Consider the following 54,881-nt stretch of genomic DNA (forward strand, 5'->3'; position numbering starts at 1 on the left):
CCACGATGTAGCAGACGAGGCCGCCGAGCAGGATGTTGCGGCGGCCGAACGTATCCGAAAGACTGCCGAAGAAGATCTGCGAGACGCCAAAGCCCAGGAGGAACACGCCGATGATCAGCTGCGCGTCGTTGGTATTGGTGACGCCGAGGGAATGGCCGATATTGGGCAATGCCGGCAGCATGCTGTCGATTGCCATGGCGACGCTGGCGGTCATGATGGCGATGGTGACGACGAATTCGCCAAAGCCCATGCCGATGCGGCGGGAACCCTGGTTTTCCTGGTGCGGTTTATGCGGCGGCGTCATGTGGTGAAATCCCGGATGCAGAGGAGGTCGGCCGTTCAGACGGCCGGGTTCTGCTGTTGGAAGAGACGGCCCTTCTCGGCGATCAGCACGAAGACCAGCCCGATGATCGACACAGTGAAATAGCCGGCGACCATCGGCAGCGCGGTGCCGTCGAAGGCCTGGCCGATGCCGGCGCCGATGAGGGCGCCGCCGACCGTGCTCATGAAGCCGAGGACGGAAGAGGCGGTGCCGGCGACATGGCCGAGTGGCTCCATGGCGAGCGAGTTGAAGTTCGAGCCGATCCAGCCGAACTGGAACATAGCAAGGCCGAAGAAGGAGATGAACAGCGCGAAGGGCATCGGCTCGGCGCTTGCCATCTGGACGATCAACCAGATCGTGTTGATGGCGATAAAGCCGATGAGCGAACCGTGCGACAGGCGGCGCATGCCGAGCTTGCCGACAAAGCGCGAATTGAAGAAGGACGACAGCGACATGAAGATCGCCACGCCGGCGAAGGCGAAGGGGAAATAAACGCCGAGATCGTAGATGCCGACATAGACCTGCTGGGCGGAGTTGATGAAGCCGAACAGCGCACCGAAGATGAAGGTGCTGGCAATGGTGTAGCAGAGCGCCATGCGATTGGTCAGCACCAGCTTGAAGGCGCCGAAGATCGAGCGGGCGGTGAAGGGGCGGACATTGCCGGGATGCAGGGTTTCCGGCAGACGCAGATAGGCCCAGACGGCGATAGCAGTCGCCATTGCGGCGATGAAGAGGAAGATCAGATGCCAGTTGCCGAAGAACATGACGATCTGGCCGGTGCCGGGCGCAATCACCGGCACGATCATGAAGACCATCATGATCAGCGACATGACTTCGGCCATCTGCCGGCCGCCATAGATATCGCGGACAATGGAGACGGTGATGACGCGCGTTGCCGCCGAACCGACGCCCTGAACGAAGCGCAGGGCGAGCAAGCCTGCGAAGGAGGGGACGAAGACGATACTGATGGCGGAGAGAATGTAGATGACCAGACCGATCAGAAGCGGCGTGCGGCGGCCGAAACGGTCAGACAGCGGTCCGTAGAACAGCTGGGCGCAGCCGAAGCCGAGCAGATAGGTGGAGACGACGAATTGACGATGATTCTCGCTCTCGACGCCCAGGCTCGCGCCGATCTGCTGCAGGGCGGGCAGCATGATATCGATCGCCAGAGAGTTGACGGCCATCAGGAAGGCGGCGAGCGCGATAAACTCTCGCCTGCCCATGGGCAGGCGGCCCGCGGACACGGCTTGTGATGAATCTGTCACAATGAAATTCCCATAAACAGGCTAAGGCGCTGCTGGCCGCAGCGCCTCGGACTCAAGATTACAGATTTGGAAACCGGGCGAACGCCCGGTGACCTGTCAGGCGGCGCCGCGCACGGTGATGCCGTTTTCCTGGAGATGCTGCTGCAGTTCACCGGCCTGGAACATTTCCCGGACGATGTCACAGCCGCCGACGAACTCACCCTTTACGTAAAGCTGCGGGATTGTCGGCCAGTTGGAATAATCCTTGATGCCCTGGCGGATTTCCGAATCGGCGAGCACGTTGACGCTCTTGTAGTCGACACCGATGTAATCGAGAATCTGCACGACCTGACCGGAGAAACCGCACTGCGGAAACTGCGGCGTGCCCTTCATGAAGAGGACGACGTCGTTGTTCTTGATTTCGTTGTCGATGAATTCGTGAATACCGCTCATGGGACCTGATCCTTTCAACAGGCGGGTTAAAGGCCCGCCGTTTCAATCGTTGACTTTAGATAGCATGCGGCGGCAGGAATTCCAGCCGCCCGAACCAAAAAAAGACCAATCTGGTCAGACCACTCCGGCATTGTTGCCGTCGCGTTACGGTTGCGGGCGAGACAGGCCTGGATCTGTCGGCTTTCCGCAGCGGTGAAATGGCTGAAATCCCAATGGTAAACGCGTCATCAGGCGGATCACGGCCGCCGACGCCCTTGCCGATGCCGAGGGAGCTCAGCTGCGCCGCTGGCGGCTCCGGCCGGCGGCGGTGCGGCGTTTGCTGACCTGTTTGCGGGCGGGTTTGCGCTTGGCCGCGGTCGTTTTGCGTGCAACCGTCGTCGTCGCGGCGGGGCGAATCTTGCGCCTGCTGCGCTTCGTCCTGACGCGGCCGGTGGTTTTCTTCAGGATTTCCTTCAGCACGCTGTCGACGACGCCTGATATCAATTCTTTGACAAGATCGGCCACAAAAACCCTCCGTTCGTGGTGGAAACGACATGGGTACTATTGAATTCCGGAAGGGTTCGGTTAGCAAGACGGCTTCGAGACCATAGCTGCTTTTTCGCCGACATGAGCGGCGCGGCAGCCGGATCGTATACAACATGCCGGCCATTTGGGCCGGCCGGAAGGTGGAATGAAACTGATCGAGAAGCGGGTCGTCCTGCATTTTCCGGGCTTCGAGCCGCTTGACGGTGTCGCCCACAGGGCGCGCTACGAACGCTCTGCCCGGCAGAGTGCCGCCGTCTGGGGTTATTCGGTTGAGACGGGGGCGCCTGAGGCGGGAAGCGATCCCCTCAGTTTCGAAGTGACGACGGATAGCGGGGCGGAGCCCGGTTCCCCCAGCTGGCGGACGAAGAGCCGGATCCACATGGTCGATCACGACGGGTTTGTGCGCAAGCTGCGCAGCGGCAACACACTGAGCCAGATCATTGCGGGTTTTCGAAGCTGCGCTCAGATCATGCTGGGAGGCGGCATGTGGGGATATTTCCGCCATGCCTGGCGCTTCGGCCTGTTCTTCCTTTTTCCTTTCCTGCTGACGGCGCTGGCGATTGCGCTGACGGTGCAGATCACCGTGCTGCCCTATGCTCTCGGTTTTTCGCCTTGGCACATGCTCTGGAGCGGACCGCTGGCGCTCTGCTTCTTCATTTTCGTCTTCCTGCCCTTTTCCGAACGTTTCCATACGCTGCATCTCTTTGCCGATTGGAAAATGGCGGTGGCGCTCGGCCGCATGGATCGGAAGGATTTCAACGACTGGCTGGAAGACCGGGCGACTGCCGTGCGCAAAGCGCTTGATGAGGAGGCGGACGAATATGTGATTTCTTCGCACAGCATGGGGTCGAGCGTTGCCGCCCATGTCATCGGCATATTGCTGGAAAGGGAGCCCGAGATCTTCAACGGCAAGCGCGTGGTGTTTGCCACACTCGGCAGCGCCATCCTGCAATGCGCGCTGCTGTCATCGGCGACGCTGCTGCGCGCCCGCGTCGCGCTGATCGCCCGCTGTCCCGCGATCTCCTGGCTCGACGTGCAGTGCCTGACGGATTCGATCAATTTCTACAAGGTGCCGGTCGTCGCCGTCTGCGGCCATGCGGATGCACCTCAGGCAAAGATGATCCTGATCCGCGTCAAGCAGATGCTGACGCGCGAGCACTATCGCAAGATCCGCAAGGATCAGCTGCGCGTCCACCGGCAATATGTGCTGGGGCCTGATATGAAGGGGTCCTTCGATTTCACGCTGATGACATCAGGTCCGATGCCGGCCTCGGTCTTTGCGAGTGCGGATGAGAAGAGGATGCCGGGGTGAGGGGTGGGTTATCTGCGGGGCTTGCTCTGCTATCTGCGTGGCATCCGTGAATAGCGGGCATGGATCCTCGGCTCAAGGCCGAGGATGACGGAGAGCGGGGTTGGCGCCCTGCCAAACTCGCTGTCGGCGCACCTCGGCCTTGAGCCGAGGATCCACGCCCGGTTGATGGATACCGATATGGATGCCCGAGGCAAGCCACCTAGGCGTTAGCTGGGTGTCGACGTGCGATGGCGCGCCGTCTCACGGCCAGTGGAGCATTCCAATACCGACAAAACTCTATTCCGGCGCCGAAGTCTGCAGGGCGAGGGCGTGCAGTATGCCGCCCATGTTGCCCTTCAGCGCCTCGTAGACCATCTGGTGCTGCTGCACGCGGCTCTTGCCGCGGAAGACTTCGGCGACGACCTCGGCGGCGTAGTGATCGCCGTCGCCCGCCAGATCGCGGATCGTCACCTTGGCACCGGGAATCCCAGCCTTGATCATGTCTTCGATATCGCCGGGTTTCATGGCCATGATCGTTACTCCTTGCGCATCATTCCGCGGCCAGTTCGCCGCGGCCTTCCATGAAATCAGGGAACCACGATTCATGGGCATCGCGCAATTGCTGAATCGGCAGCGAAATGAGATCGCCGACCACGAGCGCCGTTCCCTCTACCGTGCCGAGGCGGCGGAAGGGAACTCCGGCGCCTTCGGCATTGGCGCAGACGAAATCGGCGACATCGCTCGGTACCGTCAGCACGTAGCGAGCCTGGTCCTCGCCGAAGAGCAGCGCATGCGGGGCACCCTTGCCTTCGCCGAGATCGATCGCCAGACCCTTGTCTGACGCCATCGCCATTTCCGCAAGCGCGACTGCGAGACCGCCCGAAGAAATGTCGTGGCAGGCGGTCGCCTGGCCGTTGCGGATGACGGAGCGGACGAAATCACCGTTGCGGCGCTCGGCAAACAGATCCACCTCGGGTGCTGGGCCGTCGCGGCTGGAAAGCACGTCTCTGAGATAGACGGATTGGCCGAGATGGCTGCCGTCTACACCGATCATGATGACCTTGTCGCCGTCATCGGCGCTGCCGATGCGGACCATCTTGCGCCAGTCCGGCAGCAGGCCGACGCCTGCGATTGTCGGGGTCGGAAGGATGGCGACGCCGTTGGTCTCGTTGTAGAGCGAGACGTTGCCGGAGACGATCGGGAAGTCGAGCGCGCGGCAGGCTTCGCCGATGCCCTTCACCGCCTGAACGAACTGGCCCATGATCTCGGGCTTTTCGGGATTGCCAAAGTTGAGATTGTCGGTGGCGGCGAGTGGTTCGGCGCCTGTCGCGGTGATGTTGCGCCAGCATTCGGCAACCGCCTGCTTGCCGCCTTCAAAGGGATCGGCCTCGACATAACGCGGGGTGACGTCGGAGGAGAAGGCGAGCGCCTTGCTGGCATGGCCGTCGACGCGCACCACGCCGGCATCGCCGCCCGGAAGCTGCAGCGAATTGCCCTGGATCAGCGTGTCATACTGCTCGTAGACCCAGCGGCGGCTCGACTGGTTGGCGGAGCCGACGAGCTGCAGCAGTGCCTGGCCATAATCTTCGGGGGCGGCGACGAGATTTGCGGGCAGCGGGGCATGCTTGCCGGATTCGCGCCAGGGGCGATCATATTCCGGCGCCTGGTCGCCGAGATCCTTGATCGGCAGGTTCGCGACTTCTTCGCCCTGGTGCATGACGCGGAAGCGCAGGTCGTCGGTCGTCTTGCCGACGATCGCGAAATCGAGGCCCCATTTGACAAAGATCGCCTTGGCTTCCTCTTCCTTTTCCGGCTGCAGCACCATGAGCATGCGCTCCTGGCTTTCCGACAGCATCATTTCGTAAGCCGTCATCCGCTCTTCGCGGACCGGCACCTTGTCGAGTTCGAGCAGGATGCCGAGGTCGCCCTTGGCGCCCATTTCGACGGCCGAGCAGGTGAGGCCCGCCGCACCCATGTCCTGAATGGCGATGACGGCGCCGGTCTGCATCAGCTCGAGGCAGGCTTCCAGCAGGCACTTTTCGGTGAAGGGGTCGCCGACCTGAACCGTCGGGCGCTTTTCCTCGATCGATTCGTCGAATTCGGCCGAGGCCATCGTCGCACCGCCGACGCCGTCGCGGCCGGTCTTGGCGCCGAGATAGACGACGGGCAAGCCGACGCCCTTGGCTTCGGACAGAAAGATGGCGTTGGATTTGGCGATGCCGGCGGCAAAGGCGTTGACGAGGATGTTGCCGTTATAGCGGGCGTCGAACTCGACTTCGCCGCCGACCGTCGGCACGCCGAAGGAATTGCCGTAGCCGCCGACGCCGGAGACGACGCCGGAGACGAGATGGCGGGTCTTCGGGTGATCGGGTTCGCCGAAGCGCAGCGCATTCATTGCGGCGATCGGGCGGGCGCCCATGGTGAAGACGTCGCGCAGAATGCCGCCGACGCCGGTTGCAGCACCCTGGTACGGTTCGATGTAGGAGGGGTGATTGTGGCTCTCCATCTTGAAGACGACGCAATCGCCGTCATCGATATCTACCACGCCAGCATTCTCGCCGGGGCCTTGGATGACGCGCGGCCCCTTGGTTGGCAGCGTGCGCAGCCATTTCTTCGAGGATTTGTAGGAGCAGTGCTCGTTCCACATGGCCGAGAAGATGCCGAGTTCGGTGAAAGTCGGTTCGCGGCCGATCAGATCCAGAATGCGCTGATACTCGTCCGGCTTCAGGCCATGGCTTGCAATGAGTTCCGGCGTGATCGGGATGGTGTTTGGAATGGTCATGAGCGGAAAGTCCCTGGCGCGTTTTGCGCTGTCTTTAGCTTATGTAGCGGCGGCGCGCGACAGGAAAATGCCCGCCGTCAACAGAGGGCGGGCAGACTTTTTAAGCAAAAGGGGCAATCGATCAGAACTTGTAGCCGATCTGCAGGCCGGCGCGCGTCATGCCGTCGTTCGGGCCGTCGCAGAGATTGGCATGCGAGGAGTGGGCGATCTGGGCCATCACGTTCCAATTGCGGGTGAAACGGTAGCCGGCGCCGAGATATTCGTGAAACAGGACGCGACAGCCGAGTTCCGGGCCGTCACCATCGCCCTCGAGATCGCCGGTATGGATGACGCCGCCGAAGCCGGCTTCGGCAAAAAGCTTCTCGTTGAAATCGACCGTCCAGGTGAAGCCGGTGAAGAATTGGGTGGCCTCGCCGGAGGTGCCGATCGATGTGCCGAGATGGACACGGGGGTGCAGCAATTGCTGCTGCCAGCCGACCGCCTGATCGTAGCCGAAGGGATCGAAGAGGGCGGTAATTTCCGGAAAGACGCCGTTTTCCCGGGAATGGCCCGATTGTACCGAGGCCGATGCGCCGAAGCGCAGCTCATCGAATATCTGCTCGCCGGCCGTTGCCGAGCCCGCAACCAAAATGGCGGCTGCCGCTGCCAATGATGCCATACCCAAAAAACGCAACGCGATCTTTCCGAAGTCGACCCTCATTTGCTGTCCTTTGATTCGCGTCAGACGGGAACAACAAAGAGGTAACATGGAGGTTGAGTCGGTGAAGCGCTCCGAATTGGCTCCGACGTTTTTTCTGAATTATGACGTGTATTTGCAACACGTCATATTTCGCCGTCATAGGCGGAGCCGCCATTTTCCAGCAACCGGCGCAGGATCATCAGGCCCGAGATCAGTTCCTGCCCTGTCTTTGGCGAGGAAAAACCGATGCGAACGCGATGATAGGGTCTTTCCCCGCGCGCTGCCTTGAACTCGTCCTCGTCGTCGACGAGCACGCCGTCGCGGAAGGCGGCATTCTTGAAGGTGCCTGACATCCAGGGTTCCGGCAGTTTCAGCCAGAGGAAGGGCGCGTGTATGTGCGATTCGAAATCGAATCCCTGCAACTGTTCGCGGGCGAGACGGACGCGCCGGGAGAGTTCCTCAACACTTACCTTGCGGATCTCGTGCGCCGCGCCGCTTTCGACGAGGCGCGCGCAGGTCTCGGCCAGGATGAAGGGCAGGCCGCCGGTGATCATCCTGTGCGTCACCTTGATGCGCTGGGCAAAATGCGGCGGGCAGGCGACCCAGCCGCCGCGCACGCCGGCGGCGACCGATTTCGACAGGCCGTTGACGAGGAAGGTGCGATCGGGCGCAATGGAGGCCAGTAGTGGGGTATCGTCGTCAGCCATGCCGCCGTAGAGGTCGTCCTCGATCAGCCAGACACTGTGTTTCCTGGCGATTGCGGCGATGGCCACGCGCCGCTCATAGGGCATGATCGCCAGCGTCGGATTGTGCACGGTCGGCATCAGGAAGGCGATCTTGGGATGCTGCTGCTGGCAGAGCCGCTCGAAATCCTCGGGGATCACGCCGAGCTCATCGGAATCGACCGTCAGTGTGCGGCGGCCGAGCAGACGGGCGCTGCGGCTGACCTGGGTATAGGTGAGATCCTCGAAGACAATCTTGTCGCCCGGCGCCGAAACGGCGGCGATGACGGCGATCGCTGCCGCATGGGCGCCGAGCGTCGGTACGATGTTTTCGACCTCCGGAGTCCAGCCGCTGCGGGCAAGCCACAGGCGGCCGGCCTCGAACCAGTTGCGCGGGAAACTGCGGGAATAGGAGGAGATCTCGGAAAGATGCTGCTCGCCGATCTCGGCGAGGATGCCTGCTATGATCTTGCCCTGGCCGAGATCGGGCGCGGCTGTCGTGTCGAAGCGGATCTTGTCCGCCGGCGCATCCTGGACGCGGGTGCCGCCGAGCGACACGGTCAGCGGATCGATCTGCTCGCCGGGCGTGGTCTCCGAGCGGTTCAGCACATAGGTGCCGCGTCCGACTTCGCCGGCGACCAGGCCGCGCTCGTGCACCAACGCATAGGCGCGGCCGATCGTGCCGATCGTCACGCCGATGTCATAGGCAAGATTGCGCTGCGGCGGCAGTTTGCTGCCGGCGGGCAGGGCACCGCTCGATATGGCGGATTCGATGCTGTCTGCGAGCCGGAGATAGACCGGTCCGGAACCGCGGGAAATATCGGGAAGCCAATTTGTCATGGTGACAATTGTATATATTGGCACATTGTATCAGTCAAGCGTATGAGTCAATTCCAATGGTTGTCCAAAAGGATTCCTGGAATGTCTGTCTTACCCGAGATCAAAACGCCGATTGTATCGATTGTCTCCTACGGCGACAGGAGACAAGTCGTCCTCCCCGCCGAGTCTGCCGAGGCGACGACGCGTTTGGGGCGGATCTGGGCGGCCATTCTTCTCTGGCATCAGAAGCGGGAAGGACGGCGTGCGCTGAGGGAGCTTACGGCAGCCGGACTGAAGGATATCGGGGTATCGCAGTCCGATGCGGCGCGCGAAATCGGCAAGTCGTTTTTCTGGGACTGACCGTTTCTGGGACTGACCGGGTCTTCCGCAGCTGGAACGATCAGCTGCAGGCCTTGTTGCCGCCGGACCAGCGATTGACGTCGGCGGCGATGCGGCCTGCGACCGGTTCCGACATCATCGGACCGAAGGCCTGGAGGCGCGAGGGGCTTCCCTCGGCCTGTACGACGAGCAGCGGCCGGGCTTCCGGGCTGCCCTTGTGGACGAGCAGGATGCGCGGCCGGCCGGAGAAGGAATTGAGCTCCGGCGCGAGTTTATAGGCTGCAAAAGCCGGATCGCCCGATTTGAACCAGCAGGCATTGGCGCCGAGCGCCACGCGTTCCATCGTCGGCAGCGCGGCGCGGTTCGGACCTGTCGGCGCCGGCGACGACTGGCAGGCCGCGACCATGGTTGCGAGAGCGGCGAGCAGGGCGGCGTTTGCGGAAAGGCGAGGGCGCATCGATCTTGCTCCAGATCCGGATGATAGGATTTCAGGCAGCGATGACATCGAGCGCCGAGGCAAAGAGGCCACGGCCATCCGAGCCGCCATGGGCGGTTTCGATCAGGTTCTCCGGATGCGGCATCATGCCGAGCACATTGCCCTTTTCGTTCATCACGCCGGCAATATCGTTGATCGAGCCGTTCGGATTGGTGCCTTCGGCATAACGGAACACCACCTGGCCATTGCCTTCGATCGCAGCCAGCGTCGCGTCGTCGGCGAAATAATTGCCGTCGTGATGCGCGACCGGGCTGCGGATGACCTGCCCCTGCGCATAGGCGCGGGTGAAATCCGTCTCGGCATTGACGACTTCGAGCTTGACTTCGCGGCAGACGAATTTCAGCGAGGCATTGCGCATCAAAGCGCCGGGCAGCAGGCCGGCCTCAACGAGGATCTGGAAGCCGTTGCAGACGCCGAGCACCTTCACGCCCTTTGCCGCCTTGTCGATGATCGCCTGCATGACCGGCATGCGGGCGGCAATGGCGCCGCAGCGCAGGTAATCGCCGTAAGAGAAGCCGCCGGGGATGACGATCAGGTCGACATCGGGGATGTCGGTCTCCGTCTGCCAGATCGTCACCGGCGCCTTGCCGGAGATCTTGGTCAAGGCGGCGATCATGTCGCGGTCGCGGTTGAGGCCCGGAAGTTGAACGACGGCTGATTTCATGGGGTCCCTGCGTCTAGCGAAAGATATTGAACTGGAACGCTTTCGGCGAGCCATACCCCATTGTCGGAGACAAAGAAAGAATGACCCTCTGAAAACATGCGGGCCGCATCGACGCGCAGGATGATATGTTCACCCTTGCGGCGCATTGCGACGATTTTTGCGGTTTCGACATCTGCTGAGAGATGAACATGGTGCCGCTGCATCCTCTTCAAGCCTTCGCGCTCGATCGATTGCCAGTTCGTCAGAGACGTGCCGTGAAAAAGAGCGGCCGGCGGCTCCACCTGGTTCAATGCGAGGTCGACGTCGACACTATGACCCTGATTGGCGCGAATTCTGTTATCGACGAGGGTGAAGCGCTTCTTCGGATTGTTGTCGACAATCTCGACAATATCGGCGCGGGAAACCTCATATTTCGACGTCAGGGCTTTTTCGAGCGCATCGAACGACACCCAGCCCTCGGCATCAAGCGTCAGGCCCGCGGCATCGGGCGCATGACGCAAAACATAGCTCATATATTTCGAGACTTCCGTCTCCAGCTTTGCTTTCATCATGACGCCAAATCCTCAAGGTCCGCCGGACGACGGGGCTGTGATCGTCAATCGATCGCGATCGCGTAATTCTCGATCACCGTATTGGCGAGCAGTTTTTCGCACATGGCCTTGAGGTCGGCCTCGGCCTTGGCCTTATCGGCGCCTTCCAGTTCCAGGTCGAAGACCTTGCCCTGTCTGACATGGCCGACGCCCGAGAAGCCGAGGGCACTGAGCGCGCCCTCGATAGCCTTGCCCTGCGGATCGAGAACGCCGTTTTTCAGCGTGACGGTGACACGAGCCTTGATCACTTTGTCTTTCCTGCCTTACTTGACCAGACGATCTTTTACTTAACCAAAACGGGGCCGGTGCCGCGCACAGGCTCGTTTTCATTGATGATGCCGAGACGGCGCGCAACTTCGGAATAGGCTTCGAGCAGCCCGCCCAGATCACGGCGGAAACGATCCTTGTCCATCTTCTCGTGGGTCTCGATATCCCAGAGCCGGCAGCTGTCCGGTGAGATCTCGTCGGCGAGGATGATGCGCATCAGATCGCCTTCGAACAGGCGGCCGCATTCGATCTTGAAGTCGACAAGCTGGATACCGACGCCGAGGAAGAGGCCGGTCATGAAGTCGTTGACGCGGATGGCAAGCGCCATGATGTCATCGAGCTCGGCGGGGTTGGCCCAGCCGAAGGCAGTGATGTGCTCTTCGGAGACCATCGGATCGTCGAGTGCGTCGGACTTGTAATAGAATTCGATGATCGAGCGCGGCAGGACCACGCCTTCATCGATCCCGAGGCGCTTGGCGAGCGAACCGGCGGCGACGTTGCGCACGACGATCTCCAGCGGGATCATCTCCACTTCCTTGATCAACTGCTCGCGCATGTTGAGCCGGCGGATGAAATGCGTAGGGATGCCGATCTTGTTCAGATGGCTGAAGATGTATTCGGAAATGCGATTGTTGAGGACGCCCTTGCCATCGATGACTTCGTGTTTCTTCTTGTTGAAGGCAGTGGCATCGTCCTTGAAAAACTGGATCAAAGTGCCCGGTTCCGGGCCTTCATACAGAATCTTTGCCTTGCCCTCGTAGATACGGCGGCGACGGTTCATCGTGGTCATTCTCTGTTGTTGGCGCTCTTGGGATAGCGCGAGTGGATCGATCTCGTGGCGTCCCCTTAAAGGAAAAGAGTGGGTTTCACAATCCGCCTGTCGCTCCTTCCCCGGTTTCGGATTCTCTTGGCCCCGGTTTCCGAATTTTCTGGCCCCGGTTTCCGATTCTACGGAATACCGCCAAGAGAATCGAATGAATTCGCAAGATGAGTCTAGCGCCTTTTCCTCTAGGGTGAAATGACGGCGAAATGGCGGGTTGCTTGTGGCAGGTTTTTATTTGGCAGCTCTGCTTCGCAGCGTGCGGCGAAGCTGCGCCTGCAAGGCGCGAGCGGCGGTTTGCCCGTGGCGCCAGCTTCCGGCGCGGATGAAGGAGGGGATCTGCATGGCCGGCATCGGCCGGGCGAGCGCGTAGCCCTGCAGCGTGTCGCAGTCGAGTTCTTCGAGAATGCGGATATGATCCGCCGTCTCGACACCCTCGGCGATGACGAGAATGCCAAGCGAGCGGCCGATGTCGATGATGGAGCCGACCAGTTTGCGCTGCTCGGCCGATTGCGGCAGCATGCGGATCAGCTCGCGGTCGATCTTCAGCGTCTTCGGACTCAAGCGCAGCAGGCTGACGATCGAGGCGTGGCCGGTGCCGAAATCATCGATCTGGATGTCGATGCCGAGTTTGCGCAGCTTTTTCAGATTGGCGGCCACCGCCTCATCGCAATCGTCGAGCGAGATCGATTCCAGCAGTTCGAAGGAGATGGTGCCAGGCGGGATCTTCAGGGCGCGGAGCTTCTTGCCGAGATCGGGATCGGCAAGCCGCCTGGCGGAAACGTTGACCGATATTTTCGGCACCGGCAGCCCGTCCTTGATCCAGGCGCGGCGGTCGGCAAGGGCGCGCTCCAGGATCAGGGCATCGATGGTCGAAACGACGTCGAGATCCTCGGCGATATCGAGGAAGCGATCGGGCGTCAGCAGCCCGTGCACTGGGTGCTGCCAGCGGGCAAGTGTTTCGACGCCCACGACATCGAGCGTGCGGGCATCGAACTGCAGCTGATAGAAGGGCACGAATTCATTGCGCTCGAGGCCGATCAGGATCTCGTCGGCAAGGTGCTTGGCGGAGATGATGTCGCGGCGGGCAGCGGCCGAGAAAAACTCGAAGCGGTTGCGACCGAGGCCCTTGGCGCGATAAAGCGCGATATCGGCATCGAGCAGCGTCTGCTTGGCATCGAGCTTCGGCCCGCTGTCGATGGCAATGCCGATACTGGCGCCGAAACGGCAGTCGTGCCCCTCGTACCGGACGGGTTTGCGCAATTCGCGAATGATACGTTGAGCAAGGCCGGCGATCTTCTTCGACCCGGGATCGACGATGCAGAGGATGACGAACTCGTCACCGCCGATGCGGGCGACGAAATCGGCGGCGCGAACCGAATTTCCGAGCACGCTTGCGGCATGCTTGAGCATGGCGTCGCCCGCCCGGTGGCCGAGCGTGTCGTTGATCTGCTTGAAACGGTCGAGATCGATATGCAGGATCGCCAGCCCAAGGCCCTTGGCCCGGCACTCGGCCGAGCGCTCATCCAGCATCTTGTCGAGATAGCGGCGGTTCGGCAGGCTGGTGAGATAATCGTGCAGCGCCAGGTGCTCGATGCTCTCCTTGGCGGCTTCGAGTTCGCGATTGTGGGCCTCGGCCAGATCCTTGGCGCGCTGCAACTCGTTTCGGAGCGCGACCTCCGCGGTGACGTCCCAATTGGCGCCGATCAGCTTGCGGTGGCCGTTGCCGTCGATGAAAAAGGCCGAGCGGGCGCGGATGACACGTTCGACGCCGTCACCGCGAATGATGCGGTACTCCTGCTGGAAATCACTGCCGCTTTCGACGCTACGGTCGGACAGGCCCAGCACGCGCTCGCGGTCCTCGGGATGCAGACTTTTCGCCCAGGCGTCGCTGGCGATCTGGCGCGCGGCGCCCTGCAGTCCGTAAATGGCGATGAGGCGCTCGTCCCATTCGACCGTGTCATTGTCGATATCCGCCTCGAAAACGCCGATGCGGGAAATCTCCAGCGCCAGATCGAGCCGGCGCGACAGACGTGACAGCGTCTCCTCGGCCTCCTTGCGGGCGGTGATATCGGTATCCGTGCCGACGATGCGCGTCGGCACGCCGCTCTCGTCCCATTCCACGCAGGCGCCGCGGCAGTCGATCCAGATCCAGTGGCCGTCCCGGTGACGTTCGCGATATTCGAAGATCTGGAAATCCGGGTCGCCGGCATTTTGCCGCTCGATGGCATGGACGACAAAATCACGATCATCGGGGTGGACGAGCTGCAGCCAGGCGTCGTAATCGCCAGCGGCCTCCTCGTCGGGCGCCATGCCGCGCATGGTCTTCCACGTCTGCGAGTAATATTTCCGGCCGAGACGAAAGTTGTGATCCCATACGCCGAGGCCCGAGCCGACGAGCGCATGGTTCCATCGACTTTCCCGATCCGCCAGATCGGATTCGTCGGCCGCCCCGTTGCCGACGCCTGTCTCAGCCGCTGCGGCCTCGCCATGCGGATCCTCGGCTTTTGGATGGGCTTTCTTCACGGGCATTCTCGCTTATTTCAATCTTCGTGCAGTCTGCTGTCATTCCATTAAGAAAGACTTAGAAAGCACTTGCTGAACTAGCGAGGAGGCGGGTTTTCCTTAAATCAGATGGAGAGCCGGCTGAGGAACTGGGCGAAGACCATCGTGCCTTCCGGCCAGGGGCCATGACCGGAATCAGCGTTGATATGACCGGCTTCCCCGGCATCGACGAGGAAGGAGCCCCAGCTGCTGGCGATTTCGTCGGCATGTTCGTAAGAGCCGAACGGATCGTTGCGGCTGGCCACCGTGATCGAGGGGAAGGGCAGCGGATCGCGCGGATAGGGTCCGAAGGTCATCAGGTGCTTCGGGCGGATGTTGGGATTGGCGACATCCGGCGGGGCAACGAAGAAGGCGCCCGCCACCGGCTTGCGGAAATGCGGGATGGCATGAATGGCCGAGGCCACGCCGAGCGAATGGGCGACGAGGATGACCGGGCGGGTCGAGGCGTTCACCTCCTCGGCGATACGGGCGATCCAGTCTTCGCGGACCGGCTTCGTCCATTCGGCCTGTTCGACGCGCCGCGCCGTGCTGAGTTTTGCCTCCCAGCGGCTCTGCCAGTGGCTCGGGCCGGAATTGGTGTAGCCGGGGATGATGAGGATATCTGCGTCTGAGGCTTTCATAGTGCCGCCGATGTGAGAAAGCTTGCCCAAGATGTCAAGAGGGGATGTGAAAGGGAGAGAGCGACACGGGCGCTGAGCTTTGCTATATTGCTCCAGTGCCGGTTGCGGATTTCGTGTCGGCTTGCCCGCCGATGCGCGTCCGCCGCCGACCAGGTCTCGGCTGAGGAGGAGAAAGCCATGGCGGCATTTCATGTCATGACGGGTGCTGGCGAAAGCTTCGCGCGGCCCGTGGTCAATCGCATCGGTATCGCCGACGTCTTCGACGCGCTGAAGCGCGGATACGAGGATTTTATGGAGAAACCGTCCCACTACGTGTTCCTGTGCCTGATGTATCCGATCGCCGGCGTCTTCCTGACGCTGTGGACCTCGGGCGCCAACCTCCTACCGATGGTCTTCCCGCTTATGGCGGGTTTCGTGCTGATCGGCCCGATTGCAGCGATTGGCCTCTATGAAATCAGCCGCCGGCGCGAGGCCGGCCTCGACACGTCCTGGACGCATGCGCTCGACGTGCGCCATTCGCCGGCGCTGCCATCGATCATCGCGGTCGGGCTGATGCTTTGCGGCCTTTTCGTCGTCTGGCTGGTGACGGCGCAGACTCTCTACAGCAATCTGCTCGGCGAAGTGTTTCCGCGCAGCATGGCGGATTTCTTCCGCCAGGTCTTCGGCACGCCCGAAGGCATGCAGTTGATCATCTGGGGCAATCTGATCGGCTTCGTCTTTGCGCTCGTCGTGCTGGCGATTTCAGTCATCACCTTTCCGCTGTTGCTCGACCGTGATGTCGGTGCCGTTTCCGCCGTCGTCGCCTCGATCCGCGCCACGGTCGCCAATCCGGTGCCGGTGCTGCTCTGGGGCCTCATCGTCGCAGCGCTGCTCGTCATCGGTACGATCCCGGTCTTTGCCGGGCTTGCGCTCGTCATCCCTATCCTCGGCCATGCGACCTGGCATCTCTATCGCAAGCTGATTGCGCGGGAAGCCGCGTAATCGCAAGTGCGTGCCCCCGGGAATCTCGGATCCCCGGGGGAACCTCAAGCCGGCCTCGGCGTTTTTAGAAAGCGGAGTTCGGGGAAGGATTCAGAGGTTACGATGAAGCATCTGTTCGCCCACTTCGCGACCAAGACATCGGAATGGGCGGGCAAACCCGTCATCTTCATTCTGGCGCTGACCGCCGTCATCCTCTGGGCCTTACTTGGCCCTTTCTTCGATTATTCGGAAACCTGGCAGCTGGTCATCAATACCGCCACAACGATCGTCACCTTCCTGATGGTTTTCGTGCTGCAGAACGCCCAGACGCGTGACACAAGGGCGATCCAGGCCAAGCTCAATGAAATCATCCTGACGAGCCATGCCGAGAACCGTTTCATCGGCATCGAAAATCTCGATGAAGAGGAGTTGAAGCGTCTCGACGAGTTGGTCGCCAAGGCCGCCAAGGGCCGGGGCGAGACGGAGGCATGTAGGACAGAGGAAGTGGTGAAAGCGGCGCCGTTGAAAAAGGCGGAGGCACGCAAACGTTCTGTGGTTGCTAAAGCGCCGAAGCAAAAACAGCGGCCGCTTGAGAAAAGCTGAACATCAGGCTGCGACTAAGGGGAAAGCCACCCGACAGAGGTATGCCGGCAGAAAAACGGCGCCTGCAAGGGCGCCGCCGTATCGTTTATTGCAGATCGCTCACGCCTCGCCAAACACCCGCCGGAAGATCGTGTCGACGTGTTTGGTATGGTAGCCGAGATCGAACTTCTCCCGGATGTCTTCCTCCGAAAGCGCCGTGCGGACCTCCGCATCCGCCAGCAGCTCCTCCAAAAAATCCTTGCCCTGTTCCCAGACCTTCATGGCATTGCGCTGGACGAGGCGATAGGCATCCTCGCGGGAGGTGCCGGCCTGGGTCAGCGCCAGGAGGACGCGCTGGGAGTGGACGAGGCCGCGGAACTTGTTGAGGTTCTTCTCCATATTCTCGGGATAGACCAGCAGCTTCTCGATGACGCCGGCAAGCCGGGACAGGGCGAAATCGAGGGTGACTGTGGCATCGGGGCCGATCATGCGCTCGACTGAGGAATGCGAGATATCGCGCTCGTGCCAGAGGGCGACGTTTTCCATCGCCGGCAGGGCGTAGGAGCGGACCATGCGGGCAAGGCCGGTGAGGTTTTCGGTCAGAACCGGGTTGCGCTTGTGCGGCATGGCCGAAGAGCCCTTCTGGCCGGGCGAGAAATATTCTTCGGCCTCCAGCACCTCGGTGCGCTGCAGGTGGCGGATTTCGGTCGCCAGGCGCTCGATCGACGAGGCGACGACGCCGAGGGTGGCAAAATACATGGCGTGGCGGTCACGCGGGATGACCTGCGTCGAGACCGGCTCGGCCTTCAGGCCCAGTGCTGCGGCGACATGTTCCTCGACGCGCGGATCGATATTGGCGAAGGTGCCGACGGCGCCCGAGATGGCGCAGGTCGCGACTTCCTCGCGGGCGGCGACCAGGCGCTGGCGGCAGCGCTCGAATTCGGCATAGGCGAGCGCCAGCTTGACGCCGAAGGTGGTCGGTTCGGCGTGGATGCCGTGCGAACGGCCGATGGTGACGGTGTCCTTGTGTTCGAAGGCGCGGGTTTTCAGCGCTGCAAGCAGGCGGTCGAGATCGGCGATGAGGATATCGGTGGCGCGGACCAATTGCACGTTGAAGCAGGTGTCGAGCACGTCGGATGAGGTCATGCCCTGATGGACGAAGCGCGCATCCGGGCCGACGATCTCGGCGAGATGGGTGAGGAAGGCGATGACGTCATGCTTGGTGACGGCCTCGATCTCGTCGATGCGGTTGACGTCGAAGGTGGCGGCGCCGCCTTTTTCCCAGATCGTCTTTGCCGCCGATTTCGGGATGACGCCGAGCTCGGCCAGCGCGTCGCAGGCATGCGCCTCGATCTCGAACCAGATGCGGAACTTGGTTTCGGGAGACCAGATGGCGACCATTTCAGGCCGGGAATAACGCGGGATCATGGGCGGCTGCCTTCACTTCAAAGAGGATTCATCGAGGTTAGCGCCCCTGTAGCAAAGACCGGCGGCAATCTCAACGCATGCGTTTGGCAAGATGATAGCTGCTAACGACGAGGCAGACGAGGCCGAGCGGCAGGAAAAGGCGCAGGCCGATCACCAGGAACTGGTAGACGGCGCTGATACTGGTGAAGACAAACTGGAAGGCCCAGACGAAACTGCCGAAGGGGGCGTGCCAGCGCGAATAGAAGAGCCGGTATTCCATGGCGAAGAGAAAGGCGGTCATCACGATCGTCGCCGCGGTCAACGTCACGAAAAATGCGGCAAAACGCGCTTCCGGCGCTCGATCATAGGCAAAGAAGCGGGCGACCGGCAGGGCGAAGGGCCAGGAGAGCAGGCCGCCGAGGAAATAAAGGGCGGCGATCTCGGCCAGCCGGCTCGTCTGCAGTCCGTTGCGGAGATAAAGGCCGAGCATGGCGGCGGCGAGCATCTGCATGCCCCAAAGCAACGCGCCGGCAATCAGATCGGGGTAGGGCGGCTTTGCAGCTCTTAGACGATCCATCCTGGCAATCCGTCTCCGGCATCCGGGTTCAGGGATGAACCGGAACGGCGATCCAGCGTCCGTTTCTTGCCGCATCGAAGGCGAGGACCAGGGCGATGTGAACCGGGTTTGCGCCCTCCGGCTGGTAGACCATGGCGCCGCCGATCCGGTATTCTACCGAACAGATGCGCTCGGCCGGAACCGTCGTTGCCTGGCGCGCGGCCTGGCGGTTCGGAGCGCCTTCCTTCTCGATCATCTGCAGGCTGAAACCGATGACGCGCTTGTCGAGCGCCGTGCAGTCCTTCGATGTCGGCACCGGCATCTCACCCAGCGAGAGCGTATAGGGCGATTTCGGGGGACCATCGGTCGCAAGTGTGGTGTAGCGGATCGTCTTCGTCGGCGAGCCGAGTTCGGTCGGCGGATTGAAGGCCGCGATCAGGCCGGGATTGGTCAGGAGATCGTATTTGTCCATCTGGCTGCGCGCCGCCGTCAGGTTCTGCCGCCGCGCCTTGGAAAGATTGGCATCCTTATCGGTCAGTTCGGTGCGGAAGGGCGTGCCCTCGATATACTGACCGCTGTCGGTATCGACGAAATAGGTGTTGGAGTAGGGGACATTGCCGCTCTCCTCCTTGATGCCGAATTCCTGAAATCCGAAGACCTTGCCGTCGGCCGAGAAGCCGAGCGGCTGGATATTGGCGATGTCTCCGGCAAGTGACAGGCCGGGCAGGCCGGCAAGTGTGGCGGCAAACACGCCGCCGATAATCAGACGTTTTATCATGTTCGTGCCCCTTCGGCTGCCTGACGCAGATCGGCGACGGTCCGGCGATAATCCTCGACCGTATCGCCCTTGAAAATGGCCGAGCCGGCGACGAGGACGTTGCCGCCGGCGCGCGCAATCGCCGGCGCCGTTTCCACCGTGACGCCGCCGTCGACCTGAAGTTCGATCGGCCGGTCGCCGATCAGTGACTTCGCCGCGGCAATCTTGGCCGCCATCGCCGGAATGAACTTCTGTCCGCCGAAACCGGGATTGACCGACATGATCAGGATGAGGTCGACATCGTCGAGCACGTTCTCGATGGCGCTGAGCGGTGTCGCCGGGTTGATCGTCACGCCGACCTTCTTGCCGAGATGGCGGATGGTCTGCAGCGAGCGGTGCAGATGCGGCCCGGCTTCGGCATGGACTGTGATCCGGTCGCAGCCGGCCTTGGCGAAAGCTTCGAGATAATCGTCGACCGGCGAGATCATCAGATGGCAGTCGAAAGTGGCTGACGTATAGGAGCGCAGCGACTTGATGACGTCGGGGCCGAAGGAGATATTCGGCACGAAATGCCCGTCCATCACGTCGAGATGGATCCAGTCGGCGCCGGCGGCCGTCACGTCGCGCACCTCCTCGCCGAGCCTGGCGAAATCTGCCGCGAGGATCGAGGGGGCAATGCGAATGGGCAGCGTCATCAAATCTCACTCCGTATGGGCTGCCATTTGACCGTGGCGGCCGGATTCAAGGCTGGCGCGCCGCCGCTCATTGCGTCGGCGCGGCAGGTGGAAAAAAGCCGTTGCCCCGCCATTCGAGCAGGCGGTAGGGATTTTGCGAAAGCTCATGCGCGCCGGTGAAGGCGACGGCGCCGACCGGCGTCTGGAATGTCGTGCCGAGAAGCATCTCCTGCAGCGGTTTGCCCGCCTGAGCGGCGGCTTCCGCGGCCCGGCCGGCAATGAGGGCCGCGGTCAGCGATGGCAGGACATAACCTTCCGGCTCGATGCCTTTGGCGCGCAGCGTCTCGGCCGCAACTGCGCCTTCCTGAAGCAGGGCATATTCCGGCAGAGCGACGGCGCGCACGCCTGTACCAAGCGGCAGCGGCTGGTCGGCGGCGCGCATGGCATCGCCGCCGAGAATGGAGAGCGGGATGTTTTCCGCCTTGGCGTCGCGGGCGATGACGGCGACATCGTTGCGATCGCCGCCGATGAAAACCTTGGTCGCACCGGCCCGTTTCAGGCGGCGGACAAGAGCAATCTGCTGCTCCTGTCCCGGCCGATAGGTATCGGTGAAGACAGGCTTCAGGCCGTTCTGCTCCAGCGCATTGCGCACCGCTTCCGTCAGTTCGCGGCCATGGATGGTGCCGTCCTCGATCAAGGCGATCGGATCGGCCGCCCAGTCCTTGAGGATCACTTCGATGACCTTTGCCGCCTCGGTGCCGTCGGCCGGCGCCAGGCGGAAGAGCGGCCACCCGTTCTTCAGCGCATCCTCCATCAGGATACGGGAGCGCACCGAGACGGTGATGGCGGGGATTCCGGCGTCCTTCAGCTTCGGCAGCGCGCCTTCCAGCGTCTTGCTGCAGAGAAAGCCGACTGCGACCTGCACCTTGGCATTGACAAGCGCATCGGCAACCGCGGCACCGCTATTTTCCTCGCAGGTTTCGTTGACGGCGACGAGGGTATTGCCGGACTGCTGGATCTCGAAACCGGCGCCGGCGGCAATCTGGGCGCCGAGCAGGACGAGCGAACCGTTCTGAGGGGCGACGACGCCGATCGTCACGCCGGCCGCATGGCTCGGCACTGCCGCTCCCAGCAGCGTCAGAAAGGCTGCTATGCCACGCAGGTTGATCATGAAAGGCGGAGATCCCTAGCCATCGTCCATGCCCTTTTATCCGCAAGGCCGCAATCGTCAAAGAAAAACAAGCGTAACGCAGCGCTTTTCACCGCTGCTATTGTAGAAAAGGTAACCGATGCTCGCCATATTGGCGCGATAAACAAGTCGATCCAGGCAGAAAAGCGCGGACGGAGAAGCAGGTGTTGAACAGGCAGCATATCGATCCCGGCCTTTATCGCGACGCCATGAGCCGTTATGCCGGCCATGTGCAGCTCGTGACGACGGCGATGGAAGGCTTGCGCCGCGGCGTCACCATCACGGCCGCCTGCTCGGTTTCGGACAATCCCGCCTCCGTGCTGATCTGCCTCAACAACACCAATCCGAAGAACGAGATCTTTTTCCGCAGCGGCATCTTCGTGCTCAACACGCTCGGCGCCCATCATCAGGGCGTTGCCGACGCCTTTTCCGGACGCACGTCGCTTGCCGATGACGACCGTTTCGCCAGCGCCCGTTTCGAGACGCTGGTCACCGGCGCGCCGGTGCTCGCCGGCGCGCTCGCTGCTTTCGATTGCCGGGTGACCGACATCAAGGAAATGCCGACGCACAATGTCATCTTCGGCGAGGTTGCGGCCGTCCGCTTCAGCGAAAAGCATCCGGCGCTCATCTATATGAACCGGGACTATCACGCGCTGTGATGTGAGCGGCGACAGGATTTCAAGGGAATAGAGCATGGACAATGCCGGGATCGAGGAAATGTTTCAGGGGCTCGGCCCCGTCACGGTCAAGCGCATGTTCGGTGGCAAGGGCATCTATCATCTCGGGCGCATCATCGCGCTCGAAGTGCGCGACGAGATGCTGCTGAAGGCGGACGAGACGAGCGCCCCGGAATTTGCCGCTGCCGGCGCCACGCAGTGGACCTATGAAGGCAAGAAGGGCAAGCCGGTGAAGATGCCCTACTGGTCGATCCCCGACGAAGCCTACGACGATCCGGATCTGATGGCGAAATGGGTGCGGCTTGCCTATGAAGCAGCGCTTCGCGCAGAATAGCTATTCGCTTCGTTTGGCAGCCGGCAGGGCTGCTATTGCGGCCTTGGTGAAGGCTGACAGCGGCTCCGGCAAATCTGTCAGGGGAAACCAGCCGAAATCCGAGAGCTTGTCCGGTTCGGTCAATTGCGGCTCACCTTCGACATCGCGGGCGAGATAGAGAAGCGAAATCCAGTGCTGGCGGTCGGTATCGATGATCTGCTCGGTCATGCCGATGCGCTCGATGCGGCCGATCTTGAGGCCGGTTTCTTCTTCGGCCTCGCGGCGTGCGGCTTGCTCGGCCGGCTCCATGTGATCGACCTTGCCACCGACGATATTCCAATAGCCGGCTTCAGGCGGGCGCATGCGCTTGTAGAGGAGGATCCTGGCGTCGCGCAGAATCACCAGGCCGACGCCGAACCCCGGAAAATCGAGACCGGGCCTGGCCATCGGATGCTCAGACCTTGGCGCTGCCGGCGATCAGCATGAAGGCGGGGATATCGTCGCCGAAGCCGACCGGGGTCGGGCCGTCATCGTGGTCGCGATGGCGGCGGCGGTCGCGGCTGTCGTCGTTTGCCGGATAAGGCCGGCTGTTGCGCGCATTGTTTTGCGGCTTCTGCTCTGCTTTGCGCTCGTTCTTCACGATGTCGGCCTTTACTGGTGCTGCCTGAATCACTTGGACGTCATTATCCTGTATGTCGTTATCAGATTTATGACCCACAGCGCTGCGATTGCCGCGCCCGCGTCCGCGATCCCGCTCGCCTCGTTCGCCCTTTGCGCCACGCTCGCGGCTGTTGCGCCGCGGGCGGGCGCTGTCGGCGCTTTCTTCTGCCGGCGGCAGGGAGTTCACATCGCCGCTCAGCCATTCGACCTTTTCGCCGATCAGCTTTTCGATCGCATCGACGAATTTGGTGTCGCGCTTGGTGACGAGCGTGAAGGCGGCACCCGAGCGACCGGCACGGCCGGTGCGGCCGATGCGGTGGACGTAATCCTCGGAATGGATCGGCACGTCGAAATTGAAGACGTGGCTGACATCGGGAATGTCGAGGCCGCGGGCTGCGACGTCTGATGCAACCAGCAGCTGGAGATTGCCGTCACGGAAGCTCTGCAGCGTCATCGTGCGGGAGCGCTGATCCATGTCGCCATGCAGGGCGCCGACGGAGAAGCCGTGGCGCTCCAGCGACCGGAAGAGATCGGCCACATCCTTCTTGCGGTTGCAGAAGACGATGGCGTTCTTGAGTTCGGTCTGGGCGCGGACGAGTTCGCGCAGAACCGCGCGCTTCTCGTAATCCTTGCCGTGCGAGGCGACGAAACGCTGCGTCACGGTCTTTGCGGCCGATGCGGGCTTTGCCACTTCGATGCGCTCGGGATTCTGCAGGAAGCGGTCGGCGAGCTTCTGAATTTCCGGCGGCATGGTCGCCGAGAAGAACAGCGTCTGGCGGGTGAACGGGATCATCTTGGCGATGCGCTCGATATCGGGAATGAAACCCATGTCGAGCATGCGGTCGGCCTCGTCGATGACGAGGATCTCGACGCCGCTCATCAGCAGCTTGCCGCGCTCGAAATGGTCGAGCAGGCGGCCGGGTGTGCAAATCAGCACGTCGGCGCCGCGCTCGAGCTTGCGGTCCTGGTCTTCGAAGGAAACGCCGCCGATCAGCAGGGCGACGTTGAGGCGGTGGTTCTTGCCGTATTTTTCGAAATTCTCTGCGACCTGGGCGGCGAGTTCGCGCGTCGGCTCGAGAATCAGCGTACGGGGCATGCGGGCGCGGGCGCGACCCTTCTCCAGAAGCGACAGCATCGGCAGAACGAAGGATGCCGTCTTGCCGGTGCCCGTCTGCGCGATGCCGCAAATATCGCGACGTTCGAGCGCAAAGGGAATGGCTCCCGCCTGAATAGGCGTGGGGATCGTGTAGCCCGCGTCGGTAACAGCGGATAGCACTTTTTGGCTCAAGCCAAGGTCAGCGAATGTCGTCAAAGGGAAAACTGTTTCCGTTCCGGTTCGGCCGAGCTCTGAACGAGTCGGCGGGATTGCATGCCGCAATGCAGCGCGACATAACCCCGAATGGCCGGCAAGTCAAGAAATAGAGAGGCCGCACCCCATGCAGAGTGAAGCGATGGTTACCTGATGGCTATTACTTCATATAGGTGGCGAGTTTAAGGCCGGCATTCATGAAATATACTGGATCGACGGCGTGGCCGTCCTGGCGCACTTCATAGTGCAGGTGCGTCCCCGTCGAGCGGCCGGTGCTGCCGGCAAGGCCGATGACGTCGTTGCGGTCGACCGTGTCGCCGACCTTGACCAGCACCTCGGACATATGCCCGTAGCGTGTCGAGATGCCGTTGCCGTGATCGACTTCGACCATGTTGCCGTAGCCGCCGGTCCAGCCGGCCGCAATCACCCTGCCGGGGGCGGTCGGGCGGATCCTTTCGCCCGGAGAAAAGCGGAAGTCGATGCCGGAATGGAGCGCGAGGCGGCCGAGGAAAGGATCACGGCGATTGCCGAAGGGGCTGGTCACTTCCTTGCCGATGGCGGGATTGCGGAAGGGCAGAGATTCGGCAGTGCTGCGCACCGCTTCGAGCCTCGTCAAGGCGCCGTCGAGCGCGACCAGCGAATTGTTGAAGTGGTCGTTGCTTTCAGGCTCGACATAGGGGCCGCCGACGGCATCGTCGTCGTCCTTCCTGGCAGCGGTCTCTGCCGGCATCGGGATATTGAAACGGGTCAGCACGGTCGCAATGGCATTGGCGGCATTGCCGGCATCGCTCGTCAGCTGCTCGACGCGGTTGCGCTGGTCCTGTTCGACACCCTTCAGCGACAGCGTCACCTTGGAGAAGATCCGGTCGGCGCGGTCGCCAACGGTTTCAGCGGACGGCACGTAGGCAAGCGTCGAGTTGTCGGGCGTCGCATCGGCGGGCGCCCCGCTCGCCAACTGTTTCTCGATCGCCTCGATGCCGCCACCGCTCAGCGAAGCGCGCTTGTCCTTGATATCAGGGGCAAAGGACTGGGGTGGAGACGGAGCGCTGTCCTTGTCGGTCAGGCCGGAGCTTTCGGCCCGGTCGAGCAGATTGTCGAGCTTGCCGTGGCGCGAGGTCAGCGCCATTTGCTGTTCCATCAGCTTGTCCACCTTATCCTCGACCACCTGCTGGTCGAGAAGCTGGCGGGACGTGATGCGGTCGACCTGGGCGCGAAGGGCGGCGATGCGATCTTCATAGTCGTGCTGCATGCGGGCTTGCCGCGCCATGGTGGCGCCGATCAGATCGTCGCGCAGCACGAGATAGGAGGTGGCGAGGAGGTAGCCGATCGAGAAGACGCCGATGAAGCAGAAGGCAAGAGCCGCCATCCATGGCCGGACCGTCATGTGGCGGACCTTGTCGCCGCTGGCCAGGATGAGGATATGTTCCTGCGCCCGCCTGCCGAATACCCGGTGCTGATGTCCGCTGTTCACGCAGGCTCTCCCGATTGATGCTCTACGCCTCTTTCGGAAAATTAGACACGTTTATGGTTAATGAATGCTTTCAGCGTCGCCGTTTACGCTAGAAAATCAATCATGTCACGCGTGGCTGATCGATGCCAGCGCGCGGTAGAAGGACGGCGTCAGCCCCGCCTCGGCGCGGGCGAGATCATTGAAGGGCGGCTTCAGCGGCCCACGGAAATTGGCGCGCACCAGCTCCTGGAAGGCCTTTGCCGGATCGCGCTTCTCGCGCGCACAGAGAAAGCGGAACCATTTGGCGCCGACCGCGACATGGCCTTTCTCGTCGTTGTAGATGACATCGAGAACATCGGCGCTTTCGAGATCGCCGGTCTGGCGCATCTTTGCCTGCAGGGACGGCGTGACGTCGAGACCGCGGGCTTCGAGAATCAGCGGCACGACGGCGAGCCTTGCCGTCAGATCGTTGCGCGTCGAATGGGCTGCCTGCCAGAGCCCGTCATGGGCGGGAAGATCGCCGTAATCGGCGCCGAGATCGTTGAGGCGCGCGCGCACCATGCGGAAATGCTTCGCCTCCTCGAAGGCGACCTGCATCCAGCCGTCGAAGAAGGAGTTCGGCACCTGTTCGGTCGCGAATCGCGCGACGATATCGAGCGCCAGATCGACGGCATTGAGCTCGATATGGGCGATGGCATGGAGCAGAGCGATCCGGCCTTTCAGCGTATGCAGCGAGCGCTTTTCCACCTGGGTCGGCGGCGTCAGCACCGGCCTGTCGGGACGGCCGGGTCTCTCGGGCAGGGCGGCGTCGAGCGGCGAGCGCAGCGACACCCGGCGGGCGAACCAGCGGGTGGCGCTTTCCTGCGCAAGCGCCGTCTTACGGTCGAGATCGGCGGAAGCGATCGCATCGATGGCGCCGCCGCGCAGCGAGGTTATCGTGAGATGCCCACTCACGCCGCCAGATTCCGCACGGCCTCGAGCACGGTTTCGGCATGACCCTGCACCTTCACCTTCTGCCAGATGGTGGCGATTGTGCCGTCCTGGCGGATGAGGAACGTGGTGCGCTCGACGCCCATGAAGTTGCGGCCGTACATGCTCTTTTCCTTCCAGACGCCATAGGCCTGCAGCGTCGTCTTTTCCTCGTCCGAGGCGAGCGCCACCGAAAGACGGTGCTTCCTGACGAACTTGTCATGGCAGGCGGCCGAATCGGGGGACATGCCGATGACAGCAGCACCCGCCGCCTCGAACTCGCCTGCCAAAGCGGTGAAAGCCAATGATTCGGCGGTGCAGCCTGTCGTGTCGTCCTTGGGGTAGAAGAACAGGACGAGAGGCCTGCCCTGGAATTCGGCCAGCGAGACGCGGCCGCCGCCGTCGCGGGGAAGGTTGAAATCAGGAGCCGAGGCGCCGATGCCGGGAACCGCCATAGGGAAAACCTTTCTTTTGCCGGGTTTGTGGATGACACTTTCTCTCCCCGAATTATATAGTGGATGGAAACCCGTCCAGCATGGCCGGGTTCAATTCTTCACTTAAAGGGAGAGCCCGAAGGCGCATGTCAGCCATCCGCGGCGAAAAGGTCACGTTTCGCAAGAAGGATATCGTTGCGCTGGACCGCTTGCCGTCCGCCCAGGCCGAGGATCCGATCATCGTTCATTGCCCGCCGCCGCGTTCGCCAATGCGACGCACGGCGAAGCTGACGCTCGGATTTCTCGGGCTGATTCTGCTTATTTTCGCTGCGATCATCTTCACCGTCGAGAGCGGCATGTTCGACAAGCCGCTGTCGCAGCAGGCGCAAGCGGCGTTGAACGGCGTGGCCGGACCGCGCTACCGCGCCGAGGTCGGCTCCACCGTCATTCGCTTCACCTCGGACTTCCGGCTGGCGCTGGAGGCGCGCAACGTCAACATGATCGACCAGGAGAGCGGTCAGCACCTGTCGACGACGGGTTCGGTGCGGCTGGGGCTCGATCCGCTGCAGCTTTTCCGCGGCCGCATCGCCGTTTCGGACATTGAAGCGGAGGATATCGCGCTCGATACCGCGCTTCTGCCGTCCGGCAATCCCGTCAAGCTCGACGATCTGCGCATCGACGCCGTGCCGGCGGCGATGGAGAAGATCTTCTCGCAGTTCGACATGTTCGACAGCATCGTGACGCGCGGCTCGACCAATTCGGTGCGCATCTCCGGCATCGACATCAAGCTTGCCGATACCGCCAACGGTCCGCTGTCGCTCGTCGTCGACAATCTCGTCTTTGCCCATGCCGGCCCCTCCTCGCTGCAATTGAGCGGCGAAGTCGCGCTCAATGGCGAGGTGGCGGAGCTCGACGTGCTGGCCGAGAAGGAAGACGGCCACGTGTCGAAGGTCGTGGCGACGCTGAGGCATGCCGATCTCACGCCCTTCGCGCTGAAACGCAATGATCAGGGCGTCATACGCCAGGGGCTCAACGCCTTTGCCGACCTGACGGTGTCGGCCACCCGGGGGCGCGATGGCGTGCAGCCGGCGCTGGCGGCGACGGTCGACATTGGCGCCGGCCTGATCTATGCGGACGGCGATCCGCAGGAGCTGTCGGGCGGGCAAATCAACCTCGTCTACGATTTCGACAAGCAGACGATCGAAATTGCCCGGTCGAACGCCCGGTTCGGCGCGACCACGGTCCCGATCAACGGCGCGCTCATCGATCTCGACAAGCTCGATCCGCAGGCCGGCAAAGGCTTCGGCATCGACCTGCTCGTCAGTGGCGGCACGGCAGCCCCCGGCGGCTCCGGCGAGCCGCCGCTCTCCTTCGACATCCAGGCGACCGGGCGCTACATGGTCGCTGGGCGGGAATTCCGGTTTCCCAACATGACCGTCTCCAGCCCGCTCGGCGCGCTTTACGGATCACTTGATGTCAAGCTCGGGGACAAATCGCCGGAGATCAGCTTTGCCGGCCAGTCGGCACAGCTGCAGACGACAGCGATCAAGCAGCTCTGGCCGTTCTGGATGGCGCCCAAGGTGCGCACCTGGGTCCACGGCAACCTCTTCGGCGGCACCGTCACCAACGCCGCCATCTCCGTCTTCATTCCCTTCGGCAGGCTGGACGAGGCCGCCGGCGGCAGGGGATTGAAGCTCGACGCCAACCAGATCCGCATCGGCTTCGACATCGCGGGCGCGCGGATGAACGTTGCCGGCGATATTCCGCCGATCCGCGACACGTCAGCCCATTTCGACCTGACCGGCCCCGTTGCGACGATCGCGATCAAGAGCGGCACGTCCTATTTCCCCTCCGGCCGATCCGTCGGTCTCGGGCAGGGAACCTTCATCATGCCTGCCACCTACGACAAGCCGCTGATGGCGGATATCGATCTCGCCGTCTCCGGGGCAGCGGACGCCATCGGCGAACTTCTGACCTACCGGCCGGTGCGGGTGCTGCAGCGCGCCGGCTTCACGCCCGACGATCTCAAGGGGCGGATCGAGGCGCATGTGAAGGCGCATTTCGGCCTGCTCTCCTCGCAGAACCCGCCGCCGGCCGAATGGACGGCGGCAATGAAGCTCACCGATATTGACCTTGCCAAGCCGTTTTCCGGCCGCACGATCAGCAATCTCGACGGCACGCTGAACGGCAATCCGAAACAGATCACGCTCGACGCCAAGGCCCAGATCGACGGCGTCCCGGCCGAAATCGATCTTGCCGAGCCGGTCGAGGCATCCGACAGCGCGAAGCGGCAGCGGGTGATCACCGCGACGCTCTCCGAAGACCAGCGCAACAAGCTGATACCCGGCCTTTCCGGCATCATCGGCGGCAGCGTGAAGATGGTGCTGACGCGGATCGACGACGACCGGCAGGACGTCCAGCTCGACCTCACCAAGTCGCAACTCGACCTGCCGTGGATCGGCTGGTCGAAGGGCAGCGGCATTGCGGCATCGGCCGAATTCGAAACCTCCGGCCCGGCCGACAATACCCAGATCAAGAACTTCCGGCTGAAGGGCGACGGTTTCGGCGCCAACGGATCGATGAACATCGGCAAAGGCGGGCTGATCTCGGCCGATTTCGACAGCGTCAAACTCTCCTCGCTTGACGATTTCGCCCTGTCTGTCAAGCGCAGCAAGGGCAGTTTCGACGTCTCGGTCTCCGGCGACAGCGCCGATGCGCGCCCTGTTATCGCACGGTTGAAATCGGGCTCGGGCGGTGACGATGACGGGGATGCCGGCGACACCAGCGTATCGGTGCGCGCCAGGCTGAAAAACGTCATCGGCTTCAACGACGAGAAGATTGGCAATTTCCAGGCGCAGATGTCGCTGCGCGGCGACAAGCTGCAGGCGCTGAACTTTTCCGCCGTTACCGATAGCGGCGAGGCCGTGGTCAGCCAGATGAAGGACGGCGGCGTCATCAACATCACCAGCGGCGATGCCGGCGCGGTGTCGCGTTTCGCCGATCTCTACCAGCACATGCAGGGCGGTCTGCTCAATCTGGCGATCCGGCTTTCGGCAGAGGGCGGCTGGGACGGCTCGCTCGACGTGCGCCGTTTTGCGATCGTCAACGAACAACGGCTGCGCTCGATCGTCTCGACGCCCGTCGGAAACGAGCAGCGCAGTCTCAACGAGGCGGTCAAGCGCGATATCGATACTTCGTCGCAGCGCTTCCAGCGCGGTTTTGCCCGCGTTGTCTCGCGCAATGGCATGGTCGGTATCGAGAATGGCGTGCTGCGTGGCGACCAGATCGGCGCGACCTTCCAGGGCGTGGTGCGCGACCGCAAGGGCAATATGGACATGACCGGCACCTTCATGCCGGCCTACGGCCTCAACCGGCTCTTTGCCGAGCTGCCGCTAATCGGCGTCATCCTCGGCAATGGCAGCGACCGCGGCCTGATCGGCATTACCTTCAAATTGACCGGCAAGTTCGACCAGCCGAACCTGCAGATCAATCCGCTGTCGATCATCGCACCCGGTGTTTTCCGGCAGATCTTCGAATTCCAGTGAAGCAGGCAAGGCAGATAGTCGAGGCCGCCGACACCATGCCAGCGATAGCCGTAGGCATCAGCCGATCTCAGGGCTTTCCTTGCGCATCCGTATCATCCGTTCGATCCAGCGCAGGAGTTTGCGCTTAGCGGGCGGGGCTATATGCACCTGCCGGCAATTTCGTTGTCGCGGAAGAGCGTATTTTAGTGCATTCTGATGTAATCCTCGGTCTCAGCCCGGAAACAACGGCCGTCGGAGAATGCCATGCAGTGCTCCCGGACAGTCTCTTTCGCATCGGCCGCCATGATCGTCGTCTCGATCGGCCATCAGGCTTCGTATTCTGCGGAGAAGGGCGCGCGGCCAAAGCCGCCGGAGAGCATCCGCTCCGGCCATATTCTTGCTGTTCCCCTCGACGCGACGGTGACGCCGCCGATCTTCTCGATCAGTTGGTGGTCGCGGGTGAATCCCGCTTCAGCCATTGATCCGCCGGGCTATCTTGTTCGAGAGACCAAACGGAATGACGCTGAAAACCAGCAAAGAGCTGAATGATCTCCTCGCCGCCGCCGTGGCTAAACACAGAAAAGCCGGCGCGGGCGCCGGCTTCGGTATCTCGAAACTGAATCCGCTTACGCCGCGCGGCGGATCAGGATGTGCTTCTTCTTGCCGAGCGAGAGCTTGATGATGCCGTCGGCGGTGATTTCACCGCTGCCGATCATCTTGCGTTCGTCGCTGACTGCCTCGTCGTTGATACGGACAGCGCCGCCCTGGACGTGACGGCGAGCTTCGCCATTCGACGCGGCAAGGCCGGCGCGAACGATCAGTGACAGCAGGCCGATGCCCGCGTCGAGTTCGGAAGCGGGCACGTCGACCGAAGGCAGGTTTTCCGAGAGACCGCCTTCCTCGAAGGTCTTGCGCGCCGTTTCGGCCGCCTGTTCAGCGGCCTCACGGCCGTGCAGGATCGCCGTTACCTCGGTCGCAAGTATCTTCTTGACCTCGTTCAGTTCCGAACCGCCGATCGCCGAAAGCCGTGCGATTTCGTCCATCGGCAGGGCGGTGAAGAGCTTGAGGAAGCGCGGCACATCGGCGTCTTCGGTATTGCGCCAATATTGCCAGAAGTCATAGACAGGCAGCAGATCGGCATTCAGCCAGACTGCGCCGGATGCCGATTTACCCATCTTGGCGCCCGACGATGTCGTCAACAGCGGCGAGGTCAGGGCGTAGAGCTGCTGTGTCCCCATGCGGTGACCAAGATCGATACCGTTGACGATATTGCCCCACTGGTCCGAACCGCCCATCTGCAGGCGGCAGTCGTAGCGTTTGGCCAGCTCGACGAAATCGTAGGCCTGGAGGATCATGTAGTTGAATTCCAGGAAGGACAGCGACTGCTCGCGGTCAAGGCGCGTCTTCACACTGTCGAAGGACAGCATGCGGTTGACCGAGAAATGGCGGCCGACATCGCGCAGGAACTCCAGGTAATTCAAAGTACGCAGCCATTCGGCATTGTTGATCATCAATGCGGCGTTGCCAGGCTTGCCGTAATCGAGATAGTTCGAAAAGCAGCGCTTGATCGATGCGATATTTTCTTCGATCGTCTCGATCGTCATCAGCTTGCGGGCTTCCTCCTTGAAGGAGGGATCGCCGACCATGCCGGTGCCGCCGCCCATCAGCGAGATCGGGCGATGGCCCGTGGCCTGCAGCCAGTGCAGCATCATGATCTGTGTGAGATGGCCGACATGAAGGCTGGATGCCGTCGGGTCATAACCGATATAGGCCGTCACGGTTTCCTTGGCGAACAGGTCGTCCAGGCCGCTTTCATCAGAGATCTGATGAATGAAGCCGCGCTCTTTCAGCGTGCGGAGGAAATCGGACTTGAACTCGGACATGGGTTTCGTCTCTTGATATCTGCGTTCGACCCGTGGGGCTCGCGCAAGTTCGTTGTTGTTGATCTGTCGCGGCGCGTTTAGCACTGTTTTTATAAAAGTGCATCCGGGAATCGCAGGGAGGCAAGCCTCATGGATGTCATCAGGACTGCGATCGGCCTGATGAGCGGCACGTCGATGGACGGAATCGACGTGGCGCTGATCAGGACCGACGGCCGCGGCTTCATCGAGCGCGGGCCGTTCATGGGCGTGCCCTATGACGCCGATTTTCGCGGGCGGCTGAAACGGGCGCTGGAACTGGCGCGGCCGCTCCGCGACCGGCGTGAACGGCCGGAGGAGCTTCGCCAGATCGAGCTCGAACTGACCGTGCGGCATGCAACTGCCGTAACGGCATTTCTGGAGCGTTTCGGGCTTTCTGCCGATGGCGTCGATGTTCTCGGTTTTCATGGCCAGACGGTGCTTCATCGCCCGGACGAAGGATTGACGATCCAGATCGGCGACGGGGGGGAATTGGCGCGCCGAACCGGCATATCGGTGGTCTATGACATGCGCGCCAACGACATGCTTCACCGCGGGCAGGGCGCGCCGCTGGTGCCGGCCTATCACGCGGCACTCGCAGGAAAATTCCAGCAGGCGGGACAGGCGGTGTGTTTCGTCAATATCGGCGGTATCTCCAATCTGACCTTCATCGGTGGGGATGGCCGGATCGCGGCCTTCGACAGCGGGCCGGGCAATACGCTGATCGACCAGTGGGTGGAAATGCAGACCGGCAAAACCTATGATCCCGGCGGCGAGATCGGCGGGCGCGGCAAGGTCGTGGCCGCTCTCGCGGAACGGTATCTCGCAAGCCCGTTCTTTCGCGGCAATGTTCGCCGCTCACTCGACCGCGGCGATTTCGCGCCGCTGCGGCCCGAGGAGGCGAGCCTCGAGGACGGCGCCCGCACGCTGGCGCATGTCGCCGCCGCCTCGATCATCAAATCTGCCGGCTTCCTGCCCGAGAGCCCATCGATCTATATCGTCTGCGGCGGCGGGCGGCTGAACGCCACCGTGATGGCGGAGTTCTCGGTTATGGCCGAAAGGCTGGGCTCGAAGGTATTGACGGCCGAACAGGCCGGCTTCGACGGCGATGCGATGGAAGCAGAGGCCTGGGCCTATCTCGCCGTCCGCTCGCTGGACGGGCTGCCGTTGACATTTCCCGGCACGACGGGGGTCGACGCCCCTGTCAGCGGCGGGATGCTGGCAAGGCCATGAGAGAGCAGCAGGTCATCCTGAAGACGCCCCGGCTCACCTTAGTCATGTGGGACGAAGGCGATGCGGCTCTGGTGCAGCAGCTGCATTCGACGATGGCGACGACCCGGTATCTGCCCGGTCAGGCGCCATGGAGTCTCGAAAAGGCCGAAAAGCGGCTGCGGGGCTGGTTCGAGGAACAGGCACGCGACGGCACGACCAAATACAAGGTACTCGCCGAGGACGGCCTATTCATCGGCCGTGCGGGGATTTCGAAGTTCAGGAGCGAGCAGTTCGAACTCGGTTATTCCCTGCGCGAGGAAGCGTGGGGCAAGGGCCTTGCGACCGAGGCGGCGAGCGCGCTTTCCGACTGGTTCTTCGACAGGCAGTTGGCATCCGGCTTCATCGCCTTCACGCATCCCGAAAACACCGCCTCGCAGCACTCCATCGATCCTGATCGATGGAGTGCTTGACACGGCTTTCGAACTCACCGCCGATATGCGGCCGGCAAAGCTCTAACTTTTGACGGCGAGTGGCCGAACATTCGATTCACGTCCGCCCTGATTTCCATCCTCGACGCCCCTGACCTGAGCGATGAACGAGAATTTCTTGCGAAGGCCGAGGATCGGTTTCTCGATGAAATGCCAGGACAGCACCGCGACGGCGAGAGCCGAGGGCAGGCCGACCAGATAGAGCGCCAGCGCACCATATTTCGGGTAGAGAAAGATTGAGGGGAACGAGCTGATCCAGATCTGCAGGAACGGATCATGGTAGAGATAGACGCCGTAGGAATAATCGCCTTTCCTGAAAAAGGCCGGAATGGGCACCTCCGACAGGCCGATGAAGACTGTGATGTAGACGAGCGAGGTGATGACGATCGGCCGGTTGATCACCGACTCCACAGCCCGGCTGTCGAGGGTGAGAATCGCGACGATGCAGACCAGGCAGGCGGCGGCGAACAGCCAGCGGGAATGCGGAATGACCGCTTTGAACTGAAAGACGACGATGCCCATCATGAAGGCCGTTATCAGCTGGGAGCCGCGGCTCATGAACAGGAAGCGAGCGATCGGCTTGATTGAACCGGGCAACAGATAGGGCATCTTCTGTACGATGAGACCGATGACGATGTAGGCGATCGTCACGCCGAGCAGCTTGTAGCGCGTCTTCACGATGGCGGTGATCATCAGGAATGACATGATGATGTAGCAGAAGATCTCCCATGGAACCGTCCAGAGAGCACCGTTGACACGCTGGCTCGGATTATCCTGGAAGACGCCCGGCAGCTCGTAATGGATCCAGCCGACGATATTCAGAAAGTATTTGAAAAACCGCGGATCGGTAAAATATTCGGCGTGATAGACGATCGTTACGATCGGCCCGATGATCAGCGAACAAACGACGATATCGACGGCCAGTGCCGGAACGATACGCAAGCCGCGATTGATCAGAAAATTCCGGAGACTCAGGCGCTGGGCGCTGCCCGCGATCAGAAATCCGCTCAAAGCGAAAAACATCGGAACAAGAGCGTATTCGGTGAACCAGAATACCGAGCCTCTGATGAAGGCATCATTCCGCGTCAGCAAAAACGAATGCGTCAATACGATAGAAAAGGCGAGTCCAATTCGAAGAAAGTCGAACCCCGGACCGATACCCCTATACTTATCCAGGACTTCCCCGAACGACTTGGTCATTACGGACCTCGCTTTAGTTAGGATCGCGAGGACCCTACCGCACTGCAATATATATTGCAACACGATAGGTGATCTGTTCTGGCACAGCCGGCGCGGTTGTGTCCGGCCCGTCTCCACAGGGAGAAGACGGGCTCGTGCGATGGCGTCAGCGGATCCGCTTGGCGGCCGGTTCCGGCACCAATTCACCGTTGAGGCGGCGGTCGAGATAATCCTCGCATTCGCCCATCAGCGTTTCCACCTGACCATTGAAGAAGTGGTTGGCATTGGCAACGGTGCGATGGGTGATGAGGATGCCCTTCTGAGTCTTCAGCTTTTCCACCAGGCCGTTGACATCTTTTTCCGGGGCCACCTTGTCGGCCTCGCCATTGATGATCAGGCCGGAGGAGGGGCAGGGCGCCAGGAAGGAGAAGTCGTAGGTATTCGGCTGCGGGGCGATCGACATGAAGCCCTCGATCTCCGGCCGGCGCATCAGGAGCTGCATGCCGATCCAGGACCCGAAGGAATAACCGGCGACCCAGCAGGTCTTCGAATCGGGATGCAGGCTCTGCACCCAGTCGAGCGCAGAGGCGGCATCCGAGAGTTCGCCGGCGCCATGATCGAATTCGCCCTGGCTGCGGCCGATGCCCCGGAAATTGAAGCGTAGGGTCGTGAACCCGCGCTTCTGGAACATGTAGAAGAGCTGGTAGACGATCTGATTGTTCATCGTGCCGCCGAACTGCGGATGCGGATGCAGGATCAGGGCGATGGGCGCGCTTTTTTCCTTGGAGGGCTGGTAGCGGCCTTCAAGACGGCCGGCTGGGCCGTTGAAAATAACTTCGGGCATTGGTACTCCGGGTTTTATTTCGCGTTCGCGCTGCGTTGGACGACAACATGACTTGACTAGTGTTGTCAGCTTTTCTAAAACGCAGTTTAGAACAATTCGAAACTTGCATGGCGATCCACGCATCGTGGAATGTGTCATAAGGCAAGCCCGGCGGAAATTTCAAGAAAAATGAGCCGCGGATGCTGAAGCAAGCTCGTCAAGCGCAGGACTGAAGATCATGGCGCCGCCACGCCTTTATCTCGACTGGAATGCCACAGCGCCGTTGCACCCCGCAGCTCGCGAGGCGATCATGCGCGCCATCGACATTTTCGGCAATCCAAATTCCGTTCACGGCGAAGGCCGTGCCGCCCGCGCTGCGATCGAAGGCGCACGGCGCAAAGTGGCGGCTCTCGTCGGCACCGACGCCGGCAATGTGGTCTTCACCAGCGGCGCGACCGAGGCCGCCAATCTGGTGTTGACGCCGGATTTCCGCATGGGCCGCACGCCGCTCCGGCTCGGCCATCTCTACTTTTCGGCGATCGAGCATCCTGCCGTGCGCGAAGGCGGCCGCTTCGCCAGGGAGAAGATGACGGAAATCCCGGTTACCGAAGCCGGGACCGTCGATCTGGATGCGCTCGCCACCCTGCTCGACGCCCATGACAAGGCCGCCGGCCTACCGATGGTCGCCATCATGCTCGTCAATAACGAGACGGGTATCGTCCAGCCTGTGGAGGCCGCGGCAAAGATCGTGCATGCCCATGGCGGCCTCCTCGTCGTCGACGCCGTCCAGGCGGCGGGGCGTCTGGCGCTCGATATCGAGAAGCTCGGCGCCGACTTCATGATCGTTTCCTCGCACAAGATCGGCGGGCCGAAGGGCGCTGGTGCGCTGATTGCCCGCGGCGAGGCGCTGATGCCCAGGCCACTGATCCAGGGCGGCGGGCAGGAGCGCGGTCACCGGTCGGGGACACAGAATTCCCTGGCGCTGATCGGCTTCGGCGCGGCGGCGGAGGCTGCTGCCTGCGAATTCGAGGCGCGTAATGCGGCGATCGGCGCATTACGCGAGCGGCTGGAAGCCGGCATGCGTCGGGCGGCAGCCGATGTGATCATCCACGGCGCGGGCGGCGAGCGTGTTACCAACACGATTTTCTTCACCCTGCCGGGGCTGAAGGCCGAGACCGGACAGATCGCATTCGATCTCGAAGGCGTAGCGCTTTCGGCGGGTTCTGCCTGCTCGTCCGGACGGCTCGGCGAAAGCCATGTGCTCACGGCGATGGGACGTGACGCCAAGCTCGGGGCGCTGCGGATCTCGCTCGGCTTTTCGACGACCGAAGAGGATATCGACCGGGCGATTGCGGCTTTTGCGAAGATCGCCTGCCGGCGAAGGTCGGCGGGCGAGGCGGCCTGACCCGCGTCAAAACTTGCGGAAACACAAATTTCCGCTTGCCAATCGGGCTGAAAAGTCCCTTTTGGCCTCTTACATTAGGGCAAGAGAATTGCCCAACGTGAAGGGCAAGTGAATTGCCCAAACGCTACAAGCTGCCGGACCTTGTATCCGGCGAGATTGGAGAATGAGATGGCTGCCGTGCAGGAAACGATCGACCAGGTGCGCCTGATCGATGTGGACCAGTACAAATACGGTTTCGAGACCGTCATCGAGATGGACAAGGCGCCGAAAGGCCTGTCCGAGGACATCATCCGCTTCATTTCCGCCAAGAAGCAGGAGCCGGAATGGATGCTGGAATGGCGTCTCGAAGCCTATCGGCGCTGGCTGACGCTGGAAGAGCCGACCTGGGCGCGCGTCGATTATCCGAAGATCGATTTCAACGACATTTATTATTACGCCGCGCCGAAGAGCACGCCGGGCCCGAAGTCGCTCGACGAGGTCGATCCGGAGCTGCTCAAGGTTTACGAAAAGCTCGGCATTCCGCTGCGTGAGCAGGAGATCCTGGCCGGCGTCGAGAAGCCGAAGATCGCCGTCGACGCGGTTTTCGACAGCGTTTCGGTCGTCACCACCTTCAAGGCAGAGCTGAAGAAGGCCGGCGTGATTTTCATGTCGATTTCGGAAGCCATCCGCGAGCATCCGGAACTGGTGCAGAAATACCTCGGCTCCGTGGTGCCGACGAGCGACAACTATTATGCGACGCTGAATTCGGCTGTTTTCACCGACGGCTCCTTCGTGTTCATTCCGAAGGGCGTTCGCTGCCCGATGGAGCTGTCCACCTATTTCCGCATCAACGAGAAGGGCACCGGCCAGTTCGAGCGCACGCTGATCATTGCGGAAGAAGGAGCCTACGTCTCTTATCTCGAAGGCTGCACGGCCCCGCAGCGTGACGAAAACCAGCTGCATGCCGCCGTGGTCGAGTTGGTTGCGCTCGACGATGCCGAGATCAAGTATTCCACCGTCCAGAACTGGTATCCCGGTGACAAGGAAGGCAAGGGCGGCATCTACAACTTCGTCACCAAGCGCGGCGATTGCCGCGGCGACCGCTCGAAGATCTCCTGGACGCAGGTGGAAACCGGCTCGGCGATCACCTGGAAATATCCGTCCTGCATCCTGCGCGGCGACGACAGCCGCGGCGAGTTCTATTCGATCGCCGTCTCCAACGGCCATCAGCAGATCGACAGCGGCACCAAGATGATCCATCTCGGCAAGAACACGTCGAGCCGCATCGTCTCCAAGGGCATCGCCGCTGGCGTATCCAACAACACCTATCGCGGCCAGGTCTCGGCCCACCGAAAGGCGTCGAATGCGCGCAACTTCACCCAGTGCGATTCGCTCCTGATCGGCGACAAATGCGGCGCCCATACCGTGCCCTACATCGAGGCGAAGAACTCGACGGCGCAGTTCGAGCATGAAGCGACGACCTCGAAAATCTCCGAGGACCAGCTGTTCTACTGCCTGCAGCGCGGCATTCCTACCGAAGCGGCGATCGCACTGATCGTCAACGGCTTCGTCAAGGAAGTCCTGCAGGAGCTGCCGATGGAATTCGCCGTCGAGGCGCAAAAGCTGATCAGCATTTCGCTGGAAGGCTCGGTGGGCTAAATACGGTCTCCGTCATCCTCGGGCTTGTCCCGAGGATCTGCTGTGGCCGGAGGATAGGGATGTGTGGTTTCGTCTATATGATGTCCGACAAGCCACGAGGCGTGATCTACACCGGCGTCAGGAGTGATTTGCACGGTCGCATATGGGAACACCGCAACGAAATCCATAAGGGTTTTACGGAGAAATACAGAGCAAAGAACCTCGTCTGGTTCGAGAGCCATCCGAACATCGTGTTGGCGATCCAGCGGGAGAAATCTTTGAAGCGTTACCTGCGCGAATGGAAAATCAAGCTTGTCGAGGGATTCAATCCGACCTGGATCGATCTTTACGAGCGGATCGACGAAATTGAGAATGTCTATCGACCGCATCCGAATACGCGGGAGTGGAGCGATTACAATTGAGGGCTTAGATCCTCGGGACAAGCCCGAGGATGACGGATCGAGGCCGGTGCGAACGGTCAATCAGGCGGCACTTGAACCCGCTGTATGAACAGGAAAAACGAAATGCTTGAAATCAGAAACCTCCATGCCCGCATCGCCGAAGACGGCACCGAGATCATCCGTGGCCTGAATCTGACGGTGAAGGCCGGCGAAGTTGCCGCGATCATGGGGCCGAACGGCTCCGGCAAGTCGACGCTCTCCTATGTGCTCTCCGGCCGCAGCGACTACGAAGTCACCGAGGGCGACATTCTCTATAATGGCGAGAGCATTCTCGAACTCGATCCGGCCGAACGCGCCGCCAAGGGCGTCTTCCTTGCCTTCCAATATCCGGTGGAAATTCCGGGTGTCGCCACCATGCAATTCCTGAAGGTGGCGATGAACGAGCAGCGCAAGGCACGTGGCGAAGACGAGTTGACGACGCCGGATTTCATGCGCCGGGTCAAGGATGCCGCGGGCAAGCTGCAGATCAATACCGAGATGCTGAAGCGGCCGCTCAACGTCGGCTTTTCCGGCGGCGAGAAGAAGCGCGCCGAGATCCTGCAGATGGCGCTCTTGGAGCCGAAGCTCTGCGTGCTCGACGAAACTGATTCCGGTCTCGACATCGACGCGCTGAAGATCGTCGCCGACGGCGTCAACGCGCTGCGCTCGCCGGATCGCGCCGTCGTGGTCATCACCCATTACCAGCGCCTGCTCGACTATATCGTGCCGGATACGGTTCACGTGCTCTACAAGGGCCAGGTGATCAAGTCGGGCGACAAGACGCTGGCGCATGAGCTTGAGGCCAACGGCTATGCCGACATCATCGGTGCGGCAGCCTGAGTTTCGGGTGGAAAGGACGACGTCCATGAACATGCAGACGACGAGCCGCCTGACTGCGGCCGAAGCGGCGCTGATCGAGGCCTTCAACCATCAGATCGGCGACCTGCCGGGCAACGGTGCGGTGACGGCTCTGCGCGACCGGCTTCTCGACGACCTGAAGAAGGCCGGACTGCCGACGCGCCGCATCGAAGCCTGGCACTATACCGACCTCAAGAATCTTCTGCGCACTGTCCCGCCGCAGGCGGGTGATGCCGGCTCGGAGGCTTTGGAGCCGCTCGTTGCCGATTCCGCAGTGCTGACGGTCATCCAGGGCCATTCCAACCAGAAGGCCGCAGCCGGCGACCTCGGAATTTCCAGCTATTCCGAACGTCTGCTCGACGGCTCTGCCGCGGACGGGCTCGATGCGCTCGGCAGCGACGACGCAGTCGGCCGTATCAACGGCAGCTTCGTGCGCGACGGCTATGTCGTCGACGTGCCCGCCGGTACCGAGCTTGAAAATCCGCTTGAAATCCAGTTCGTCCATGCGGGCGGGCAGGCACATACGCGCCTTCCCGTGTCCTTCGGCGCCGGCGTCAAGGCGACCTTCATCGAGCGTCACCTTGCGGTATCAGGCGATGCCGCGCTGGTGTCTCACGTCAGTGACATCACTGTCGGCGAAGGCACCGAGCTGACCTGGATCATCCTGCAGCAGCAGGGAGGCGACGATACGCATCTCGGCCAGATCCGCATCGATCTCGGCGCCGATGCGAAGCTCCGCCTGTTCGTCATCAACGCCGGCGGCAAGCTGGTGCGCCAGGAACTGCATATCAAGGTGACGGGCGAGGGCGCTGATCTGACCCTGCGCGGCATCAACCTGCTTGGGGCAGAAAGCCATACAGACGTAACGATGGTGCTCGGCCACGATGTGCCGCATACCGGCTCGACAGAAGTGATCCGCAACGTCGTCTTCGACCGGGCCAAGGGCGTCTTCCAGGGCATGATCCGGGTTGCGCCGGATGCGCAGAAGACCGATGCCAAGATGGCCTGCAACACGTTGCTGATGTCCGACGATGCCGAGTTCTCGGTCAAGCCCGAGCTCGAAATCTTCGCCGACGATGTGCAGTGCGGCCACGGCGCGACGGTAACCGATATCGACGCCAATCATCTCTATTACATGATGGCGCGCGGCATTCCGGAGAAGATTGCGCGGGCGATGCTCGTCAATGCCTTCGTCGCTGAGATCGTCGAGGAACTGGAAGATGAAGCCCTGGTCGAGGCGCTGGAAGGCGTGATTTCGGCCTGGCTCGAAAAGCACGCCTGATCGGAATTGCGATGGACAAGATAGTGCCGGCCACCCAATACGACGTCGAAGCCATCCGCCGGGATTTTCCGATCCTGGCGGAGAAGGTGCACGGCAAGCCGCTGGTCTATCTCGACAACGGCGCCTCGGCACAGAAGCCGCAGGTGGTGATCGATGCCATCTCGCATGCCTATTCCCATGAATATGCCAATGTGCATCGCGGCCTGCATTATCTCTCGAATGCTGCGACCGATGCCTATGAGGGAGCGCGCGAGAAGGTCCGCCGCTTCCTCAATGCGCCCTCGGTTGATAACATCGTCTTCACCAAGAATTCGACGGAAGCGATCAATACCGTCGCCTATGGCTGGGGCATGCCCAAGATCGGCGAGGGCGACGAGATCGTCCTGACGATCATGGAGCACCATTCCAACATCGTGCCCTGGCACTTCATCCGCGAGCGGCAGGGCGCCAAACTCGTCTGGGTGCCGGTCGATGACGAGGGCGCCTTCCATATCGAGGATTTCGAAAAGAGCCTGACGGAACGCACCAAGCTCGTCGCAATCACCCATATGTCGAATGCGCTCGGCACGATCGTTCCCGTCAAGGAAGTCTGCCGGATCGCGCATGAGCGTGGTATCCCGGTGCTGATCGACGGCAGCCAGGGCGCCGTGCATCTGCCGGTCGACGTGCAGGATATCGATTGCGACTGGTATGTCATGACCGGCCACAAGCTCTACGGCCCATCCGGCATCGGCGTGCTCTACGGCAAGAAGGAGCGGCTGCAGGAGATGCGTCCGTTCCAGGGCGGCGGCGAGATGATCTTCGAGGTCGCCGAGGATATCGTCACCTATAATGATCCGCCGCATCGCTTTGAAGCCGGCACACCGCCGATCGTGCAGGCGATCGGGCTGGGTTATGCGCTCGACTATATGGAGAAGATCGGCCGCGAAGCGATCGCTAAGCATGAGGCCGATCTTGCCTCTTATGCTGTCGAGCGGCTGAAATCGGTCAATTCGCTGCGGATGTTCGGGACGGCGCCGGATAAGGGCAGTATCTTTTCCTTCGAGCTTGCCGGCATTCATGCCCATGACGTCTCGATGGTGATCGACCGGCAGGGTGTTGCGGTCAGGGCCGGCACACATTGCGCCATGCCGCTCTTGAAACGCTTCGGCGTCACCTCCACATGCCGTGCATCCTTCGGCATGTATAATACCCGCGCCGAGGTCGATGCTTTGGCCGATGCGCTTGAATATGCGCGCAAGTTCTTTGCCTGAGGAGTGTCCGTGATGAGCCTGGACGAAAGCGAACAGAAGATCGACGTGCGCGAAGGCATCGTGCATTCCAGCATTCCGGCCGATGAGCTGGCACGGCTCAGCGACGACGTCATCAGCGCGTTGAAGACCGTCTACGACCCGGAGATCCCGGCCGACATCTTCGAACTCGGCCTGATCTACAAGATCGACATCGAGGACGACCGGATGGTGAAGATCATGATGACGCTGACCGCGCCCGGCTGCCCGGTTGCCGGCGAGATGCCGGGCTGGGTCGAAAATGCCGTCGGCGCCGTCGAAGGCGTATCGGGCGTCGAGGTCGCAATGACCTTCGATCCGCCGTGGACGCCGGATCGTATGTCCGAAGAGGCGCAGGTCGCGGTCGGCTGGTATTGATAGAGCCGGTATTGATCCGTTTACCTCGGAAGACTACATTTTGAATCACGAAGCGCCGGATCTTGACCCCGGTTGCGGAAGGAGAATGAGCCGATGGGCTTTGCAATCATGAGCATGACGGACGGCGCTGCGGCCCGCGTCAAGGCGATCGTCGAGAATTCGGGACCGGAGGCCAAAGGCATTCGCGTCGGCATCAAGAAGGGCGGCTGCGCCGGGATGGAATACACCATCGACCTGGTGACCGAACCCAATGCCAAGGACGACCTGATCGAGCGTGATGGTGCGAAAGTCTGGGTCGAACCGTCGGCGGCTCTTTACCTGCTCGGCACCGAAATGGGCTTCGAGACGACGACGCTGCGCTCCGGCTTCACCTTCACCAATCCGAACCAGACATCGGCCTGCGGCTGCGGCGAATCCGTCGAGCTGAAACCCGCCGATCTCGCGGCCCTTGCCGCACAGCGCCAGGGCGAGCCGGCGCATTCCTGACAGCTTTCAGGCCGGCGGAAAATTTTCCGCCAGTAGGTCTCCGGTGAAATCGGGCGTGTTCAGTCGCGCTTGATGCTCATCAGCATTTCCCACATGTCGGCGCCGGTCTCGAAGACCACGGCGTTTGCCTTGTAGCTCTGCTCGGCTTCGATCAGGTCGGTCAGTTCGGTGGTGGGATCGACATCCGACGCCGTCGGGCTGACGACGGCTTGGACGCCGCCTGGTTCAACGGAGGTAAGACTGGTGTTCAGCCTGGCATATTCAGGCGTGCTGCTGTTTGCGATGTTGTTGGCAATCGCGCCGACCCGCGTCGTCTGCGCCCGCATTCCTGAAAGAGCAGTGCTCGTAATGCCCGATATGCTCATCGCTCGTGTCCCCAGAACTGGATGAAATCCTTGTACATGCAAGGGTTTAGGGAATTCTGAAGGCGTTGCGTTACCAAAGACCTATGGGTGAGGGCGTATTGCTATCCATATGTTCCGGATTGGCACGGAACAAGATAGGCGGGTCGCAGAACCATGAAGCAGCTTCGCTATCGCGACGCCACCCAGTCGTGCCAGTCGCTCTCATTGCCGTTGAAGACGTTGAGGTCGATCTTGCCGTCGACGCCATCGGAAAGGCCGGAGCCGGAATACTGCCAGAACAGCCACTTGCGGCCCGGATAGACCTTGGATGGGTGAGCGGCCACTGAGCGCAGCCAGAAGGGATAGTCGAGCATTTGGCCCTTCAAATTGTCGCGGTAGAAGTCCGGCGCCGTGTAAATGATCGGGCGCTGGCCGTAATAGCGTTCCAGCTTGTCCATGAAGACCTGCATTTTTTCCCGGACGCGGGCGGGAGAAATGCGCCGCTTGCAGCTCGATTCGCCGTTCCATTCGACGTCGATGACGGGCGGAAGTGCGTTGGCTTCCCTCGGCACGTTGCGGATGAACCAGTCGGCCTGCTCGCCGGCTGTCCGGCACCAGTAGAAGAAGTGATAGGCGCCGTGTTTAAGGCCGGCTTCCTTGGCCCGGCGCCAATTCTTCTTGAACATCGGATCGAGGTGATCGCCGCCGTCGGTCGCCTTGATGTAGACGAAGTTCGCGCCCTGCTGCCGCAGCGTTTCCCAGTCGATCTCGCCCTGCCAGCGTGACACGTCGACGCCGTGCACGGCAAGCTTTCTGGGGGAGGTGGAGCCGAAATTGATCGGCTTGGCGTCGCGGAAGCGGTGACCGTAAATTCGCGAGCGTGTCGGCGATTTCGTGCCGGCATCGGGATCGATCCCCGGGTTGGCGGGCATGAGCATCGCCACCGGCCTTTCCGTCGGCATCGGCATGCCGACCGGCCTGTCTGCGGGCACAAGCGCCTGCGGCTCCGGAACCTGCCCAGCCCAGCTCAACGGTTGCTGCGCCGGACTTGCTTGCGGCGCGGGATCCCCCACGGCGGCAGCCGGTATCGGGCCGCTCGGCTGGGTGATGGCATTGGTCGTTTCCCGCGACGGCACAGGGGTCAGCACATCTTCGGCGCCGGAACTGGCGGCGCATCCCGAAAGGATCAGGGCGGCGAGGAGGATTGCTGGCACAGCCGATGGACGCATAAGAACCTGCACGCAAAACAAGGGATCGACGGTGATCCATGGTGATGGAAGCCGCCTTTATGAATTGCTAACAGAGACTTGCTAAGAAAGGTTAAATTTGACCGATGCCTCAAAACTGAGATGACCGAGTTCGCGCCGCGTATCGACGTTTGGGACGGAAATCTTCCCTGTCGATGTCGCCATTCAGCCCGAGCGACCGGCTCTCATACCGGCAATCAGAATATCGATGAGTTGCCTTGCCGCATCCCGCCAGGCGGGGCCGCAGCTGATGCTCGCGCCGCCCGCCAGGGCGCGCAGGATATCGAGCGGGTCCATCGCCAGACGGATTTCACCGGCGGCGACGGCGCGATCCACCAGCAGATTGACGGCGCCTATGATCAGATCGGCGGAATCGGCATAGAGCTCGGAGGTGCCGCCGACCAAAGAGTCCAGCACCTCGGACATGCCGCGTTTCGTCACGACATAATCGACGAACTGCACCAGCCACAGACGAAGCGCTTCGACAGGCGGATGTGTCTCGGCAAAGCTTTTGGCGGCAGCGGCCAGCTGCGTCGTCTCGTTGCGGTAGATAGCTGAAACCAGTGCATCGCGCGTCGGGAAATGGCGATAGAGCGTGCCGATGCCGACGCCGGCGATGCGGGCGATTTCCTCCAGGCTGGCGCGGGAACCCTTGTCGGCAAACACGGTCTTTGCCGTTTCCATCAGCAGCAGACGATTGCGTTCGGCATCCGCACGCGGCTTTCGGACGGTGGATCCGTCACTCTTTTCAGCCATTTCCCAGAAGTCCCCTTGATAAGCGGAGGAACCCTCCATATTTATCTGGAGGCATCCTCCTTTTATTCCATTAGAGGCCGGCGGGCAATGGTCCACCAGCCCGGAGCGGTGCGTCCATGATCAAGGAGATAATCATGAGTGGAGTTTTTGGCGCGACATCGACCACCGACGAGGTGCTCGCCGACGTCGATCTCAAGGGTAAACGTGTGCTGGTGACGGGTGTTTCGGCCGGCCTCGGCGTGGAAACCGCGCGTGTACTGGCAGCCCATGGAGCGCAGGTGGTGGGGACCGCACGTGACCTTGCAAAGGCGAGGGCGGCAACGGAAGTCGTGCGCGCCGATGCGGCCAACGGCGGCAGCCTCGATATCGTCGAGCTCGATCTTGCGTCCCTCGCAAGCGTGCGCGCCTGCGCCGATGCGCTCATCGCGGATGGCCGCCCGTTCGATGTCGTCATTGCCAATGCCGGCGTAATGGCTGCTCCCTTCGGGCGCACCGCCGATGGTTTCGAAACGCAGTTCGGCACCAACCATCTCGGTCATTTCGTGCTGGTCAACCGCATTGCACCGCTCGTCAAATCGGGCGGTCGCGTGGTGATCGTCGCATCCTCGGGCCATCGCATGGCGCCTTTCAGCCTCGACGACCTCAATTTCGAGAGCAAGGCCTATGAGCCCTGGGCGGCCTATGCCCAGTCGAAAACCGCAAATATCCTGTTCGCGGTGGAGCTCGACCGGCGCCTCCAGGAGCGCGGCATCCGTGCGACGGCACTGCATCCCGGCGGCATCAACACCGAGCTCGGCCGTCATCTCGACCCCGACATGATCGAAGGCATGATGGCGCAAATCAACGCAGCACTCGCCGCCGAGGGCAAGCCGTCCTTCGAGTGGAAGACGATCCCGCAGGGCGCCGCTACATCGATCTGGGCAGGTTTCGTCGCCCCGGCAGATGCGGTCGGGGGCAGATATTGCGAAAATTGCCACGTCTCCGAAGTGACCGATGCGGAGATCAGCCCGATTTCCGAAGGTGTGCGCAGCTACGCGCTCGATCCCGAGACGGCCAGGGCATTGTGGGCCAAAAGCGAGGATATGGTCGGCGAGCGCTTCTAGACGGTAAACCCGCACACTTGGGCGCTGATAGAGAGCAGGGGACCGGGAAATCGGTGCCCCTGCCGAGGCATTGAAGCTGGTTGAGCCACGCGGGGCGTCGTGTCTTCATCGTCCATTCCAGCGGTTCTTATCGATCGCCGCCGTTCAGGCCTTGATGTCGAGGTCCGCTTCGACGGCGGCGGCGATGAATGCCTTGCGGGCATCCTCGCCGGTGCGCTTGCCCTTGATGACGTCGGCGCAGACCAGCAGCGCCTGGTCGAGCGCGGCGCCATCTTCCGTCGGCCAGTCCTCGATCATCGCCCAGGAGGCGGCCTGGGTGTTATCGATGGTCACGTATTGGCCGGGCTCTTCGAAGGCGATGAGCACAGGCTTCGACCAGGGCGCCTGCATTCTGGCTTCGCTTTGATCCTGGGGCATGAGATGACCTTCTTTCGCGCATATCTATCAGAATTAGGAAAGCCCCTCCCATGATGGAAGGGGCTTGGATTGTCCAGCCTTTCGCTACAGCATCAGGCTTGAGCGCTACTCGGCGGCCTCTGCGTAGGCCTCGACCGGCGGGCAGGTGCAGATCAGGTTGCGGTCGCCATAGACGTTGTCGACGCGATTAACCGGCGACCAGTATTTGTCGACGCGGAAGGCGCCGGGGGGGAAGCAGGCCTGTTCTCGGCTATAGGGGCGATCCCATTCGCCGACGAGGTCTTCCACCGTATGCGGGGCGTTCTTCAGCGGGTTGTTGGCCTTGTCCATGCGGCCGTCCTCGATGGCGCGGGCTTCCTCGCGGATTGCCAGCATCGCTTCGCAGAAGCGGTCGAGCTCGGCCTTTGTCTCGCTTTCCGTCGGCTCGATCATCAGCGTGCCGGCGACCGGCCAGCTCATGGTCGGCGCATGGAAGCCGCAGTCGATCAGCCGCTTGGCGACGTCGTCGACGGTGACGCCTGCGCTGTCGACCAGCGGGCGGGTGTCGATGATGCATTCATGCGCGACGCGGCCGGTCTTCGATTTGTAGAGCACGTCATAGGCGCCCTTCAGCCGGGTGGCGATATAGTTGGCGTTGAGGATCGCCACCTTGGTTGCCTGCGTCAGGCCTTCGCCGCCCATCATCAGGCAATAGCTCCAGGAGATCGGCAGGATCGACGCCGAGCCGAAGGCTGCCGCCGAAACCGCACCGGAACGGCCGTCGGTTTCGGGATGGCCGGGCAGGTGGGCCGCCAGATGCGCTTTGACGCCGATCGGGCCCATGCCGGGACCGCCGCCCCCATGCGGGATGCAGAAGGTCTTGTGCAGGTTCAGGTGGCTGACGTCGGAGCCGATGTCACCGGGGCGGGACAGGCCGACCATGGCGTTCATATTGGCGCCGTCGAGATAGACCTGGCCGCCATTGGCATGCACGAGATCGCAGATTTCCTTGACGGTTTCCTCGAAGACGCCGTGCGTCGAGGGGTAGGTGATCATGCAGCAGGCGAGGTTTGCCGCATGCTCTTCAGCCTTGGCGCGGAAATCGTCGAGATCGATATCGCCGTTTTCACGCACCTTGACGACCACCACCTTCATGCCGACCATCTGGGCGGAGGCCGGGTTGGTGCCGTGCGCCGAGGTCGGGATCAGGCAGACGTCGCGATGGCCGTCGCCATTGGCGATATGATAGTTGCGGATCGTCAGCAGGCCGGCATATTCGCCCTGCGCGCCCGAATTCGGCTGCATGGAGAAGGCGTCGTAGCCGGTGACGGCGCAAAGCTTTTCGATCAGGTCGTCGATCATTTCGCGATAGCCAAGCGCCTGGTCTGATGGCACGAAGGGATGGATATCGGAAAATTCCGGCCAGGTGATCGGAAGCATTTCCGCCGTCGCGTTGAGCTTCATCGTGCAGGAGCCGAGCGGGATCATCGAGCGGTCGAGCGCCAGATCCCGGTCGGAGAGCCGGCGGATGTAACGCGTCATCTCGCTTTCGGCGCGGTTCATGTGGAAGATCGGATGGGTGAGGTAATCGCTGGTGCGGAGCAGGTCCTTTGGCAGGCGGTAGGAAGGCTCGAAATCGGCGATGATGAAATTACCGCCGAAGGCGCGCCAGACGGCTTCGAGCGTCGCTGGCCGGGTGCGTTCGTCGAGGCTCATGCCGATTTTGGTTTCGCCGACCTTGCGCAGATTGACGCCTTCAGCGACGGCGGCACGCAGGATGAGGCCCTGCATATGGCCGACATCGACAGTGATGGTGTCGAAGAAGGTCTCGGGTTCGACCTTATAGCCAAGCTTTTCCAGGCCCTTGGCCATCAGCACGGCCTTCTGGTGTACCTGCTGGGCGATCGCCTTGATCCCCTTCGGGCCGTGGAAGACGGCATACATCGAGGCCATGACGGCTAGCAGCACCTGGGCGGTGCAGATGTTCGAGGTCGCTTTCTCGCGGCGGATATGCTGTTCGCGGGTCTGCAGCGACAGGCGATAGGCGCGGTTGCCGCGGGCATCGACGGAAACGCCGACGAGGCGGCCGGGCATGGAGCGCTTGATGGCGTCTTTCACAGCCATATAGGCCGCATGCGGGCCGCCGTAGCCGACCGGGACGCCGAAGCGCTGCGAGGAGCCGACGGCAATATCGGCGCCCATTTCGCCGGGCGATTTCAGCAGCGTCAGCGCCAGGATATCGGCGGCGACCACTGCTATGGCGCCGGCCTGATGCAGGCGGGCGATCAGGCCGGTGAAATCATGCACGTGACCATGCGTGCCGGGATACTGGAAGATCGCGCCGAAGACATCGACGGGGTCGAGATCGGTGAAGGGATTGCCGACAATGACACTCCAGCCGAGCGGCTCGGCGCGGGTGCGGACGAGGGCGATGGTCTGCGGGTGGCAGTCGGCATCGACGAAGAAGGCTTTTGCCTTCGACTTGGAGACGCGCTCGGCCATCGCCATGCCTTCGGCGGCAGCGGTCGCCTCGTCGAGCAACGAGGCATTGGCGACGTCGAGGCCGGTCAAGTCACAGATCATCGTCTGGTAGTTCAACAGCGCTTCCAGGCGACCCTGGCTGATCTCCGGCTGATAGGGCGTATAGGCCGTGTACCAGGCGGGGTTCTCCAGGATGTTGCGCTGGATGACGGGCGGCGTGATCGTGCCGTAGTAGCCCTGGCCGATCAGCGACACCAGCACCTTGTTCTTGTTGGCGGTGTCGCGCAGCTTGTCGAGCGCCTCGCGCTCGGTCATCGGCGCGCCCCAGACAAGCGGCGCCTTCTGGCGGATCGATGGCGGCAGCGTGGCGTCGATCAGGTTGTCGAGGCTGTTATAGCCGATCACCTTCAGCATCTCGGTCATTTCAGCCGGCGAGGGGCCGATATGGCGTCGATTGGCAAAATCGTAGGGCTGGTAGTCGGTGAACTGGAATTCTGTCGGCGTCGTCATTACGCAGTGAGCTCCTTGTAGGCCGCCTCGTCGAGCAGGCCATCGGCGTCCGCAGCATTGGCAAGCTTCAGCTTGAAGAACCAGCCGGCGCCCTGAGGATCGGAATTGACCAGCGACGGATCGGCAACGATGGCCGGATTGACCTCGGTGATCTCGCCGTCGAGCGGACAATAGACGTCGGAAGCAGCCTTGACGGATTCGACGGTGGCGGCATTGCCGTTCTTGGAGAAGGTCGCGCCGACTTCCGGCAGTTCGACGAAAACCAGGTCGCCGAGCTGATCGACGGCATAATTGGTAATGCCGACCGTCGCAACGCCGCCTTCGATCTGCAGCCATTCGTGTTCTTCGGTGAATTTCAGCATTGTTCGTCCTCTCTGGAAAGGGTTTAGCGTTTGTAGGTCGGGGTAACGAAGGGCAGGGCGCTGACGGTGATCGGCAGATATTTGCCGCGCACCTCGGCGTAGACGAGGGTGCCGGCCGCAGCATGGGAGACCGGCACGTAGCCCATGGCGACGGGGCCTTCGACGCTCGGGCCGAAGCCGCCTGATGTGACTTCGCCGATTTCGACTTTGCCCTCGGCATCGGCATAGAGCTTGGCACGGCCGCGCACCGGCGCCTTGCCCTCCGGCTTCAGGCCGACGCGGCGGCGGGCGGCGCCGTTTTCGAGTTCGGAAAGGATGCGGCCGGAGCCGGGGAAGCCGCCGGCGCGTGCACCACCGCCGCGCCTTGCCTTCTGCATCGCCCATTCCAGTGCCGCCTCGACCGGCGAGGTGGTGGTGTCGATATCGTTGCCGTAGAGGCAGAGACCGGCTTCGAGGCGCAGCGAATCGCGGGCGCCGAGGCCGATCGCCTGCACATCGGGATGCTCGAGCAGCCGCATGGTGACATCAACGGCCTTGTCCGATGGAACCGAGATTTCGAAGCCGTCCTCGCCGCTATAGCCGGAGCGCGAGACAAGACAGGAAACGTCGTGCAGGCGGCAGTGGCGCACATCCATGAATTTCATCGCCGCGACGTCGGCCCAGAGTTCGGCGAGCACCTCGACGGCACGCGGTCCCTGCAGCGCGATCAAAGCGCGGTTCAAGAGGGTGATGTCGCATTGGTCGCCGATATGGGCCTGCAGATGGGCGAGATCGGCTTCCTTGCAGGACGCGTTGACGACGACGAAAAGATGATCGTCGAGATGGGCGATCATCAGGTCGTCGAGAATGCAGCCGCTGTCGTCGGTGAAGAAGCCATAGCGCTGGCGGCCTTCGGCAAGGCCTAATATGTCGACGGGCACCAGGCTTTCGAGCGCGAGTGCTGCGTCCTCGTAGCTGCCCGATTTTGCCTTCACGATGACCTGGCCCATATGGGAGACATCGAAGAGGCCGGCTTCCGTGCGGGTATGAAGATGTTCTTTCATCACACCGGCGGGATATTGCACCGGCATGTCGTAACCCGCGAACGGCACCATGCGGGCGCCGAGCTGGAGATGCAGGCCATGCAGCGGGGTTTTTTTCAGGGCAGCAGTATCGTCCAAAAGACGCCTCCGGGGTTTGCGCCTTCGTCACGAAGGCGCGGGCTCAAATCTGAAGGCGCGGCTGCGCACTTCTCTCCTGAGCCCCCTCTGTCCTTGACGCCTGAGATTGTTATCCCTTCGGCGAGCGTTTCGTAAACGCCTCTCTCCAGAGTTCCGTCTGCCCCTTGCTGGTCCTTTTGCCTGAGAGTTTCCGGGGCGGTTGCTCCTTCGGCACCGGTGGCGAAAGCACCGGATTCTCCCAACAAGGTTGTCGCAATTATCCGGCGGCTGCGGCAGTTGGCAAGCGCCAAATGTCGTCACCGAGCAAATTTTTGTCGTCTTATTCCAATCAGGCCTTAAACTGCGGCAAATCTGCTTTTGCATTCCTTAGGGAAACCGGCTATCGCGGCTTGCTGTTGAAGGGGATCACATGCGGCGGACCGAATTGAAAGCGACGCTCTTTCTGCGCATGCTATGCGCATTGAGCCTGGCTTTGCTCGGTCTTGCCCATCAGGCGCCGCAGGCCGTTGCTTTCGAAGGCTACGATGCCGCCGCCTATGTGCTGCCGGACGGCAGCTTCGCCTCGCTCTGCGTCACGGTGAAGGACACAGACGGCAAGACCGTCGCTTTCAAGCCGAATTGCGAAGCCTGCCGACTGTCGGCCTCGGTTATTCTGCCGGCGCCGGATGCGGGCTCCTGGCTCGAACGCAAGCTCGGCTCGCTCATCAATTCGCCGATCGAAACCTCAGCCGTTGCCGACGCAAGTGCGGTCATCCGGCCGAATTCCCGCGCGCCTCCCGTCCTCGGCTGATCTGCCTCCGTAACTTATGACGCAGCATGCCGGTCCGCCCGAGAGAAGTCCGCGGCCGGCGAGGAGATATCCGATGAAGACTATCAAAAAATTTGGCAAGACATTCGGCAGGACATTCGGGTTGGCCGCCCTTTTTTCCGCGACCGCCCTTGCCGGCGCCGAGGCACATGTGACCTTCCTCGACAAGCAGGCGACGCAGGACAGCACCATTCTCGCCACATTGCAGCTGCCGCACGGCTGCGACGGCAAGGCGACCACCGAGGTGCGGGTCAAGCTGCCTGAAGGTTTCGTCTTCGCCAAGCCGCAGCCGAAGGCCGGCTGGGAGCTCGAGGTGATCAAGGGCGATTACCAGAAGACCTATGACAATCACGGCGACAAGGTGAAGACAGGCGCGGTCGAGATCCGCTGGAAGAACGGCAATCTCTCCGACGATTTCTACGATACCTTCGTCATCCAGGGGAAAGTTTCGGGCGTCGAGGCCGGCACTTCACTCGCCTTTCCGGTGACGCAGATGTGCGGCGATACGGTCCAGGCCTGGGATCAGGTGGCGAAGGAGGGCGGCGACGCGCATGGGCTGAAAAGCCCGGCGCCGCTCCTGAAGGTCGTTGCCGGCGAAAGCCATGGCCACGATCATGACGATATGGCCGGGATGGACATGTCCGGCATGGCGGGCGTTGCCGCTCCGGCGGGCGAAACGGTCAAGGCCGGCGATCTCGAAATCTCCGGCGGCTTCGCCAAGGCAATGCTGCCCGGCCAGCCGGTCGGCGGCGGCTTCTTCACGGTGAAGAACAACGGTCAGACGGACGACCGGCTGGTGTCGGTGACATCACCCGCATCAGGCGAGGTTCAGATCCACGAAATGGAGACCAAGGACAATGTCATGCGGATGCGCCAGCTGAAGGACGGCATCGCGATTGCCGCCGGCGAGACGGTCAAGCTCGAGCCCGGCAACCTGCATCTGATGTTCCAGAAGGTGAAGACGCCGTTCAAGCAGGGCGATACGGTTCCGGTGACGCTGACCTTCGAAAAGGCCGGCAAGGTCGATCTGGTGCTGCAGGTGTTGTCGGCGCAGGGCAAGTAGGGCAGCGGCCGTTAAGACAGTGAAGCCCGCGACTGTGGTTGCAGTCGCGGGCTTTTGTGTGGAAGGCGGTGGCCTCAGAAATCTTCGTAGGATCGCAGCGCCTGCTTCAGGCCGGCCTGTGGCTGGCGATTGCCCTTGGCCATCAGGTCGAGTGCCACCTCCGTCGACTGGATGATGCTGGAGGGCTCATCGGCCTGATCGGGGTTTTCGGCCTTCAATTGCCGGTCGGCAATGCGCCGTGCATCCCGCGCAGCGGTGCTCGTTGCCACACGCTGAGGGATTCTCAGCGATTCGAAGGCAATGGCAGCGGTGTTGGCCGATACGGACAGGAGTTGGGTCATGCCGTCAGCCTATCGGCATGATCTTGGCGCCATCATAAGAAAATCAACGGCATTTTACCGGATGGTAAGAATTCATTCCGTCACGATTGGAATCTCCGCGGAGTTGCGATAAATCCGGCTGATGATCCAGGCTCTTCTCGTCGCCGTCGGCGGCGCTATCGGTTCCCTTCTCAGATATTATGTCGGCCAGTGGTCGCTGAGGCTCATGGGCCCGGCCTTTCCCTGGGGCACGCTTGCCGTCAATGTCGTCGGCTGCTTCGTCATCGGCGTCTTCGCCGAGTTGATCGCGCGGAGGTTCGATGGCTCGGTGGATATGC

General features: G+C 61.9%; 57 protein-coding genes, 1 pseudogene and 2 riboswitches (2 of these 60 running past the window's edge). Of the genes and pseudogenes, 22 read left to right on the top strand and 36 right to left on the bottom strand.

Features of this window, described 5'->3' with window-relative positions:
• The 4 genes from CO667_RS17605 to CO667_RS17620 form a co-directional block, all read right to left on the bottom strand.
• On the bottom strand, window positions 1-304 hold the 5' end (the start) of the coding sequence (locus CO667_RS17605) for a multidrug effflux MFS transporter (protein WP_097619580.1). Its footprint begins 977 nt before the window's first position; only the first 304 of its 1,281 coding nucleotides appear in the window; its start codon is at window positions 302-304; its stop codon lies off the left edge, out of view.
• A gap of 35 nt (window positions 305-339) precedes the next feature.
• A complete protein-coding gene (locus tag CO667_RS17610; RefSeq protein WP_097619654.1) occupies window positions 340-1,545 on the bottom strand; it encodes a multidrug effflux MFS transporter in 1,206 nt (401 codons plus the stop codon).
• A gap of 138 nt (window positions 1,546-1,683) precedes the next feature.
• Complete coding sequence (gene grxD / locus CO667_RS17615; RefSeq protein WP_097619581.1) at window positions 1,684-2,019, bottom strand: Grx4 family monothiol glutaredoxin; 336 nt, start codon at window positions 2,017-2,019, stop codon at window positions 1,684-1,686.
• Window positions 2,020-2,292: 273 nt separating this feature from the next.
• Complete coding sequence (locus CO667_RS17620) at window positions 2,293-2,523, bottom strand: hypothetical protein (RefSeq protein ID WP_097619582.1); 231 nt, start codon at window positions 2,521-2,523, stop codon at window positions 2,293-2,295.
• A gap of 166 nt (window positions 2,524-2,689) precedes the next feature.
• Here CO667_RS17620 and CO667_RS17625 point away from each other — a divergent pair, with 166 nt between their 5' ends.
• A complete protein-coding gene (locus CO667_RS17625; RefSeq protein WP_097619583.1) occupies window positions 2,690-3,856 on the top strand; it encodes a hypothetical protein in 1,167 nt (388 codons plus the stop codon).
• Between the two features lie 276 nt (window positions 3,857-4,132).
• Here the strand turns inward: CO667_RS17625 and CO667_RS17630 are convergent, their stop codons facing one another.
• From CO667_RS17630 to CO667_RS17645, 4 genes are all read right to left on the bottom strand, one after another.
• A complete protein-coding gene (locus CO667_RS17630; protein WP_097619584.1) occupies window positions 4,133-4,366 on the bottom strand; it encodes a BolA family transcriptional regulator in 234 nt (77 codons plus the stop codon).
• Between the two features lie 19 nt (window positions 4,367-4,385).
• On the bottom strand, window positions 4,386-6,617 hold the full coding sequence (purL, locus tag CO667_RS17635; RefSeq protein ID WP_097619585.1) for a phosphoribosylformylglycinamidine synthase subunit PurL: 2,232 nt from the start codon (window positions 6,615-6,617) through the stop codon (window positions 4,386-4,388).
• A gap of 121 nt (window positions 6,618-6,738) precedes the next feature.
• A complete protein-coding gene (locus CO667_RS17640; RefSeq protein WP_097619586.1) occupies window positions 6,739-7,317 on the bottom strand; it encodes an acyloxyacyl hydrolase in 579 nt (192 codons plus the stop codon).
• 122 nt (window positions 7,318-7,439) lie between these two features.
• Window positions 7,440-8,858, bottom strand: a complete 1,419-nt coding sequence (locus tag CO667_RS17645) for a PLP-dependent aminotransferase family protein (RefSeq protein WP_097619587.1) — start codon at window positions 8,856-8,858, stop codon at window positions 7,440-7,442.
• Window positions 8,859-8,939: 81 nt separating this feature from the next.
• Between CO667_RS17645 and CO667_RS17650 the strand changes: the two genes are divergently transcribed.
• Complete coding sequence (locus CO667_RS17650) at window positions 8,940-9,197, top strand: DUF1127 domain-containing protein (RefSeq protein ID WP_097619588.1); 258 nt, start codon at window positions 8,940-8,942, stop codon at window positions 9,195-9,197.
• 40 nt (window positions 9,198-9,237) lie between these two features.
• On the opposite strand, the gene CO667_RS17655 is transcribed toward CO667_RS17650, so the two are convergent.
• The 7 genes from CO667_RS17655 to CO667_RS17685 all read right to left on the bottom strand — a co-directional run bounded on the left by CO667_RS17655 (window position 9,238) and on the right by CO667_RS17685 (window position 15,198).
• A complete protein-coding gene (locus CO667_RS17655) occupies window positions 9,238-9,633 on the bottom strand; it encodes a hypothetical protein (RefSeq protein WP_097619589.1) in 396 nt (131 codons plus the stop codon).
• A gap of 31 nt (window positions 9,634-9,664) precedes the next feature.
• Window positions 9,665-10,336, bottom strand: coding sequence for a phosphoribosylformylglycinamidine synthase subunit PurQ (gene purQ, locus CO667_RS17660; RefSeq protein ID WP_097619590.1), 672 nt, complete (start codon window positions 10,334-10,336; stop codon window positions 9,665-9,667).
• A complete protein-coding gene (locus CO667_RS17665) occupies window positions 10,333-10,887 on the bottom strand; it encodes an RNA 2'-phosphotransferase (protein ID WP_097619591.1) in 555 nt (184 codons plus the stop codon). Before CO667_RS17665 ends, purQ begins: the two co-directional genes overlap by 4 nt.
• Window positions 10,888-10,931: 44 nt before the next feature.
• Window positions 10,932-11,174 (bottom strand): phosphoribosylformylglycinamidine synthase subunit PurS, encoded by a 243-nt coding sequence (gene purS, locus CO667_RS17670; RefSeq protein ID WP_097619592.1) that lies wholly within the window; start codon window positions 11,172-11,174, stop codon window positions 10,932-10,934.
• A gap of 35 nt (window positions 11,175-11,209) precedes the next feature.
• Window positions 11,210-11,974 (bottom strand): phosphoribosylaminoimidazolesuccinocarboxamide synthase, encoded by a 765-nt coding sequence (gene purC / locus CO667_RS17675; protein WP_003568927.1) that lies wholly within the window; start codon window positions 11,972-11,974, stop codon window positions 11,210-11,212.
• 273 nt (window positions 11,975-12,247) lie between these two features.
• Window positions 12,248-14,545, bottom strand: a complete 2,298-nt coding sequence (locus tag CO667_RS17680; protein ID WP_097619593.1) for an EAL domain-containing protein — start codon at window positions 14,543-14,545, stop codon at window positions 12,248-12,250.
• Between the two features lie 98 nt (window positions 14,546-14,643).
• A complete protein-coding gene (locus tag CO667_RS17685; RefSeq protein ID WP_097619594.1) occupies window positions 14,644-15,198 on the bottom strand; it encodes an alpha/beta hydrolase in 555 nt (184 codons plus the stop codon).
• A 177-nt stretch (window positions 15,199-15,375) separates the two neighbouring features.
• On the opposite strand from CO667_RS17685, the gene CO667_RS17690 reads away from it, so the two are divergent.
• A complete protein-coding gene (locus CO667_RS17690) occupies window positions 15,376-16,179 on the top strand; it encodes a DUF2189 domain-containing protein (protein WP_097619595.1) in 804 nt (267 codons plus the stop codon).
• A gap of 102 nt (window positions 16,180-16,281) precedes the next feature.
• Entirely contained in the window at window positions 16,282-16,761 is a 480-nt protein-coding gene (locus CO667_RS17695) for a low affinity iron permease family protein (protein WP_097619596.1), read from the top strand.
• A gap of 99 nt (window positions 16,762-16,860) precedes the next feature.
• Here CO667_RS17695 and purB read toward each other — a convergent pair whose 3' ends face one another.
• From purB to CO667_RS17720, 5 genes are all read right to left on the bottom strand, one after another.
• Window positions 16,861-18,168 (bottom strand): adenylosuccinate lyase, encoded by a 1,308-nt coding sequence (gene purB, locus CO667_RS17700; protein WP_097619597.1) that lies wholly within the window; start codon window positions 18,166-18,168, stop codon window positions 16,861-16,863.
• Window positions 18,169-18,238: 70 nt separating this feature from the next.
• Window positions 18,239-18,724, bottom strand: coding sequence for a hypothetical protein (locus tag CO667_RS17705; protein ID WP_097619598.1), 486 nt, complete (start codon window positions 18,722-18,724; stop codon window positions 18,239-18,241).
• Window positions 18,725-18,752: 28 nt separating this feature from the next.
• Window positions 18,753-19,481 carry a DUF2259 domain-containing protein gene (locus CO667_RS17710; protein WP_097619599.1) on the bottom strand — a complete coding sequence of 243 codons (729 nt, stop codon included), beginning with the start codon at window positions 19,479-19,481 and terminating at the stop codon, window positions 18,753-18,755.
• The gene (gene rpe / locus CO667_RS17715; protein WP_097619600.1) at window positions 19,478-20,155 is read right to left on the bottom strand and encodes a ribulose-phosphate 3-epimerase; all 678 of its coding nucleotides are present in this window, start codon (window positions 20,153-20,155) and stop codon (window positions 19,478-19,480) included. Before rpe ends, CO667_RS17710 begins: the two co-directional genes overlap by 4 nt.
• A gap of 67 nt (window positions 20,156-20,222) precedes the next feature.
• Window positions 20,223-21,305, bottom strand: coding sequence for a branched-chain amino acid ABC transporter substrate-binding protein (locus tag CO667_RS17720; protein ID WP_097619601.1), 1,083 nt, complete (start codon window positions 21,303-21,305; stop codon window positions 20,223-20,225).
• Between the two features lie 182 nt (window positions 21,306-21,487).
• Between CO667_RS17720 and CO667_RS17725 the strand changes: the two genes are divergently transcribed.
• Window positions 21,488-21,982 carry a flavin reductase gene (locus CO667_RS17725; protein ID WP_097619602.1) on the top strand — a complete coding sequence of 165 codons (495 nt, stop codon included), beginning with the start codon at window positions 21,488-21,490 and terminating at the stop codon, window positions 21,980-21,982.
• 34 nt (window positions 21,983-22,016) lie between these two features.
• On the top strand, window positions 22,017-22,334 hold the full coding sequence (locus tag CO667_RS17730; RefSeq protein ID WP_097619603.1) for a TfoX/Sxy family protein: 318 nt from the start codon (window positions 22,017-22,019) through the stop codon (window positions 22,332-22,334).
• On the opposite strand, the gene CO667_RS17735 is transcribed toward CO667_RS17730, so the two are convergent.
• The 5 genes from CO667_RS17735 to CO667_RS17755 all read right to left on the bottom strand — a co-directional run bounded on the left by CO667_RS17735 (window position 22,335) and on the right by CO667_RS17755 (window position 27,156).
• Window positions 22,335-22,760, bottom strand: a complete 426-nt coding sequence (locus CO667_RS17735; RefSeq protein ID WP_097619604.1) for an NUDIX domain-containing protein — start codon at window positions 22,758-22,760, stop codon at window positions 22,335-22,337.
• A 7-nt stretch (window positions 22,761-22,767) separates the two neighbouring features.
• The gene (locus CO667_RS17740; RefSeq protein ID WP_097619605.1) at window positions 22,768-24,285 is read right to left on the bottom strand and encodes a DEAD/DEAH box helicase; all 1,518 of its coding nucleotides are present in this window, start codon (window positions 24,283-24,285) and stop codon (window positions 22,768-22,770) included.
• A gap of 157 nt (window positions 24,286-24,442) precedes the next feature.
• Window positions 24,443-25,753, bottom strand: a complete 1,311-nt coding sequence (locus tag CO667_RS17745; RefSeq protein WP_097619606.1) for a peptidoglycan DD-metalloendopeptidase family protein — start codon at window positions 25,751-25,753, stop codon at window positions 24,443-24,445.
• Between the two features lie 105 nt (window positions 25,754-25,858).
• On the bottom strand, window positions 25,859-26,686 hold the full coding sequence (locus CO667_RS17750; RefSeq protein WP_097619607.1) for a ferritin-like domain-containing protein: 828 nt from the start codon (window positions 26,684-26,686) through the stop codon (window positions 25,859-25,861).
• The gene (locus CO667_RS17755) at window positions 26,683-27,156 is read right to left on the bottom strand and encodes a peroxiredoxin (protein ID WP_097619608.1); all 474 of its coding nucleotides are present in this window, start codon (window positions 27,154-27,156) and stop codon (window positions 26,683-26,685) included. Before CO667_RS17755 ends, CO667_RS17750 begins: the two co-directional genes overlap by 4 nt.
• Before the next feature lie 125 nt (window positions 27,157-27,281).
• Here CO667_RS17755 and CO667_RS17760 point away from each other — a divergent pair, with 125 nt between their 5' ends.
• Together CO667_RS17760 and CO667_RS17765 are read left to right on the top strand one after the other, a co-directional pair.
• Window positions 27,282-30,680, top strand: coding sequence for an AsmA-like C-terminal domain-containing protein (locus CO667_RS17760; protein ID WP_097619609.1), 3,399 nt, complete (start codon window positions 27,282-27,284; stop codon window positions 30,678-30,680).
• Between the two features lie 282 nt (window positions 30,681-30,962).
• Window positions 30,963-31,208, top strand: coding sequence for a hypothetical protein (locus CO667_RS17765; protein WP_348627813.1), 246 nt, complete (start codon window positions 30,963-30,965; stop codon window positions 31,206-31,208).
• Window positions 31,209-31,285: 77 nt separating this feature from the next.
• Here CO667_RS17765 and tyrS read toward each other — a convergent pair whose 3' ends face one another.
• Entirely contained in the window at window positions 31,286-32,542 is a 1,257-nt protein-coding gene (gene tyrS / locus CO667_RS17770; protein WP_097619611.1) for a tyrosine--tRNA ligase, read from the bottom strand.
• Between the two features lie 129 nt (window positions 32,543-32,671).
• On the opposite strand from tyrS, the gene CO667_RS17775 reads away from it, so the two are divergent.
• Window positions 32,672-33,790, top strand: a complete 1,119-nt coding sequence (locus CO667_RS17775; protein WP_097619612.1) for an anhydro-N-acetylmuramic acid kinase — start codon at window positions 32,672-32,674, stop codon at window positions 33,788-33,790.
• Window positions 33,787-34,285: pseudogene (locus CO667_RS17780) on the top strand (GNAT family N-acetyltransferase). Before CO667_RS17775 ends, CO667_RS17780 begins: the two are co-directional and overlap by 4 nt.
• On the opposite strand, the gene CO667_RS17785 reads toward CO667_RS17780, so the two are convergent.
• The gene (locus CO667_RS17785) at window positions 34,282-35,457 is read right to left on the bottom strand and encodes an acyltransferase (RefSeq protein ID WP_097619613.1); all 1,176 of its coding nucleotides are present in this window, start codon (window positions 35,455-35,457) and stop codon (window positions 34,282-34,284) included. The pseudogene CO667_RS17780 and the gene CO667_RS17785 overlap by 4 nt on opposite strands.
• Before the next feature lie 145 nt (window positions 35,458-35,602).
• A complete protein-coding gene (locus CO667_RS17790; protein WP_003559715.1) occupies window positions 35,603-36,280 on the bottom strand; it encodes an alpha/beta hydrolase in 678 nt (225 codons plus the stop codon).
• Between the two features lie 217 nt (window positions 36,281-36,497).
• Here CO667_RS17790 and CO667_RS17795 point away from each other — a divergent pair, with 217 nt between their 5' ends.
• The 8 genes from CO667_RS17795 to sufA all read left to right on the top strand — a co-directional run bounded on the left by CO667_RS17795 (window position 36,498) and on the right by sufA (window position 43,993).
• Window positions 36,498-37,664: a cysteine desulfurase family protein gene (locus CO667_RS17795; RefSeq protein ID WP_097619614.1), complete on the top strand. Its 1,167-nt coding sequence runs from the start codon at window positions 36,498-36,500 to the stop codon at window positions 37,662-37,664.
• 168 nt (window positions 37,665-37,832) lie between these two features.
• The gene (gene sufB / locus CO667_RS17800) at window positions 37,833-39,302 is read left to right on the top strand and encodes a Fe-S cluster assembly protein SufB (RefSeq protein WP_097619615.1); all 1,470 of its coding nucleotides are present in this window, start codon (window positions 37,833-37,835) and stop codon (window positions 39,300-39,302) included.
• Between the two features lie 59 nt (window positions 39,303-39,361).
• Window positions 39,362-39,703, top strand: a complete 342-nt coding sequence (locus tag CO667_RS17805; protein WP_097619616.1) for a GIY-YIG nuclease family protein — start codon at window positions 39,362-39,364, stop codon at window positions 39,701-39,703.
• Window positions 39,704-39,805: 102 nt separating this feature from the next.
• Entirely contained in the window at window positions 39,806-40,561 is a 756-nt protein-coding gene (gene sufC, locus CO667_RS17810) for a Fe-S cluster assembly ATPase SufC (RefSeq protein ID WP_037073856.1), read from the top strand.
• 25 nt (window positions 40,562-40,586) lie between these two features.
• The gene (gene sufD / locus CO667_RS17815) at window positions 40,587-41,861 is read left to right on the top strand and encodes a Fe-S cluster assembly protein SufD (protein ID WP_097619617.1); all 1,275 of its coding nucleotides are present in this window, start codon (window positions 40,587-40,589) and stop codon (window positions 41,859-41,861) included.
• A gap of 11 nt (window positions 41,862-41,872) precedes the next feature.
• Window positions 41,873-43,114 (top strand): cysteine desulfurase, encoded by a 1,242-nt coding sequence (locus tag CO667_RS17820; protein WP_097619618.1) that lies wholly within the window; start codon window positions 41,873-41,875, stop codon window positions 43,112-43,114.
• A gap of 12 nt (window positions 43,115-43,126) precedes the next feature.
• On the top strand, window positions 43,127-43,507 hold the full coding sequence (locus tag CO667_RS17825; protein ID WP_003559708.1) for an SUF system Fe-S cluster assembly protein: 381 nt from the start codon (window positions 43,127-43,129) through the stop codon (window positions 43,505-43,507).
• A gap of 93 nt (window positions 43,508-43,600) precedes the next feature.
• A complete protein-coding gene (gene sufA / locus CO667_RS17830) occupies window positions 43,601-43,993 on the top strand; it encodes a Fe-S cluster assembly scaffold SufA (RefSeq protein WP_097619619.1) in 393 nt (130 codons plus the stop codon).
• Between the two features lie 59 nt (window positions 43,994-44,052).
• Here the strand turns inward: sufA and CO667_RS17835 are convergent, their stop codons facing one another.
• The 3 genes from CO667_RS17835 to CO667_RS17845 all read right to left on the bottom strand — a co-directional run bounded on the left by CO667_RS17835 (window position 44,053) and on the right by CO667_RS17845 (window position 46,379).
• Window positions 44,053-44,358, bottom strand: a complete 306-nt coding sequence (locus CO667_RS17835; protein WP_097619620.1) for a flagellar basal body rod C-terminal domain-containing protein — start codon at window positions 44,356-44,358, stop codon at window positions 44,053-44,055.
• 167 nt (window positions 44,359-44,525) lie between these two features.
• A complete protein-coding gene (locus CO667_RS17840) occupies window positions 44,526-45,566 on the bottom strand; it encodes a GH25 family lysozyme (RefSeq protein WP_097619621.1) in 1,041 nt (346 codons plus the stop codon).
• Window positions 45,567-45,749: 183 nt separating this feature from the next.
• Window positions 45,750-46,379, bottom strand: a complete 630-nt coding sequence (locus CO667_RS17845; protein WP_097619622.1) for a TetR/AcrR family transcriptional regulator — start codon at window positions 46,377-46,379, stop codon at window positions 45,750-45,752.
• A 95-nt stretch (window positions 46,380-46,474) separates the two neighbouring features.
• Between CO667_RS17845 and CO667_RS17850 the strand changes: the two genes are divergently transcribed.
• The gene (locus tag CO667_RS17850; protein ID WP_179874167.1) at window positions 46,475-47,443 is read left to right on the top strand and encodes an SDR family NAD(P)-dependent oxidoreductase; all 969 of its coding nucleotides are present in this window, start codon (window positions 46,475-46,477) and stop codon (window positions 47,441-47,443) included.
• 144 nt (window positions 47,444-47,587) lie between these two features.
• Here CO667_RS17850 and CO667_RS17855 read toward each other — a convergent pair whose 3' ends face one another.
• The 4 genes from CO667_RS17855 to gcvT all read right to left on the bottom strand — a co-directional run bounded on the left by CO667_RS17855 (window position 47,588) and on the right by gcvT (window position 52,352).
• Complete coding sequence (locus tag CO667_RS17855) at window positions 47,588-47,833, bottom strand: DUF982 domain-containing protein (protein ID WP_179874171.1); 246 nt, start codon at window positions 47,831-47,833, stop codon at window positions 47,588-47,590.
• A gap of 132 nt (window positions 47,834-47,965) precedes the next feature.
• Window positions 47,966-50,830 (bottom strand): aminomethyl-transferring glycine dehydrogenase, encoded by a 2,865-nt coding sequence (gene gcvP, locus CO667_RS17860; RefSeq protein ID WP_097619625.1) that lies wholly within the window; start codon window positions 50,828-50,830, stop codon window positions 47,966-47,968.
• Window positions 50,830-51,192 carry a glycine cleavage system protein GcvH gene (gcvH, locus tag CO667_RS17865; RefSeq protein ID WP_097619626.1) on the bottom strand — a complete coding sequence of 121 codons (363 nt, stop codon included), beginning with the start codon at window positions 51,190-51,192 and terminating at the stop codon, window positions 50,830-50,832. Before gcvH ends, gcvP begins: the two co-directional genes overlap by 1 nt.
• 23 nt (window positions 51,193-51,215) lie before the next feature.
• Window positions 51,216-52,352 (bottom strand): glycine cleavage system aminomethyltransferase GcvT, encoded by a 1,137-nt coding sequence (gene gcvT / locus CO667_RS17870; RefSeq protein ID WP_097619627.1) that lies wholly within the window; start codon window positions 52,350-52,352, stop codon window positions 51,216-51,218.
• 77 nt (window positions 52,353-52,429) lie between these two features.
• A riboswitch (glycine riboswitch) is annotated at window positions 52,430-52,511 on the bottom strand.
• A 3-nt stretch (window positions 52,512-52,514) separates the two neighbouring features.
• Window positions 52,515-52,603, bottom strand: a riboswitch (glycine riboswitch).
• Window positions 52,604-52,761: 158 nt separating this feature from the next.
• Here gcvT and CO667_RS17875 point away from each other — a divergent pair.
• Window positions 52,762-53,142: a hypothetical protein gene (locus tag CO667_RS17875; RefSeq protein WP_097619628.1), complete on the top strand. Its 381-nt coding sequence runs from the start codon at window positions 52,762-52,764 to the stop codon at window positions 53,140-53,142.
• A gap of 73 nt (window positions 53,143-53,215) precedes the next feature.
• Window positions 53,216-54,223, top strand: a complete 1,008-nt coding sequence (locus CO667_RS17880; RefSeq protein WP_097619629.1) for a copper chaperone PCu(A)C — start codon at window positions 53,216-53,218, stop codon at window positions 54,221-54,223.
• Window positions 54,224-54,297: 74 nt separating this feature from the next.
• Here the strand turns inward: CO667_RS17880 and CO667_RS17885 are convergent, their stop codons facing one another.
• The gene (locus CO667_RS17885; protein ID WP_097619630.1) at window positions 54,298-54,564 is read right to left on the bottom strand and encodes a hypothetical protein; all 267 of its coding nucleotides are present in this window, start codon (window positions 54,562-54,564) and stop codon (window positions 54,298-54,300) included.
• Window positions 54,565-54,685: 121 nt separating this feature from the next.
• Here CO667_RS17885 and crcB point away from each other — a divergent pair, with 121 nt between their 5' ends.
• On the top strand, window positions 54,686-54,881 hold the 5' portion of the coding sequence (gene crcB / locus CO667_RS17890; RefSeq protein ID WP_097619631.1) for a fluoride efflux transporter CrcB. 182 nt of this gene lie beyond the right edge of the window; only the first 196 of its 378 coding nucleotides appear in the window; the start codon lies at window positions 54,686-54,688; its stop codon lies off the right edge, out of view.

This window comes from Rhizobium sp. L43, from assembly GCF_002531725.1.
Lineage (GTDB): Bacteria > Pseudomonadota > Alphaproteobacteria > Rhizobiales > Rhizobiaceae > Rhizobium.

Bases quoted from the DNA above. Each gene is read 5' to 3' on its own strand.
- CO667_RS17640 (WP_097619586.1), bottom strand. From the start codon at position 7,317: ATGAGGGTCGACTTCGGAAAGATCGCGTTGCGTTTTTTGGGTATGGCA.
- CO667_RS17720 (WP_097619601.1), bottom strand. From the start codon at position 21,305: ATGATCAACCTGCGTGGCATAGCAGCCTTTCTGACGCTGCTGGGAGCG.
- CO667_RS17630 (WP_097619584.1), bottom strand. From the start codon at position 4,366: ATGGCCATGAAACCCGGCGATATCGAAGACATGATCAAGGCTGGGATT.
- CO667_RS17805 (WP_097619616.1), top strand. From the start codon at position 39,362: ATGTGTGGTTTCGTCTATATGATGTCCGACAAGCCACGAGGCGTGATC.
- gcvP (WP_097619625.1), bottom strand. From the start codon at position 50,830: ATGACGACGCCGACAGAATTCCAGTTCACCGACTACCAGCCCTACGAT.
- rpe (WP_097619600.1), bottom strand. From the start codon at position 20,155: ATGACGCTGCCCATTCGCATTGCCCCCTCGATCCTCGCGGCAGATTTC.
- CO667_RS17790 (WP_003559715.1), bottom strand. From the start codon at position 36,280: ATGCCCGAAGTTATTTTCAACGGCCCAGCCGGCCGTCTTGAAGGCCGC.
- CO667_RS17610 (WP_097619654.1), bottom strand. From the start codon at position 1,545: ATGGGCAGGCGAGAGTTTATCGCGCTCGCCGCCTTCCTGATGGCCGTC.
- CO667_RS17730 (WP_097619603.1), top strand. From the start codon at position 22,017: ATGGACAATGCCGGGATCGAGGAAATGTTTCAGGGGCTCGGCCCCGTC.
- CO667_RS17775 (WP_097619612.1), top strand. From the start codon at position 32,672: ATGGATGTCATCAGGACTGCGATCGGCCTGATGAGCGGCACGTCGATG.
- CO667_RS17755 (WP_097619608.1), bottom strand. From the start codon at position 27,156: ATGGCGGTTCCCGGCATCGGCGCCTCGGCTCCTGATTTCAACCTTCCC.
- CO667_RS17655 (WP_097619589.1), bottom strand. From the start codon at position 9,633: ATGCGCCCTCGCCTTTCCGCAAACGCCGCCCTGCTCGCCGCTCTCGCA.
- CO667_RS17855 (WP_179874171.1), bottom strand. From the start codon at position 47,833: ATGCAGGCGCCCTGGTCGAAGCCTGTGCTCATCGCCTTCGAAGAGCCC.
- CO667_RS17665 (WP_097619591.1), bottom strand. From the start codon at position 10,887: ATGATGAAAGCAAAGCTGGAGACGGAAGTCTCGAAATATATGAGCTAT.
- CO667_RS17795 (WP_097619614.1), top strand. From the start codon at position 36,498: ATGGCGCCGCCACGCCTTTATCTCGACTGGAATGCCACAGCGCCGTTG.
- CO667_RS17695 (WP_097619596.1), top strand. From the start codon at position 16,282: ATGAAGCATCTGTTCGCCCACTTCGCGACCAAGACATCGGAATGGGCG.
- purC (WP_003568927.1), bottom strand. From the start codon at position 11,974: ATGAACCGTCGCCGCCGTATCTACGAGGGCAAGGCAAAGATTCTGTAT.
- CO667_RS17875 (WP_097619628.1), top strand. From the start codon at position 52,762: ATGCGGCGGACCGAATTGAAAGCGACGCTCTTTCTGCGCATGCTATGC.
- CO667_RS17785 (WP_097619613.1), bottom strand. From the start codon at position 35,457: ATGACCAAGTCGTTCGGGGAAGTCCTGGATAAGTATAGGGGTATCGGT.
- CO667_RS17825 (WP_003559708.1), top strand. From the start codon at position 43,127: ATGAGCCTGGACGAAAGCGAACAGAAGATCGACGTGCGCGAAGGCATC.
- sufB (WP_097619615.1), top strand. From the start codon at position 37,833: ATGGCTGCCGTGCAGGAAACGATCGACCAGGTGCGCCTGATCGATGTG.
- CO667_RS17625 (WP_097619583.1), top strand. From the start codon at position 2,690: ATGAAACTGATCGAGAAGCGGGTCGTCCTGCATTTTCCGGGCTTCGAG.
- CO667_RS17880 (WP_097619629.1), top strand. From the start codon at position 53,216: ATGAAGACTATCAAAAAATTTGGCAAGACATTCGGCAGGACATTCGGG.
- CO667_RS17850 (WP_179874167.1), top strand. From the start codon at position 46,475: ATGAGTGGAGTTTTTGGCGCGACATCGACCACCGACGAGGTGCTCGCC.
- CO667_RS17710 (WP_097619599.1), bottom strand. From the start codon at position 19,481: ATGATAAAACGTCTGATTATCGGCGGCGTGTTTGCCGCCACACTTGCC.
- gcvH (WP_097619626.1), bottom strand. From the start codon at position 51,192: ATGCTGAAATTCACCGAAGAACACGAATGGCTGCAGATCGAAGGCGGC.
- sufA (WP_097619619.1), top strand. From the start codon at position 43,601: ATGGGCTTTGCAATCATGAGCATGACGGACGGCGCTGCGGCCCGCGTC.
- sufC (WP_037073856.1), top strand. From the start codon at position 39,806: ATGCTTGAAATCAGAAACCTCCATGCCCGCATCGCCGAAGACGGCACC.
- CO667_RS17650 (WP_097619588.1), top strand. From the start codon at position 8,940: ATGTCTGTCTTACCCGAGATCAAAACGCCGATTGTATCGATTGTCTCC.
- CO667_RS17840 (WP_097619621.1), bottom strand. From the start codon at position 45,566: ATGCGTCCATCGGCTGTGCCAGCAATCCTCCTCGCCGCCCTGATCCTT.
- tyrS (WP_097619611.1), bottom strand. From the start codon at position 32,542: ATGTCCGAGTTCAAGTCCGATTTCCTCCGCACGCTGAAAGAGCGCGGC.
- CO667_RS17645 (WP_097619587.1), bottom strand. From the start codon at position 8,858: ATGACAAATTGGCTTCCCGATATTTCCCGCGGTTCCGGACCGGTCTAT.
- CO667_RS17680 (WP_097619593.1), bottom strand. From the start codon at position 14,545: ATGCCCGTGAAGAAAGCCCATCCAAAAGCCGAGGATCCGCATGGCGAG.
- CO667_RS17760 (WP_097619609.1), top strand. From the start codon at position 27,282: ATGTCAGCCATCCGCGGCGAAAAGGTCACGTTTCGCAAGAAGGATATC.
- purL (WP_097619585.1), bottom strand. From the start codon at position 6,617: ATGACCATTCCAAACACCATCCCGATCACGCCGGAACTCATTGCAAGC.
- CO667_RS17705 (WP_097619598.1), bottom strand. From the start codon at position 18,724: ATGGATCGTCTAAGAGCTGCAAAGCCGCCCTACCCCGATCTGATTGCC.
- CO667_RS17845 (WP_097619622.1), bottom strand. From the start codon at position 46,379: ATGGAGGGTTCCTCCGCTTATCAAGGGGACTTCTGGGAAATGGCTGAA.
- CO667_RS17690 (WP_097619595.1), top strand. From the start codon at position 15,376: ATGGCGGCATTTCATGTCATGACGGGTGCTGGCGAAAGCTTCGCGCGG.
- grxD (WP_097619581.1), bottom strand. From the start codon at position 2,019: ATGAGCGGTATTCACGAATTCATCGACAACGAAATCAAGAACAACGAC.
- purQ (WP_097619590.1), bottom strand. From the start codon at position 10,336: ATGAAATCAGCCGTCGTTCAACTTCCGGGCCTCAACCGCGACCGCGAC.
- CO667_RS17735 (WP_097619604.1), bottom strand. From the start codon at position 22,760: ATGGCCAGGCCCGGTCTCGATTTTCCGGGGTTCGGCGTCGGCCTGGTG.
- CO667_RS17835 (WP_097619620.1), bottom strand. From the start codon at position 44,358: ATGAGCATATCGGGCATTACGAGCACTGCTCTTTCAGGAATGCGGGCG.
- CO667_RS17885 (WP_097619630.1), bottom strand. From the start codon at position 54,564: ATGACCCAACTCCTGTCCGTATCGGCCAACACCGCTGCCATTGCCTTC.
- purB (WP_097619597.1), bottom strand. From the start codon at position 18,168: ATGATCCCGCGTTATTCCCGGCCTGAAATGGTCGCCATCTGGTCTCCC.
- CO667_RS17685 (WP_097619594.1), bottom strand. From the start codon at position 15,198: ATGAAAGCCTCAGACGCAGATATCCTCATCATCCCCGGCTACACCAAT.
- sufD (WP_097619617.1), top strand. From the start codon at position 40,587: ATGAACATGCAGACGACGAGCCGCCTGACTGCGGCCGAAGCGGCGCTG.
- CO667_RS17765 (WP_348627813.1), top strand. From the start codon at position 30,963: ATGATCGTCGTCTCGATCGGCCATCAGGCTTCGTATTCTGCGGAGAAG.
- CO667_RS17820 (WP_097619618.1), top strand. From the start codon at position 41,873: ATGGACAAGATAGTGCCGGCCACCCAATACGACGTCGAAGCCATCCGC.